The 57671-nt window shown below is 54.6% G+C and carries 53 protein-coding genes and 1 tRNA gene (1 of these 54 cut by a window edge); 32 read left to right on the forward strand and 22 right to left on the reverse strand.

Annotated elements, in window-relative coordinates; all coding sequences use genetic code 11:
- On the reverse strand, nucleotides 1–246 hold a 246-nt coding region (locus OCV80_RS11130; RefSeq protein ID WP_267288405.1), incomplete at its 3' end, for a hypothetical protein.
- 92 nt (nucleotides 247–338) lie between these two features.
- Here OCV80_RS11130 and OCV80_RS11135 point away from each other — a divergent pair.
- Nucleotides 339–596: a helix-turn-helix domain-containing protein gene (locus OCV80_RS11135; protein WP_119310484.1), complete on the forward strand. Its 258-nt coding sequence runs from the start codon at nucleotides 339–341 to the stop codon at nucleotides 594–596.
- Nucleotides 597–628: 32 nt separating this feature from the next.
- Here the strand turns inward: OCV80_RS11135 and malQ are convergent, their stop codons facing one another.
- Together malQ and OCV80_RS11145 are read right to left on the reverse strand one after the other, a co-directional pair.
- Nucleotides 629–2101 (reverse strand): 4-alpha-glucanotransferase, encoded by a 1473-nt coding sequence (gene malQ, locus OCV80_RS11140; protein ID WP_267288406.1) that lies wholly within the window; start codon nucleotides 2099–2101, stop codon nucleotides 629–631.
- Nucleotides 2102–2158: 57 nt separating this feature from the next.
- The gene (locus tag OCV80_RS11145; protein WP_136891432.1) at nucleotides 2159–3181 is read right to left on the reverse strand and encodes a C45 family autoproteolytic acyltransferase/hydolase; all 1023 of its coding nucleotides are present in this window, start codon (nucleotides 3179–3181) and stop codon (nucleotides 2159–2161) included.
- 229 nt (nucleotides 3182–3410) lie between these two features.
- On the opposite strand from OCV80_RS11145, the gene OCV80_RS11150 reads away from it, so the two are divergent.
- Nucleotides 3411–4748: a helix-turn-helix domain-containing protein gene (locus OCV80_RS11150; RefSeq protein WP_051320028.1), complete on the forward strand. Its 1338-nt coding sequence runs from the start codon at nucleotides 3411–3413 to the stop codon at nucleotides 4746–4748.
- Nucleotides 4749–4800: 52 nt separating this feature from the next.
- Here OCV80_RS11150 and argF read toward each other — a convergent pair whose 3' ends face one another.
- The 7 genes from argF to OCV80_RS11185 form a co-directional block, all read right to left on the reverse strand.
- Nucleotides 4801–5784, reverse strand: a complete 984-nt coding sequence (gene argF / locus OCV80_RS11155) for an ornithine carbamoyltransferase (RefSeq protein WP_267288407.1) — start codon at nucleotides 5782–5784, stop codon at nucleotides 4801–4803.
- 197 nt (nucleotides 5785–5981) lie between these two features.
- On the reverse strand, nucleotides 5982–7160 hold the full coding sequence (locus OCV80_RS11160; RefSeq protein ID WP_267288408.1) for an aspartate aminotransferase family protein: 1179 nt from the start codon (nucleotides 7158–7160) through the stop codon (nucleotides 5982–5984).
- A gap of 4 nt (nucleotides 7161–7164) precedes the next feature.
- Nucleotides 7165–8025: an acetylglutamate kinase gene (argB, locus tag OCV80_RS11165; protein WP_021747910.1), complete on the reverse strand. Its 861-nt coding sequence runs from the start codon at nucleotides 8023–8025 to the stop codon at nucleotides 7165–7167.
- Nucleotides 8026–8207: 182 nt separating this feature from the next.
- On the reverse strand, nucleotides 8208–9434 hold the full coding sequence (gene argJ / locus OCV80_RS11170) for a bifunctional glutamate N-acetyltransferase/amino-acid acetyltransferase ArgJ (RefSeq protein WP_021747911.1): 1227 nt from the start codon (nucleotides 9432–9434) through the stop codon (nucleotides 8208–8210).
- A gap of 91 nt (nucleotides 9435–9525) precedes the next feature.
- Nucleotides 9526–10467: an N-acetyl-gamma-glutamyl-phosphate reductase gene (argC, locus tag OCV80_RS11175; RefSeq protein WP_119310479.1), complete on the reverse strand. Its 942-nt coding sequence runs from the start codon at nucleotides 10465–10467 to the stop codon at nucleotides 9526–9528.
- A gap of 63 nt (nucleotides 10468–10530) precedes the next feature.
- Nucleotides 10531–11919 carry an argininosuccinate lyase gene (argH, locus tag OCV80_RS11180; RefSeq protein WP_119310478.1) on the reverse strand — a complete coding sequence of 463 codons (1389 nt, stop codon included), beginning with the start codon at nucleotides 11917–11919 and terminating at the stop codon, nucleotides 10531–10533.
- 227 nt (nucleotides 11920–12146) lie between these two features.
- The gene (locus OCV80_RS11185; protein WP_021747915.1) at nucleotides 12147–13367 is read right to left on the reverse strand and encodes an argininosuccinate synthase; all 1221 of its coding nucleotides are present in this window, start codon (nucleotides 13365–13367) and stop codon (nucleotides 12147–12149) included.
- A gap of 283 nt (nucleotides 13368–13650) precedes the next feature.
- On the opposite strand from OCV80_RS11185, the gene OCV80_RS11190 reads away from it, so the two are divergent.
- Nucleotides 13651–14085, forward strand: coding sequence for a hypothetical protein (locus OCV80_RS11190; protein WP_021747917.1), 435 nt, complete (start codon nucleotides 13651–13653; stop codon nucleotides 14083–14085).
- 59 nt (nucleotides 14086–14144) lie between these two features.
- Here the strand turns inward: OCV80_RS11190 and OCV80_RS11195 are convergent, their stop codons facing one another.
- The 9 genes from OCV80_RS11195 to OCV80_RS11235 form a co-directional block, all read right to left on the reverse strand.
- Nucleotides 14145–15332 carry a hypothetical protein gene (locus tag OCV80_RS11195; protein WP_136891428.1) on the reverse strand — a complete coding sequence of 396 codons (1188 nt, stop codon included), beginning with the start codon at nucleotides 15330–15332 and terminating at the stop codon, nucleotides 14145–14147.
- A 155-nt stretch (nucleotides 15333–15487) separates the two neighbouring features.
- Nucleotides 15488–16708, reverse strand: coding sequence for a DUF4367 domain-containing protein (locus OCV80_RS11200; protein ID WP_119310476.1), 1221 nt, complete (start codon nucleotides 16706–16708; stop codon nucleotides 15488–15490).
- Nucleotides 16701–17219: an RNA polymerase sigma factor gene (locus tag OCV80_RS11205; protein ID WP_249390911.1), complete on the reverse strand. Its 519-nt coding sequence runs from the start codon at nucleotides 17217–17219 to the stop codon at nucleotides 16701–16703. The genes OCV80_RS11200 and OCV80_RS11205 overlap by 8 nt, the downstream gene beginning before the upstream one ends.
- A 126-nt stretch (nucleotides 17220–17345) precedes the next feature.
- The gene (gene fumC / locus OCV80_RS11210) at nucleotides 17346–18704 is read right to left on the reverse strand and encodes a class II fumarate hydratase (RefSeq protein WP_025545503.1); all 1359 of its coding nucleotides are present in this window, start codon (nucleotides 18702–18704) and stop codon (nucleotides 17346–17348) included.
- Between the two features lie 98 nt (nucleotides 18705–18802).
- A complete protein-coding gene (locus tag OCV80_RS11215; RefSeq protein WP_119310473.1) occupies nucleotides 18803–19498 on the reverse strand; it encodes a zf-HC2 domain-containing protein in 696 nt (231 codons plus the stop codon).
- Complete coding sequence (locus OCV80_RS11220) at nucleotides 19482–19976, reverse strand: RNA polymerase sigma factor (protein WP_119310472.1); 495 nt, start codon at nucleotides 19974–19976, stop codon at nucleotides 19482–19484. The genes OCV80_RS11215 and OCV80_RS11220 overlap by 17 nt, the downstream gene beginning before the upstream one ends.
- Nucleotides 19977–20086: 110 nt before the next feature.
- Nucleotides 20087–21061 (reverse strand): stalk domain-containing protein, encoded by a 975-nt coding sequence (locus tag OCV80_RS11225; RefSeq protein WP_025545501.1) that lies wholly within the window; start codon nucleotides 21059–21061, stop codon nucleotides 20087–20089.
- A 330-nt stretch (nucleotides 21062–21391) separates the two neighbouring features.
- Nucleotides 21392–23215 (reverse strand): translational GTPase TypA, encoded by a 1824-nt coding sequence (gene typA, locus OCV80_RS11230; RefSeq protein ID WP_036631354.1) that lies wholly within the window; start codon nucleotides 23213–23215, stop codon nucleotides 21392–21394.
- Nucleotides 23216–23404: 189 nt separating this feature from the next.
- Complete coding sequence (locus OCV80_RS11235; RefSeq protein WP_158629787.1) at nucleotides 23405–23542, reverse strand: hypothetical protein; 138 nt, start codon at nucleotides 23540–23542, stop codon at nucleotides 23405–23407.
- Nucleotides 23543–23928: 386 nt separating this feature from the next.
- Between OCV80_RS11235 and OCV80_RS11240 the strand changes: the two genes are divergently transcribed.
- From OCV80_RS11240 to OCV80_RS11390, 29 genes are all read left to right on the forward strand, one after another.
- A complete protein-coding gene (locus tag OCV80_RS11240) occupies nucleotides 23929–25095 on the forward strand; it encodes a phosphoglycerate dehydrogenase (RefSeq protein ID WP_021751363.1) in 1167 nt (388 codons plus the stop codon).
- A gap of 306 nt (nucleotides 25096–25401) precedes the next feature.
- A tRNA-Arg gene (locus OCV80_RS11245) sits at nucleotides 25402–25478 on the forward strand.
- Between the two features lie 569 nt (nucleotides 25479–26047).
- A complete protein-coding gene (locus tag OCV80_RS11250; RefSeq protein ID WP_223385014.1) occupies nucleotides 26048–26251 on the forward strand; it encodes a hypothetical protein in 204 nt (67 codons plus the stop codon).
- The gene (locus tag OCV80_RS11255) at nucleotides 26248–27177 is read left to right on the forward strand and encodes a DUF6017 domain-containing protein (protein WP_002304312.1); all 930 of its coding nucleotides are present in this window, start codon (nucleotides 26248–26250) and stop codon (nucleotides 27175–27177) included. The genes OCV80_RS11250 and OCV80_RS11255 overlap by 4 nt, the downstream gene beginning before the upstream one ends.
- A 6-nt stretch (nucleotides 27178–27183) precedes the next feature.
- Nucleotides 27184–28011 (forward strand): ParA family protein, encoded by an 828-nt coding sequence (locus OCV80_RS11260; protein ID WP_002304313.1) that lies wholly within the window; start codon nucleotides 27184–27186, stop codon nucleotides 28009–28011.
- The gene (locus OCV80_RS11265; protein WP_002304314.1) at nucleotides 27968–28894 is read left to right on the forward strand and encodes a ParB/RepB/Spo0J family partition protein; all 927 of its coding nucleotides are present in this window, start codon (nucleotides 27968–27970) and stop codon (nucleotides 28892–28894) included. The genes OCV80_RS11260 and OCV80_RS11265 overlap by 44 nt, the downstream gene beginning before the upstream one ends.
- Before the next feature lie 8 nt (nucleotides 28895–28902).
- Complete coding sequence (locus tag OCV80_RS11270; RefSeq protein WP_002304315.1) at nucleotides 28903–29430, forward strand: hypothetical protein; 528 nt, start codon at nucleotides 28903–28905, stop codon at nucleotides 29428–29430.
- A 54-nt stretch (nucleotides 29431–29484) separates the two neighbouring features.
- Nucleotides 29485–30126, forward strand: a complete 642-nt coding sequence (locus tag OCV80_RS11275) for a DUF3846 domain-containing protein (protein WP_002588969.1) — start codon at nucleotides 29485–29487, stop codon at nucleotides 30124–30126.
- Between the two features lie 10 nt (nucleotides 30127–30136).
- A complete protein-coding gene (locus OCV80_RS11280) occupies nucleotides 30137–30448 on the forward strand; it encodes a DUF5720 family protein (protein ID WP_002304317.1) in 312 nt (103 codons plus the stop codon).
- Between the two features lie 36 nt (nucleotides 30449–30484).
- A complete protein-coding gene (locus OCV80_RS11285; protein ID WP_002304320.1) occupies nucleotides 30485–30967 on the forward strand; it encodes a PcfB family protein in 483 nt (160 codons plus the stop codon).
- Nucleotides 30967–32718, forward strand: coding sequence for a VirD4-like conjugal transfer protein, CD1115 family (locus OCV80_RS11290; RefSeq protein ID WP_002588968.1), 1752 nt, complete (start codon nucleotides 30967–30969; stop codon nucleotides 32716–32718). The genes OCV80_RS11285 and OCV80_RS11290 overlap by 1 nt, the downstream gene beginning before the upstream one ends.
- 12 nt (nucleotides 32719–32730) lie before the next feature.
- Entirely contained in the window at nucleotides 32731–33051 is a 321-nt protein-coding gene (locus OCV80_RS11295) for a hypothetical protein (protein WP_002304332.1), read from the forward strand.
- A 5-nt stretch (nucleotides 33052–33056) separates the two neighbouring features.
- Nucleotides 33057–33449, forward strand: coding sequence for a helix-turn-helix domain-containing protein (locus OCV80_RS11300; RefSeq protein WP_002304334.1), 393 nt, complete (start codon nucleotides 33057–33059; stop codon nucleotides 33447–33449).
- A gap of 83 nt (nucleotides 33450–33532) precedes the next feature.
- Nucleotides 33533–33748, forward strand: coding sequence for a Maff2 family mobile element protein (locus OCV80_RS11305; RefSeq protein WP_002576404.1), 216 nt, complete (start codon nucleotides 33533–33535; stop codon nucleotides 33746–33748).
- Nucleotides 33749–33773: 25 nt separating this feature from the next.
- Nucleotides 33774–34640: a VirB6/TrbL-like conjugal transfer protein, CD1112 family gene (locus OCV80_RS11310; protein ID WP_002304374.1), complete on the forward strand. Its 867-nt coding sequence runs from the start codon at nucleotides 33774–33776 to the stop codon at nucleotides 34638–34640.
- Nucleotides 34641–34657: 17 nt separating this feature from the next.
- Complete coding sequence (locus OCV80_RS11315; RefSeq protein WP_002304375.1) at nucleotides 34658–35092, forward strand: PrgI family protein; 435 nt, start codon at nucleotides 34658–34660, stop codon at nucleotides 35090–35092.
- A complete protein-coding gene (locus tag OCV80_RS11320; RefSeq protein ID WP_002588967.1) occupies nucleotides 35052–37439 on the forward strand; it encodes a VirB4-like conjugal transfer ATPase, CD1110 family in 2388 nt (795 codons plus the stop codon). The genes OCV80_RS11315 and OCV80_RS11320 overlap by 41 nt, the downstream gene beginning before the upstream one ends.
- Before the next feature lie 3 nt (nucleotides 37440–37442).
- A complete protein-coding gene (locus OCV80_RS11325) occupies nucleotides 37443–39179 on the forward strand; it encodes a C40 family peptidase (RefSeq protein ID WP_002304377.1) in 1737 nt (578 codons plus the stop codon).
- A gap of 14 nt (nucleotides 39180–39193) precedes the next feature.
- The gene (locus tag OCV80_RS11330; RefSeq protein WP_002304378.1) at nucleotides 39194–39451 is read left to right on the forward strand and encodes a DUF4315 family protein; all 258 of its coding nucleotides are present in this window, start codon (nucleotides 39194–39196) and stop codon (nucleotides 39449–39451) included.
- On the forward strand, nucleotides 39441–40124 hold the full coding sequence (locus tag OCV80_RS11335; RefSeq protein WP_002578950.1) for a DUF4366 domain-containing protein: 684 nt from the start codon (nucleotides 39441–39443) through the stop codon (nucleotides 40122–40124). The genes OCV80_RS11330 and OCV80_RS11335 overlap by 11 nt, the downstream gene beginning before the upstream one ends.
- 151 nt (nucleotides 40125–40275) lie before the next feature.
- Entirely contained in the window at nucleotides 40276–41508 is a 1233-nt protein-coding gene (locus OCV80_RS11340; protein WP_002304383.1) for an ATP-binding protein, read from the forward strand.
- Nucleotides 41509–41685: 177 nt separating this feature from the next.
- Nucleotides 41686–43761: a DNA topoisomerase 3 gene (locus tag OCV80_RS11345; protein WP_002578949.1), complete on the forward strand. Its 2076-nt coding sequence runs from the start codon at nucleotides 41686–41688 to the stop codon at nucleotides 43759–43761.
- Complete coding sequence (locus tag OCV80_RS11350) at nucleotides 43758–44603, forward strand: LPD16 domain-containing protein (RefSeq protein ID WP_002304387.1); 846 nt, start codon at nucleotides 43758–43760, stop codon at nucleotides 44601–44603. Before OCV80_RS11345 ends, OCV80_RS11350 begins: the two co-directional genes overlap by 4 nt.
- 13 nt (nucleotides 44604–44616) lie before the next feature.
- Nucleotides 44617–45213 carry a YodL domain-containing protein gene (locus OCV80_RS11355; RefSeq protein ID WP_002304389.1) on the forward strand — a complete coding sequence of 199 codons (597 nt, stop codon included), beginning with the start codon at nucleotides 44617–44619 and terminating at the stop codon, nucleotides 45211–45213.
- On the forward strand, nucleotides 45213–45416 hold the full coding sequence (locus OCV80_RS11360; RefSeq protein WP_015564218.1) for a transposon-transfer assisting family protein: 204 nt from the start codon (nucleotides 45213–45215) through the stop codon (nucleotides 45414–45416). The genes OCV80_RS11355 and OCV80_RS11360 overlap by 1 nt, the downstream gene beginning before the upstream one ends.
- A gap of 18 nt (nucleotides 45417–45434) precedes the next feature.
- On the forward strand, nucleotides 45435–53765 hold the full coding sequence (locus tag OCV80_RS11375; RefSeq protein ID WP_002304391.1) for an LPD11 domain-containing protein: 8331 nt from the start codon (nucleotides 45435–45437) through the stop codon (nucleotides 53763–53765).
- Complete coding sequence (locus tag OCV80_RS11380) at nucleotides 53765–54097, forward strand: plasmid mobilization protein (RefSeq protein WP_002578947.1); 333 nt, start codon at nucleotides 53765–53767, stop codon at nucleotides 54095–54097. Before OCV80_RS11375 ends, OCV80_RS11380 begins: the two co-directional genes overlap by 1 nt.
- Nucleotides 54098–54213: 116 nt before the next feature.
- Entirely contained in the window at nucleotides 54214–54498 is a 285-nt protein-coding gene (locus tag OCV80_RS11385; RefSeq protein ID WP_002578946.1) for a hypothetical protein, read from the forward strand.
- A 62-nt stretch (nucleotides 54499–54560) separates the two neighbouring features.
- Nucleotides 54561–55973: a relaxase/mobilization nuclease domain-containing protein gene (locus OCV80_RS11390; protein WP_267288409.1), complete on the forward strand. Its 1413-nt coding sequence runs from the start codon at nucleotides 54561–54563 to the stop codon at nucleotides 55971–55973.
- A 278-nt stretch (nucleotides 55974–56251) separates the two neighbouring features.
- Here the strand turns inward: OCV80_RS11390 and OCV80_RS11395 are convergent, their stop codons facing one another.
- The 3 genes in view from OCV80_RS11395 to OCV80_RS11405 are tightly spaced (at most 49 nt apart) and all read right to left on the reverse strand, a layout consistent with a single transcriptional unit that may run on beyond the window.
- Nucleotides 56252–57121, reverse strand: a complete 870-nt coding sequence (locus OCV80_RS11395) for a zinc metalloprotease HtpX (RefSeq protein ID WP_002588966.1) — start codon at nucleotides 57119–57121, stop codon at nucleotides 56252–56254.
- 49 nt (nucleotides 57122–57170) lie between these two features.
- A complete protein-coding gene (locus OCV80_RS11400; RefSeq protein ID WP_002304397.1) occupies nucleotides 57171–57434 on the reverse strand; it encodes a DUF1292 domain-containing protein in 264 nt (87 codons plus the stop codon).
- Nucleotides 57435–57450: 16 nt separating this feature from the next.
- Nucleotides 57451–57671 carry the 3' portion of a hypothetical protein gene (locus OCV80_RS11405; protein WP_002588965.1) on the reverse strand. Its footprint extends 34 nt past the window's final position, so the window shows 221 of its 255 coding nt (coding positions 35–255); its start codon lies off the right edge, out of view; the stop codon is at nucleotides 57451–57453.

The following is a 57671-nucleotide window of genomic DNA, read 5'->3' on the forward strand; positions in this document are numbered from 1 at the left end:
TTCGATTTCCGCAAAGCATTCCGGGTCCGTGAGACCGCTGTCGTCCAGAACATTCCGGATTTCCCGCAGGGCCTGGAAGCAGCGCTCCTCCGCCAGTTCCCGAATCATTTTCCACGCAGCATCGCTACCCAGCACCAATTCGATTTGATTCCGTGCAATCAGCTCCCCCACTACTGACGCGGTAAACCGGAGCTGTTCCACCCGGTCCCGGTTTTCCAACAGTTCCCTGTCGCTGATAGAATTCATTTTGATTCCCTCCTCGCATTATAACAGGACGAAATAATTATAAATCACCAGGCATGATATAGTCAAGAAAATATATCGTGTTGGTGTAAAACATGAACAAGTCCTATTACAACGCCGAGTCCAATCTCATTGCCAAACGCCTCCGACAGCTTCGGAAGGAGCGCGGGTTCTCCCAGGAGGAATTGGCCGCCCAGCTGCAGCTGCTGGGCGTGGACATTAACCAGCCTCTTATCAGCAAAATTGAGAGAAACCGCCGGTTTGTCAAGGATTATGAGCTGGCCTGCCTGTGTCAGGTCCTTCAGGTGTCCGAGCGGGATCTGCTGGCAGACTTTTACAATGCCACAGAATGATAAAAGAACCCCCATCTGGGGGTTCTTTTGCTTTACCGTCCGTAGACCTCCGTCAGCCGCCGGATGTCCGCCGCCAGCCCGGCCGCGGCCGCGCCGGGGGCCATCCGCCAGCGCCAGTTGCCCGCCGCCACGCCGGGGACGTTGATCCGCCCCTCGCTGCCCAGGGCCAGGTAGTCCTGCATCTGGGCCACGAACAGCTCCGCCGTGCTGCCCATGCCGCACCGCAGCAGCGCCTGCCGGACATTCTCCCGGCCGGAGGCCCCCAGATACCGCTCCGCGAAAGCCCGCTCCGCTTCCCCTGCGTGGTCGTACCAGCCCAGGGCGGTGTCGTTGTCGTGGGTGCCGGTGTAGCAGACGCACCGGCGGCTGCCGTAGTTGTGGGGCAGATACTCGTTGCCGGGGCCTGAAAAGGCGAATTCCAGCACCTTCATGCCCGGCAGGCCCGCCGCCTCCCGGAGCTGGTGGACCTCCGGCGTGAGAAGCCCCAGGTCCTCAGCAATATAAGTGATGTGGGGGAACCAGCCGGTCAGGACCCGCAGCAGGTCCATGCCGGGGCCCGGCTCCCACTGCCCTTCCTTGGCGGTCTCCGCCCCGGCGGGGATGGACCAGTACCGCTCAAAGGCCCGGAAATGGTCAATGCGGATGGCGTCGAACAGGCGGGAGGCGCCCTCCACCCTTCTGATCCACCAGCCGAAGCCGTCCCGCTTCTGGGCCGCCCAGTCGTACAGGGGGTTGCCCCACAGCTGGCCCTCCTCCGAGAAGTAGTCCGGCGGCACGCCCGCCACCCGGCTGGGCCGCCCCGCCTTGTCCAGCAGGAACTCCCTCCGCTCGCTCCACACGTCGGCGCTGTCCAGGGACACATAGATGGGCAGATCCCCGATGATCCGCACCCCCAGGCCGTTGGCGTGGTCCTTCAGGGCCTTCCACTGGGAGAAGAACCAGAACTGCACCGCCTGGTGAAAAGCGATATCCTCCGCCAGCTCCTGCCGGGCGGCCGCCAGCGCCGCCGGGTCGTGGTTCAGGAGGTCCTTGTCCGGCCAGTCGAACCAGGCCGTCTGGCCGAAGCGGGCCTTGAGCGCCCGGTACAGGGCGTACTCCCCCAGCCAGGGATTGGCGGCGGCAAAGTCCCGCACGGACTGGGCCTCCGCGCCGCCCAGCCGGGAGAAGGCCCGCCGCAGCAGGGGCTCCCGGCTCTCATAGAGGGCGGCGTAGTCGATGGGCGCTCCCTCCGGCACCCGGGCGGCGGACAACTCCGCCTCCGTCAGCAGGCCCCGGTCCCGCAGGTCCTCCAGGTCGATGAGCAGCGGGTTCCCGGCGAAGGTGGACTCGCTGGTGTAGGGGGAGTTCCCCGCTCCGGTGGGCCCCACCGGCAGCACCTGCCACCACCTCTGCCCGGCGTTGTGGAGAAATTCGGCAAAGGCCCGGGCCTCCCGGCCCAGGGAGCCGATGCCGTAAGGCCCCGGCAGGGAGAACACCGGCAGCAGGATGCCAGCGGAACGCTCCATATCAGCCCCTCCTTTTTGTCAGATTCCGTTCTATTGTATGCAGCCGGGCGGCGGGTGTCAAGGGCGGCTGTCCCCCCGCTCCACTGGGAAGGGAATCTCCCGGAAGGCCGTCCGCCCCGGGTTGCCCTCCGCCAGCAGGCAGCGCCGCCGGGTCAGGTCGCAGGCCGCGGACCAGACGGTGTCCCGCCCCGCAGCCCGGTCATACTGGCAGAGAAAGCCCTTTCGCCCCGCCAGCAGGGCCTGGACGCCGGAAAGAGCCAGCGTCTCCCCCTCCCGCTCCAGCACCCGGCGCATCGTGTCGTACCGCTCCGCCGCCCGCCAGGAGTCCAGCCCCGGCGGCAGCGGGACCGCCAGATCCGAGTGAAAGAGATTCGCGGCGCAGACGAAGGGTCCCGCCGGGCCGGGACGCTCCACCCGCATCCCCTCCGGGCTGCACTCCGCCACAGCAATGTCCCCGGCGGCATCCGCCAGCGTCAGCGTCTGGCAGGAGGCCAGGGGCAGCGCCCGCAGGCGGTCCAGGGCCTCCGGCACGGCGGCGCAGGTCTCTGCCAGCAGCCGCAGAACCATGCCGGCGTTCAGACCCGGCCGGGGCCTGGGCGTGTAGACAGAGGTGAGCCCGATGGCCAGTCCCCGGGCGTTGACGGCGTCCTCCATCTGCACAAACGAGGTGGTGTTCCCTGTAAAGGGGATCGCCCTGTCGGAAAATCCGTATGTCACATGGGTGTAGTCCGGCTCCAGCGCCGTCAGAAAGTCGCTGTTCCGTCCGAAGAACACCCCGTTCCCGTTGGACACCGCCAGGCAGGAACAGCCGCAGGCGGGCGGCAGGGCGTAGGTGGTGAAGAGGACCGTCTCCAAGTCCTCCTGCCGGCAGTTCTGCCCCGCCGCCAGCCCCTCCAGCTCCTCCAGGGCGGCGGGGAAATGGCGCGCATACGCCGGGTGGCAGGCAGCCGCAAAGGCCCGCCGCTCCGCCTCCAGGGGAAAGGGCACATGGTCCAGCAGGCGCAGGCCGCGCTCCGCCAGCCGGGCGCCCCACTGAAAGCCCATCTCCCGGTGGGTGCCCCGCAAGGTCAAATGATTCATGTGTATTCGCTCCTTCCAGTTCTGTCAGGAGCCGCCGGCAGCTCTGCCCTTACCATAGAACAATAAAAAATTGTTGTCAAGCAGAGATTTTTTATTTGTTTTTTCAGGAGATTCAGGGGAAATTATTTTCTTTTTCCCATCCGCAACCCGTGGTTGACATCCGGGAAACCCGCCGGTGGTTGCGCTTTTTCCCGCTCTCTGGTATGGTGAGGGCAAAGGAGTTGATACCATGCGGGAGCAGCAGACCCTGGGCCGCCGCATCCAGGAGGCCCGAAAGGCCGCCGGCCTCTCTCAGGAATCCCTGGGGGAGCGGCTGGGCGTCAGCCGCCAGGCGGTGAGCAAGTGGGAGGCGGACGCCGCCGTGCCGGAACTGGAGAACCTGATCGCCATGAGCCGGATCTTTGGCGTCACCATCGGCGCCCTGCTGGGAGTAGAGCCGGAAGCGGCGGAGGACCGTTCCGAAAAAGATGCCCCGGAAGCCCCCGGTGAAGGCGTGGAGGGCACCGCCCCGGCGGGGGAGCTGACCGACCGGGAGCTGGCGGCAGTGGAGGCCATCGCAAAAAAATATCTTGACGCGGCCCAGGTCGTCCAGAACCCCAGGTGGAGCCGGAAGAAAAAAATCGCCGTAAGCGCCGGGATTTGCGGCGCGGCTTTGACGGCGGCGCTGGCTTTGGGCAGCGGCCTTTCCGCCCTTGGCAGCCGCCTGGATCAAGTCCAGTCTCAGGTGTACGGTATCGAGAGCAGCGTCAGCGGCCAGATTGGGGCACTTGCCGGGCAGATCCGGGATCTCCTGGATGAGGATTCCAATCTTTTTGCGGTTTCCCAGGCGCGGGTTACGGACTACGACCTGGCAGCGGGGACTGTGACCCTTCAGGTGTCGGCCCAGGCCAAAAGCTGGCAGGACAACACCACCGCCCTCTTCACCGCCCTTCTCTCGGACGGCCGGCAGTTTTCTGCGGAGGCCTCTGGGAAAAACGGAACCTTCACCGCTCAGAATTGGACCCTTCCCATGGATCAGGAAATCCTTCTCTCCGCATCCCTCACCACGGATGGCGTCACTGCCGCCGACCAGATGGAAACCTTGTACGACTGTCTGCCCGGAAATTTCCGGCTGGATGTGTGGGGTGGGTTCAGCCAAACCGACTGGGCCAACCAGTGGAGAGATTTCCAGAGCGATTCCTGGCCGCAGACCAGCAAGAAACTCACGCTGGGCGGGTTGTCCCTTTCCATCTCTCATGGAGGCAACACCCATTTCAGCCCCTCCCCGTCTCAGGTGGAGATCTGCTTCTACCGAAATCAGGAGACAGTCCCGGAATCGTCCGTCCCCGTTCCGGAGGCCTTGGATCTGTGGGCAGAGGCCGGGTTTGTGGAAATGTATAACTGGACGGATTACACCTTCACCTGTGAACTCCTGCCCGGGGAAACCCTGACAGCCGCCGTCTGCATCACCGATGACCACGGCCAGACCACATGGACCATTCTGTGCGCTTACAGGCTCGACCAGAGCGGGAACGTCCAAACCCCGCAGGATCTGCCCGCCGACTGGCAGCCGGGGGATCTGCTTTGACGACGCATAACAGCGCCCCGGAGCTCTCGCTCCGGGGCGATTTTCCGTTCTCTTACTTCATCAGCTCATACATGACGGCCTTGATGGTGTGCATCCGGTTCTCCGCCTCGTCAAAGACGATGGAGGCCGGGGACTCGAACACCTCGTCGGTGACCTCCATGGCCTCCCGTCCGAACTTCTCGCCCATCTCTTTCCCCACCTTGGTCTTGTGGTCATGGTAGGCGGGCAGGCAGTGCATGAACCTGCACTGGGGCCCGGCGTTGTCCATCAGGGCCTTTGTCACCTGATAGGGCGCCAGGGCGGCAATGCGCTCCTGCCAGACCTCCATCGGCTCCCCCATGGAGACCCAAACGTCCGTGTACAGCACGTCGGCGTTCTTGACAGCTTCCATGGGGTCTTCGATGAACTCCAGCACCGCGCCGGTCTCGGCGGCGAGACGTAAGCAGGTATCGATCAGCTTCTGGTCCGGCATGTACGCCTTTGGGGCGCAGGCCACAAAGTGCATCCCCATCTTGGCGCAGCCCACCATCAGACTATTGCCCATATTGAACCGGGCGTCCCCCAGATACACCAGCTTGATGCCCTTGAGTCTCCCGAAGTGCTCCTGGATGGTCAGGAAGTCTGCCAGGATCTGGGTGGGGTGGAACTCATTGGTGAGGCCGTTGAACACCGGCACCCCAGCGTAGTTTGCCAGCTCCTCCACAATTTCCTGTCCGAAGCCCCGGTACTCGATGCCGTCGTACATCCGGCCCAGCACCCGGGCGGTGTCGGCGATGGACTCCTTCACACCGATTTGGCTGCCAGTGGGACCCAGGTAGGTGGAACCCATGCCTAAGTCCTGGCAGGCCACCTCAAAGGCGCACCGGGTCCGGGTGGAGGTTTTTTCGAAGATCAGAGCCACGTTCTTCCCCTCCAGATACCGGTGGGGAATGCCGGCCTTCTTTTTGGCCTTCAGATCTGCTGCGGTGTCCAGGAACTGCTGGATCTCCGCCGGGGTAAAGTCCAGGAGCTTTAAAAAATGGGTGTGGTTTTCCATGGGTGTCTCCTCTCTGTCCCGCCATGGGCGCTTTTATCATTTAGTCCGGGAAAATTGTGTAAAATTCTCCGGTTATAGTTAGGGTTATAGTTAGTGTTATAGTTAGTGTTAGTGTTAGAGTTATAGCGGGTGTTCGTGTAAGTGCCGGAGTCACGGCGGGGCGCAGCAGGTCCCCGGCCGGAGCGAAAAAGACAGATTCAGGAGAGCGTCTTTTTCAGGATCTCCAGCCCCTGGTCCATCTCCTCTTGGGAGATCACAAGAGGCGGCAGCAGCCGCATACCCGGTCCGGCGGTCAGCACCAGCAGGCCGTTTTCGATCAGCTTGCTTGCGATCTCCTTATTGGTCCAGCCGTCCTTCACCTGGATGCCGATCATCAGCCCCATGCCCCGGGTGGCGCCGAAGCAGGGCAGGTCCAGCGCCTCGATCTGGTTACGCAGATACGTGCCCTTGGCCCGGACGTCCTCCAGAAACGCGTCCGTCAGCGTCTCCTGCACCACCAGACCGGCGGCAGCGCACACCGGATTGGCGCCGAAGGTGGTGGCGTGAGTGCCGGGGCCCAGCACGTCCCGGCATTTCTCATTGGCCAGAATGCCGCTCATGGGCAGTCCCCCGGCAATGCCCTTGGCGAAGGACGCCACGTCCGGCAAAATGCCGTACTGCTGGAAGGCGAAGAGGCTGCCCGTCCGCCCTACGCCGGTCTGGACCTCGTCCACCAGCAGCAGGCAGTCCTTCTCCGCGCACAGTCTGGCAACGGCCTTCACATAGTCACGGTCCAGGGGCAGCACGCCGCCCTCGCCCTGGACCAGCTCCATCATGACGGCACACACGTCGTCCCCCGCCGCGGCCTCCAGGGAGGCAAGGTCGTTGGCGTCGGCATACCGGAACCCCTCGGTGAAGGGGAAGAAATAGTTGTGGAACACGTCCTGGCCGGTGGCCGTCAGGGTGGTGATGGTGCGGCCGTGGAAGGAGTTGTTCAGAGTGACGATGGCGGCACGGCCCCTGCCGTACTTGTCGAAGCTGTACTTTCTCGCCAGCTTAATCATGCCCTCGTTGGCCTCGCCGCCGCCGTTGGCGAAGAATACGCTGCTCATGCCGGTCCGCTTGCAGAGGATCTCCGCCAGCCGGGCCGGTGGCTCAGTGTAGAACAGGTTGGAGGTGTGGCCGATCTTCCCCGCCTGCTTGGCGATGGCGTCCACCCAGGGCTGACAACCATAGCCCAGATCGCTGACGCCGATGCCGCTGGTGAAGTCGATGTAGGCGTTGCCCTCGGGGTCGTAGAGCGTGGCGCCCTGTCCATGGTCGATGGCCACCGGGAAGCGGCCGTAAGTGTTCATGATGTACTGCCCGGTCAGGGCCTTGATCTCTTGGCTGGTCATGGGATCAGTCCTCCTTTTTCAACATGGTGCCGATGCCCTCATCACTGAGGAGCTCAATGAGAATGGAATGGGGAATGCGTCCGTCCAGGATGTGGACCCGCTCCACGCCGCCGGCGATGGCGTCCACACAGCACTCCATCTTGGGGATCATGCCCCCGGAGATGATGCCCTGGGCCACCAGGCCCGGCACATCGTAGGTGTGGACCACGTGGATCAGCGTCTCCTCGTCCCTGGGATTGCGCAGCAGGCCCCGCACGTCCGTCAGCAGGATCAGCTTCTCCGCCCCCATGGCGGCTGCCAGCTTGGAGGCGGCGGTATCCGCGTTGATGTTGTAGGCGGTGTCCGCGTCCACGCCCTGGGCCACGGTGGACACCACGGGGATATAGCCGCTGAGCAGGGCGTTTTCCACCGGCTCCGGATTCACACCCGTGATCTTTCCCACCAGGCCGTACTTCTCGTCCAGCTGCTCCGCCTGGAACAGCTGCCCATCCATGCCGCACAGGCCGATGGCCTGGCCCCCCAGACGGTTCAGCTGGGCCACCAGATTCTTGTTGACCTTGCCGCAGAGGACGGACTGGACCACGTCCATGGTCTCGGCGTCGGTATAGCGCAGGCCGTCCACAAACCGGCTTTCGTGGCCGAGCTTCTTCAGCATCTCGCTGATCTCCGGCCCGCCGCCGTGGACCACCACCACCCGAATGCCAACCAGGGACAGCAGGATGATGTCGCACATGACAGCCCGGCGGAGTTCGTCGGACACCATGGCGTTGCCGCCGTACTTGACCACGATGGTCTTGCCGGTGAATTTCTGGATATAGGGCAGGGCTTCCACAAGCGTCCGCGCTTGCTGTGCGTGGGAGGACATCGTAACATCAACTCTTTTCTTGAAAATCGGCGGGATTCCGCCGGAGGGGGAGGAGGTGTCCCATGGGACGCGGGAATGGCAGCTATGATGACTGGACAGATGCACCCGCTACGGGGTGCGGATAGGCCGCCGGACAGCGGCCCATCTCCGCTCCCCGCAAGGGCACTATCGGGCATCCCGGTTTACGTCCGGTAATCCCCGTTGATCTTCACATACTCATAGGTGAGGTCGCACCCCCAGCAGGTGCAGCTGCTATCTCCCTCGCCCATGGTGATGGCAATGGTGACATCGTGCTCCGTCAGGACCCTCTTGGCCAGATCTTCATCAAAATCCAGCCCCCGGCCCTTAGCGCACACCTGGACGCTGCCCGCCTGACTCTGGAAGGCCACATCCACCTTGTCCGGATTGAAGTCCTCCCCGGAATAGCCCATGGCGCACAGCACCCGGCCCCAGTTGGCGTCCGCACCGAAGATGGCCGCCTTGGTGAGGGCGGAGCCGATCACGGATTTGGCGACGGTCTCAGCACTCTGCTCGCTCCCGGCTCCGGTGACGGTGCAGGTGATGAGGTGGGTAGCGCCCTCCCCGTCGGAGGCCATCTTTTTCGCCAGCTCCACACACAGGGCGCGCAGGGCCTCCACAAAGGCGTCGTAATCCGGCCCCTTCTCCGTGATGACAGGGTTCCCCGCCAAGCCGTTGGCCAGGACGCAGCACGTGTCGTTGGTGGAGGTGTCTCCGTCCACGCTGATGCGGTTGAAGCTGGCCTGAACGGTCTCCAGCAGGGCGGACTTGATCATCTCCGAGGAGATGGCGCAGTCGGTGGTCAGGAAGCACAGCATGGTGCCCATGTTGGGGTGGATCATGCCGGAACCCTTGGCGATGCCGCCCATCCGGACGGTCTTGCCGCCGATAACGGTCTCCACTGCCAGCTCCTTCTTGACGGTGTCCGTGGTCATGATGGCGTGGGCGGCCGCGTCGCTGCCCGCCGCCGTGTGGGCCGCCGCCGCGCACAGCTCCGGCATCCCCTGCTCGATGACCGCCACGTTCAGCGTCTGACCGATGACGCCGGTGGCGGCTACCACCACATCCTCCGGCCGGCAGCCCAGGGCCTTGCCTGCCGCCGCGCAGACCCGCTCCGCGTTTTCCTCTCCCATGGGGGCGCAGGCGTTGGCGTTGCCGCTGTTGATAACGGCAGCCCGGGCCTTTCCGTCCGCCAGATGGCGCTTGTCCACATGGATGTGGGCGGCCTTCACGGCGTTTTTCGTATACACGGCGGCGCAGGCGCAGTCCTCGTCGGACACGATCAGCGCCACGTCCTTTTTCCAGGCCGCGTGGGTCTTGACCCCCACGTGGATGCCCCCGGCCCGGAAGCCCTGGGCGGCGCACACGCCGCCGGTGATGAAGTTCAGCATCGTATCATCCTCTCTTCAACAGATAAGGGACATCTCTCCCCCGCCAAAATCAGGGCGCGCCTATCCCTTATCTCTTTTCTTCACTTTTGCCTCACAGCAGTCCAGCGGTCTCCTCAAATCCCAGCATAATGTTCATGTTCTGCACCGCCGCGCCGGAGGCCCCTTTCCCCAGGTTATCGAACAGGGCGGTGATGGTGAATCGCTCGTCATTTCCCGCCGCCACCAGGGTCAGGCCGTTGTCCCCGGCTCTGGCGTTGCCGTACAGCTTGGATCCTGCGTCCGCGCTCCCCTCCGGGGCCACATGGACCAGCTTTTCCCCGGCGTAGTGGTCCGCCAGCGCCTGCCACACCTGATGGAGGGTGGCCTCCCCCGTCAGCTGACTCCTGTGCAGGGGCACTGTGGCAGCCATGCCCTTGTAGTAGTCATCCACGATGGGCGTGAACACCGGGGGCTTTTTCAGGCCGCAGAGCTTCTGCATCTCCGGCAGGTGCTTGTGGGCCTGGGTCAGGCCGTAGAGGCCGGGGCTGTAAAGGCTCTCTGCCTTCTCCGCCGCCTCGTACTGGGCGATCATTTTCTTCCCGCCGCCGGAGTAGCCGGTGAGGGAGAAGCAGCACAGGTCCGCGTCCGCGGACAGCAGCCCCGCCTGAACCAGCGGCGCGACAATGGAGATGAACCCCGTGGCGTGGCAGCCGGGGTTGGCCACATATCGGGCCCCCGCGATGGCCTCCCGCTGGCCGGGCCGCAGCTCCGGGAAGCCGTAGACCCAGCCCGGCGCCGTCCGGTGGGCGGTGGATGCGTCGATCATCCGGGCGCCGGAGCCCTCCGCCAGGGCCACGGCCTCCACAGCCGCCGCGTCCGGCAGGCACAAAAACACGATGTCCGCTTCCGCCATCAGCCGTTTCCGTTCGCCCGGGTCCTTCCGCTTCGCCTCGTCGATCAGCAGCAGGCCGATGTCGTCCCGCGCCGCCAGCCGGTCATAGATTTGCAGGCCGGTGGTGCCGTCCTTTCCGTCGATGTAGACCTTTGGTTTCATATCATCACCCCAGTGAAGATAAGGGATAAGAGATATTACCGGATCTGCCTATCTTTTATCCTTTTATCTGTTCTCTTTGATCTTCTGAATGAACTGTTCGATCTCCCCGATCTGCCTTGCGGTCTCCGCCACCGCCGGGCCGCCGTAGCTGCTCCGCAGGGCCATACAGTTCTCCAGGTTCAGCGCGTCATACACGTCCGCCTCGAAGAGCTCGGAGACAGCCTTCAGCTCCTCCAGCGTCAGTTCCTCCAATGTCTTGCCCCGGGCCGTGCACTGGGCCACCAGATGGCCGGTGACGGTGTAGGCGTCCCGGAAGGGCATCCCCTTTTTCGTCAGGTAGTCGGCGCAGTCGGTGGCGTTGATGAAGCCGTGGCCGGCGGCCTTCCGCATATTGTCCGTCCGGACGGTCATGGTGTCCAGCATGGCGGCGAACACCGGCAGGCACATCTCCACCGTGTCCACGGCGTCGAACACCGGCTCCTTGTCCTCCTGCATGTCCTTGTTGTATGCCAGAGGCAGGCCCTTCATGACGGTCAGCAGGCTCATCAGGTCGCCGTAGACCCGGCCCGTCTTGCCCCGGACCAGCTCCGCCACGTCCGGGTTCTTCTTCTGGGGCATGATGGAGGAGCCAGTGGCATAGGCGTCGTCCAGCTCGATGAACTTGAACTCCCAGCTGCACCAGAGGATGACCTCCTCGGCGAAGCGGCTCAGGTGCATCATCAAAATGGACAGGCCGCTCAAAAGCTCCAGCGCGTAGTCCCGGTCGCTGACGCCGTCCAGGGAGTTGCCCATGGGTGCGGCGAAGCCCAGGGCCTTTGCCGTCTCCCACCGGTCGATGGGATAGGTTGTGCCCGCCAGGGCGCCGGATCCCAGGGGACACTCGTCCAGCCGGGCCCCGCAGTCCTCCAGCCGGGTCACGTCCCGGCGGAACATGGCGGCATAGGCCATCAGATGCTGGGCAAAGGAGATGGGCTGCGCCCGCTGGAGATGGGTGTAGCCGGGCATCACGGCGGTCTGGTGCTTCTTCGCCTGACGGCAGAGGACCGTCTCCAGCTCCAGCAGCTGCCCCACGATGACGGGGATCTGCTCCCGGACATACATCCGGAAGTCCAGGGCCACCTGGTCATTGCGGCTGCGGGCAGTGTGGAGCCGCTTCCCCGCGTCGCCGATCCGGGCGGTGAGCAGGGCCTCCACGTTCATGTGGATGTCCTCGTTGTCGGCGGTGAATGCCGCCTTCCCCGCCTCGATGTCTGCCAGAATGTCCTCCAGACCGCTGGTGATGGCGGCGGCGTCCTCTTTGGAGATGATGCCGCAGTCCGCCAGCATGGCGGCGTGGGCCATGGAGCCGGTAATGTCCTCCCTGTACAGCCGCTGGTCAAAGCTGATGGAGGCGTTGAGTTCATTCACCAGCAGGTCGGTGTCTTTTTGAAAGCGTCCGCCCCAGAGTTTCATAAGCTGTTGTTCCTTTCATGGCAGACGCAGGGCGAAGAAGCCTCTCCGCCCCGCCCCTGTGGTCTTGTAATGGTCTTGCCTCTCCCCGCCGGGCATATTGAAAACATTTTCGGCAGGGCGTGTACCTGCCGAAAATACTTTGCCCCAGCCGCCCTGGGCAGCGTTCACCAGTCTGAGGACTGGTGGTGGGGCGGCTCGGAGGGGAGCCCGCTCCCCTCCGAAATCTCTCAGAGCTTCCCCTGCTCCCGCAGTGCCAGCACTGTGTCGGGCAGGCCCCACAGGTTGATGAAGCCGGTGGCGTTGGTCTGGTCATAGCTGCTCTCGTTGAAGGTCACCAGTTCCTCGGAGTACAGAGACTCGGGCGAGGTGATAGAGGCCGTTATCATGTTGCCCTTATACAGCTTCAGCTTCACGCTGCCGGTGACGTGCTCCTGGGTCTTGTCAGCGAAGGCGCTGAGGGCCTCCCGCAGGGGGGTGAACCACTTGCCGTTGTACACCAGGTCCGCGAAGTCCACCGCCAGCTTGCTCTTCATGTGGGCGGTATCCTTGTCGATGGTAATCATCTCCAGGCACTGGTGGGCCTTGTAGAGGATGGTGCCGCCGGGGGTCTCGTACACGCCCCGGTCCTTCATGCCCACCAGCCGGTTCTCCACGATGTCCAGCAGGCCGATGCCGTTCTCGCCGCCCAGCTTGTTCAGCTTGCGGATCACGTCGCTGGCCTTCATCTTCTCCCCGTCCACCGCCACGGGCACGCCCTTTTCAAAGTCGATGGTCACGTAGGTGGGCTTGTCGGGGGCAGCGATGGGGCTGACGCTCATCTCCAGGAAGCCGGGCTTCTCATACTGGGGCTCGTTGGCCGGGTCCTCCAGGTCCAGGCCCTCGTGGCTCAGGTGCCATAGGTTCTTGTCCTTGGAGTAGTTGGTCTCCCGGCTGATCTTCAGGGGTACGTTGTGGGCCTCGGCGTAGTCGATCTCCTCGTCACGGCCCTTGATGTCCCACTCCCGCCAGGGGGCGATGATGGGCATATCCGGGGCGAACCGCTTGATGGCCAGCTCAAACCGCACCTGGTCGTTGCCCTTGCCGGTGCAGCCGTGGGCGATGGCGTCGGCGCCCTCCGCCTTGGCGATCTCCACCAGCTTCTTGGCAATGATGGGTCTTGCAAAGGCCGTGCCCAGCAGATACTGCTCATAGCTGGCGCCCATCTTCAGGGAGGGGATGATGACCTCGTCCACCATCTCGTCGGTGAGGTCCGCGATGTACAGCTTGCTGGCGCCGGTCTTGATGGCCTTCTCCTCCAGCCCCTCCAGCTCGTCGTTCTGGCCTACGTCACCGGATACGGCGATGATCTCGGGGTTGTTGTAGTGTTCCTTCAGCCAGGGGATGATGATGGATGTATCCAGTCCGCCGGAATAGGCCAGCACGATCTTCTTGATGTTTTTCTGATCCATAATGAATTCCCTCCGTGGAGTTTTGATTGATGATGTTTGGATTATACATCTTTCACGCATATTTATTCAAGCATCATTTTGCACAACATTTCCAGCTTCTTCCGCGCATTTTTGCATAAAATTTCGATGAACGTCTTAGAAAACCGTATATTTATTTCGATATTCAAAAAAATATGAATATATACACTCGCTCACACAATCTCCGCACCCAGCGCATAGGCTGGACTGCGGGGCGGTCGCCCCGCCGGGCGGACCTGCGCGTTTTGATAGAAAGGCTGGTCCTATGAAACGCTGCTTCTGTTATCTTCTGACCCTGGTGCTGGGGTCCCTGGCTGTGGGCGGCCTGGTGTTCGCCCTGCTGCGCACGGACGTGCTGACCCTGACGGCCGCCACGCCCACGGCTCTGTTCTTTTTCGCGGCCACCGCTGCCGCCGGTCTTGGCGGCCTGCTGGCCTATCTGCTGGGCGGCCTGCTGGCAGACCGCACGCCGGCCCTGGCGGACGCCTGGCTCTGCTGCGGGGAGGCCTCCGCTGTGGGCGCCCTGGGGGCGCTGCTGACGGCGCTGATTACCGCCCTCTCCACCGCCTCCGGCGTGGGGCTCCACATCGGCGCGGCGCTTTGCTGCGCCTTCCTGGCCCTGATGGCAGGCGGCATCCTCTGCTTTTTGCGGCGGTATGTCACGACCCGCTTCACCTGTAGCTGCGGCCAGAGCTGCTGACAGAAAAGCCCCGGCGTGCTTTGCACGCCGGGGCTGCTTTTATGAGTGCCGTCCGATCTTCACTTGATCCGCAGGCTCTCCGCCACATGGAGCAGATTCTCCTGATCCACAGTGCCGTGGAGGCGGAAGTTCAGGCCGCCGTCCGTCCAGGCCAGGGTGGCCACATCCGCTGCCTGGGGGCCGGAGATGGTGCCAGACGAGATAATCACGCCGCCCACCGTCTCAGGCTCCCACGCATCCGTCTCCGCCTCGTGAGGCTTCTCCGCCTCCCAGAACCTGGCGGTCACACCGCCGAAGCGCACGGTCTCTCCATCTCCCTCCGGCATCAGCAAGGGGGTGGCAGAGCAGGTCAGGGTGATATTGCCGCCCTGGCCGACCCAGGTAGTCTCCGCCGCGCCGCCGGAGGCGTTGGTTTCAAACCAGCTGTAGCCGCCGGGCAGCCAGTCAGCCTCACAAGCGGGCGCAGTCTTTGATGTGGGCTCCACGGAGGAGGCGGCCTCCACCAGCGTGTCCGGGTCCACGTCCGACCCGGTGAACCAGAACAGCACCCCCGCTTCGTCCTCCCACACCAGCAGGCAGCTGTCGCCGTATTCGCTGCTGTAGGTGTAGAGCGCCGCGTCATGGCCGTTCACGGTGACGGTGCGGCAGGGGATCTCCCCGCTGCCGGGGCTCCAGCCATAGCTCCCGCCGTCGGGATAGGCACAGGAGAAGGAGATGCGCCCGCCGCCATTCCAGTAGCTCAGATTCCCTCTGCCGCCCATTCCGGCCCGCACGGACTCCAGCTCCCAGCCCTCCGGCAGCTTTGTCAGCGCGTAGCCAGGGGCTTCGGTGTAGTCGATCCCAGGGTCCTCGCTGGCGTATGTGACGCCGTCCTCATCGGTCTCCCTGTGCCAGTAGAGCCCTGAAGCGACGGCTGCGGAGGCCGGCTCGGTCTGCTCCCCCAGCAGCACCGTGCGGGTGGCGGAGTCGTAGCCCACCTTCACCCCCAGCAGCTCGCTGATGGTCCGGATGGGCAGGTAGTTGGTCTTGCCGCCAGCCTCATCCACATAGAGGATGGAGCCGGGGACCCGCTGGCCGTTGGGGGCGGTGATGTCGCTGCCGGCGGCGATCTTTGTCTCGCCGTTCAGAGCCACCCCAGCGAAGTTGAACTGCACCTGCCCGGAGGCCGCCAGAGCGGTGGCGGTCAGGGCCGTCAGCGCCAACGCCGCGGCCGCGCCGGCCAGGAATGATAGGACTCGTCTTTTCATGGAACTCCTTCCTTTCTGTCTCCGTGTGTTTCCGGGGGACAGGCCCCCGGCCGTTCTATTAGTTGAACGTGCCGTGGGCAGGACGTATCCACGGACTTTTCTATCTTTGTCAAAAATCACAAAGATCTCGTCTCTTTCTGTGGAGTCTGACTGTTTCACTTCCCACCGCCGGCAGTGCCGGTGATCGACTGCGCTCTCTTCGTGGGAGGTGAGAGCTGCGGCTCCGTCTCCTCCGTACGGACAGCCATGTCCCGCAGGTCAAAGCGGTCCAGGGCCCCCTCCAGGAAGAAGGTCGTGTTGGTGTCCGGGTCCGTCCAGATCAGAGTGCCGGTCTCCTCTGTGTCCGGGGAGCCGCCGGTGATGATGGTGACGCCGCCTACGGTGACGGAGGAGCCCTCCGCCTGAATCTCCTCCCCATTCACAGTAATGGTGGGGCCATCGCTCTCCTCCGGCTCCTCCTCCGCCGTCCAGTACCAGCCGGTGACGCCCCGCAGGTCGATCTCCTCCGGCTCCCCCTCCGGGGTCTCGAAGGGGCAGATGGGGTCAGTGACATACTGCCAGGTCAGTGTTGTCCCGTCCCTGACCCACACCTGCTGGACGGCTCCAGCGCCTTCATCCCGGTACATGGGTTCATAGCCCTCCGGCACCCAGCCCATCTCCCAGGCCACACCGGGTCCCTCGTAAGGCACCACGCCTTCCGCCATGGACAGCAGGGTCTCGGTGTCGCCAAAATCCGTGGCCCGCAGCATAAAGAGGTATCCCGCCTCGTTCTGCCAGGTCAGCAGGATTGTCCCCTCCGACTGGAAGAGGTCTGCCTGGTACCCCTGCACAGTGACGGTGGTGTGGTTTTCCCCCGCGTCCGAGGCTCCGTCCACATTGGTAGCTACCTCTCCCGCCTCCGGCGTGTAGACGGCAAACCACAGCCATGCGCCGGTCCCCGGCTCATAGTACCTCCAATAGCCCGAGCTCTCCTTGGGACTCACGTCCGTCAGCACAAAGCCCTCCGGGATCTCCGACAGCCGCCAGCCGCCGGGCGGATCCTCTGCCACGGTCCGCTTCGGGTTGATAAAGGTCACCAGATCCTCCTGCACCTGATGGAACCACCCCAACACCGCCGCCCGGACGGCGGGGCTCACCGCCATCAGGCCCCCCAGGGTCACCAGGCATGCCAATAGCACGCAGGCCGCTGTCCGGGCCGCCCGCTTCCACACCGGCCGGGCCATCCGCTTCGCCCAGCCGAAGGGATCCGCCAGCAGCCGCGTCCGGTTTCTCAAATACCGGTGGGACCAGTCCGGTTCCTCCGCCGCGTCCAGCACGTCCCGGAACCGCTCCAGGTTGGCCTCCATCAGGGCATGGCGCAGCATCCGCTCATCCATGGACGTACCCCTCCTTCTCCAGCGCCGCCGCCAGCATGGTCCGCCCCCGCAGGACGCGGGTGGCCACGGTGGACTCCTTCAGCCCCAGCCGCCGGGCGATCTCCCGGTTGCTCTCCTCCTCCACGCACTTCAGCTCCAGCACCCGCCGGTAGCTCTCCGGCAGCGCCCGGATCAGGCTCACCAGATAGCGGTAGTCCGTCTCCCCCGTCTCCGGAGCGGGCGGATCCCAGTCCTCCGGCAGAGCTTCCTCCCACCGCTCCTTCCGCAGCATGTCCACCGCCGCGTTCTTCACAGCGGTCACTAGATATCCCTCCGTCTCGCTCCAGGCCAGGCCGCTCACCCGGTCCCACCGCCGGATGAGCTGCAGCCAAGTCTGCTGCACCGCGTCCTCCGCCGCGGTCCGGTCCCCCAGAACACGGACCGCCACGGCGTATAGCTTCTTCTCATAGGTCCCATGGAGCTTCAAAAACCTTTCCCGGTCCTCCTCCGTCTCCAGCATAGCCAGCAGCATGGAAAGCAACGCGCTCGCCTCCTCTTCTCTCTTGGGGGCGCATCCCCCCCGTCCGGTAAACGTCCCGGAAACGCAGAGTATCCCACCGGGAGCGAATCTTTTCGTCCCCGGCGGGATACTCTTCTCTTATACCATTTTCTCCGGCCGTACCGTCTCGTCGAATTCCGGCCCCGTCAGATACCCCAGGGCCAGCACCGCCTCTTTCAGGGTAGTGCCGTCGTGAAGGGCCTTCTTGGCGCACGCCGCCGCTGCCTCGTAGCCGATCCTCGGCGTCAGGCAGGTCACCAGCATCAGGGAGTTGTGCAGGTTGGCCGTCATCCGCTCCACATTAGGGGTGATGCCCTCCACGCAGTGGACCCGGAAGGAATCGCACACATCCCCCAGCAGCCGGGCGGAGAGCAGAAAGTTATAGGCGCTCACCGGCAGAAACACATTCAGCTGGAAGTTTCCCTGGCTGGCGGCAAAGCCGATGGCCGCGTCGTTCCCCATCACCTGCACGGCCGCCATGGTGACGGCCTCGCACTGGGTTGGGTTCACCTTGCCGGGCATGATGGAGCTGCCGGGCTCATTCTCCGGGATGTTCAGCTCTCCCATGCCGCACCGGGGACCGCTGGCCTCGAACCGGATGTCGTTGGCGATCTTCATGAGGTTGGCGGCCAGGGCCTTCAGCGCCCCGTGGGCGAACACCAGGGCATCCTTGCTGGTCAGTGCGTGGAATTTGTTGGCATCCGGGGTGAAGTCCACCCCGGTCATGGCCCGAAGCCGCCCGCACACCATCTCGTCGTACCCCTTGGGGGCGTTGAGGCCGGTGCCCACGGCGGTGCCGCCGATGGCCAGTTTGGTCAGCTCCGGCAGGGCGGTGCGCAGCATCCGGCAGGGGGCCTCCACCAGCTCCCGCCAGCCGGAGACCTCCTGGGCGAATTTCAGGGGCGTGGCGTCCTGCAGGTGGGTCCGGCCAATGCGGATCAGGTCCGGATAGGCCTCCTCCAGCCTCCGGAAGGCCCCTGCCAGCCGCTCCGCCGCTGGCAGCACCTGCTCCGTGACGCTCAGGGCCGCCGCGATGTGGAGAGCGGAGGGGAACGTGTCGTTGCTGGACTGGGAGGCATTCACGTGGTCATTGGGGTGAAGCCGCATCCCCCGGTCCGCAGCTAGGTGGGCAATGACCTCGTTGACGTTCATGTTGGTCTGGGTGCCGCTGCCGGTCTGCCACACCACCAGGGGGAACTCGTCATTCCACCTCCCCGCCCGGATCTCGGCGCACACGGCGGCGATGGCCCCGGCCTGCTCCGCCGTCAGCTTGCCGCAGTCCGCGTTGGCCTGGGCACAGGCCTCCTTCAAATAGGCAAAGGCGGTGATGATCTCCTGCGGCTGGCGCTGGCCGCCGATCTTGAAGTTTTCCAGGCTCCGCTGGGTCTGGGCGCCCCAGTGATGCTCCGCCGGGACAGCAATCTCGCCCATGGTGTCGTGTTCGATGCGGGTGTTCATGGTCCAATTCCCCCTGATCGAAAAATCGTTGCCTCCATTATAACGGGAAACAGCGGCGTGGACAAGCCCCGCCGCCATTCTGCTCCCGCAAGTTTTTCTCACCCCGCCGGGTCCAGTAGTCCCATCTCCCGGACGGAGTAAGTGACTTCTCCATCCCGGTAGCGGACAATAAAGACGATATCAAAGTCCTCTGGGATCGGCCCCGCCTCATTGGGATAGCCATAGCCGGCGGTGATCGAGCCCGAGCCACTGGGAGCCCGGTCCGGCACCTCCCACATGTCTATGACATAGCCCGCCCGAACGATGACTCCATTTTCGTCTGTCTCTGAAAAAGGCTCTATTCTGGACCGCAGGTTCTTCTCATGCGATGAGCAGACATGTATCACGCCGCTCCAGTTCCCCTGTTCCAGCTCTCCCCGGCTCCCGTCTCCTCCGGAATCCTCCCCGGAAGTGAGGCCTGACCATTGCAGTTCCAGAGAGACCTCCACATCCCCCGCCGCCACGCGGCGGCCCCAGAAGCAGGTCAGGAAGATCCCCCCCGCCACCGCCGCCGTCACCACTGCCGCCGTCACGGCGATGAGGACCTGCCTCCGCCGCCACCGCCGCTTGAAGCGCCGCAGGGGCTCCACCCCCTCCGGCTCCGCCGGCAGGGCTGTCCCCAAGCGCCCCAGCTCCTCCCGGCAGGCGGGACAGGACGCCAGGTGCTCCTCCACCAGGGCGACCGTGTCGGCACTGGCCGCCTGGTCAGTATACAGGGGCAGCAGGTCCCGGATCACGTCACAGCTCACTTTCATCTCGCTCCGCCTCCCATTGTCTCAAGATCCGGCTTTTGGCCCGGTAGTAGGTCACACGGGCCCAGCCCTCCGTCTTTCCGAAGACCTGTCCGATGGCCCGGAAGGGCAGCTCCCCGAACACCCGCAGGCCGAACACCTCTTTATAGGGCTCCGGCAGGGTGTGGAGAATTCTGTGGAGGGCCAAGACCTCCTCCCGGTCCTCCAGCGCCCCGGCAAAGTCTCCGCCGCCGGGCAGATCCTCCCCCGGCAGCTCCGTCTCCCGCCGGTGCCGGCGGCAATGGTCCACCCAGACATTTCTGGCGATGGTGAACAGCCACGCCCGGACGTCTCCCCGGCCGTCGAACCGGTCCACCGCTCCCAGGGCCCGGGCAAAGGTCTCCTGGGCGATCTCCTCCGCCAGATGTTCGTCCCGAGAGAGTCCCCGGACATAACGGTAGACATCCCGGAAATACAGGCGATAGAGAATCTCAAAGTCCACGGTCCTCCCTCCCTTCACCAAATTAACGCACAGCGCCCCCGAAACGTTACAGATCCCCGGTGGAAATTTCCTCCGGGGATCTGATACGCGGTTTTTCTGTTGTGCCGGACTCAGTCCGCCAGATACAGGTCCAGCGCCTGGGCCAGCGCGGAGCGGGAGACATAGGTGACACCGGCCTCCTTCACGCAGGTGCCGTAGACCTCCTCCGTGGTGCCGTCGCTGTTCACCGCGGCGATGGCGCCGCCGGGCATGGCGGTCATCAGCGTCTCCGTGGTCAGGGGGGCAGGCTTCACCATGTCATCGCCATAGGAGACCACGGCGCCCTGCTTCGCGTCCCAGCGGACGCTCATGCCCAGGGCCTCCGCCACCGCCCGGATGGGCAGCAGGGTGTCGCCGTCAGCGGTGGTCTTGGCCTTCTGAGTCGTGGACTGGCCGTTGACGGACACGACGCCGTCCTCCGCCACGCTGATATAGCCCCGATAGCCGTAGGCGAACACCAGCACCTTCTCCGGCGTGCCCTTGGAATCGGACCACACCAGGATGCGGGCGCCGGGACGCAGATCGGCCAGGGTGACAATGTTCTTCGTCAGGTAGGGCGTCAGCTTTGCAGAGGCGGGCACGGTGATCGTGTCATTGCTGCCCGCCACATGCAGCACCGCGGACTCCTCCGTAACGGTGGAGCTGGTGATCTCATAGTACTGGGGCACGGCGTAGTCGGCGGGGATGTTGCCCACGATCAGGCTGGCCGTGGACTGGGGCGGCAGGCTCAGCGCCATGGCGGGGCCAACCCAGGCATAGACGGCGTCCCCGTCCTCCAGCGTCTCCAGGTTCAGGGTGTTGCCGGTGACGGCGTCCAGGTAGGGGGCATCCCCCACGTGGACCACCACCGCGTCGCCCAGGCCGTCCTCCTTCCCGCTGTCCAGCAGGAAGGTGTCCTCATCCATCCAGGTGACAGTGCCCCAATAGGCCGCGGGGCCCAGGCGGGCGGGCGCTTCTTCGTCAGCGGTCTCCGCGGCCGCGGCGGGGATCGCCAGCATGGCGGCGCAGAGGATCAGGGACAGGCATTGCAGAATCCGTTTTTTCATTCTCGTTCATCCTTTCCAATGCTTTCGGGGGAGCATCTGCTCCGTTTGCCTGTACTGACGCAGGGCAGCGGGAAAAAGTTCCCGTCCAAGGCAGAATTTTTAACAAATATTTTTGAGGCGCCGCGGAGGGCGCTGTACCCGAGCCTGCGGGGCCCGGCATCCCGGAGCGGCTGGTTTCCCCCGCGGGGCAGTCCACCTCCGGGCCGCCGGGATCATCGCCCCCCTGCGGATGCGGCGCGGTCTTTCCCAACAGCCCCCGCCTCCTGCCCGGGCGGCAAACGAACAGGCCCCGGCCCCCTCCCGGGGGCCAGGGCCCATGCAATGGCCGGTTTACTTCTTGCCATGCAGCGCCTTCATGCGCTTCTCGTGGTCCAGAATGGCCTTGCGCATCCGCAGGCTCTTGGGGGTGACCTCCAGCAGCTCGTCGTCCGCCAGGAACTCCAGACACTGCTCCAGGCTCATCTGCTTGGGGGGCACCAGCCGCAGCGCCTCGTCGGAGCCGCTGGCCCGCATGTTGGTCAGCTGCTTCTTCTTGCAGATGTTGACGGTGATGTCCTCGCTCCGGGGGCTGACGCCGATCACCATGCCGCCGTACACCGGCACGCCGGGCCCGATGAACAGGGTGCCCCGCTCCTGGGCGTTGAACAGGCCGTAGGTGACGGACTCGCCGGTCTCAAAGGAGATCATGGAGCCGGTGCCCCGGCGGGAGATGTCGCCCTTGTAGGGGGCGTAGGAGTCGAACACGCTGGCCATGATGCCCTCGCCCTTGGTGTCCGTCAGGAAATCGCTGCGGTAGCCGAAGAGGCCCCGGGCGGGAATCAGGAACTCGATCTTCATCCGCTCGCCCACGGGAGTCATCTCCACCAGATCCGCCTTGCGGGCACCCAGCTTCTCGATGACCGCGCCCACACAGTCGCCGGGCACGTCCACCACCAGCCGCTCGATGGGTTCGCACTTGACGCCGTCGATCTCCTGGTACAGCACGCGGGCGGGGGAAACCTGGAACTCATACCCCTCCCGGCGCATGGTCTCAATGAGGATGGAGAGGGACATCTCGCCCCGGCCCGCCACGTTGAAGGCAGTCTCCTTGTCCGTGTCGGTCACACGCAGGGACACGTCCTTCAACGTCTCCCGGTACAGCCGGTCCCGCAGCTGGCGGGAGGTGACGAACTTGCCCTCCTTGCCGGCAAAGGGGGAGTCGTTGACGGAGAAGGTCATCTCCAGGGTGGGGGCGCTGATCTTCACGAAGGGCAACGCCTCCACGCAGTCCGGGACGCAGATGGTGTCGCCGATGGTGATGTCGGGAATGCCGCTCATGGCGATGATGTTGCCGGCGGTGGACTCGGTCACCGGATTCCGGGCAAGGCCCTCGAACTCGTAGATGGCGGTGGCTCTCGCCTTACGGAGCACAGCCTCCGGGTCGTGGTAGTTGCACACGACGATGTCCTGGTTCTGCTTCAAGGTGCCCCGCTCGATGCGGCCGATGGCGATCCGGCCCACGAAGTCGTTGTAGTCGATGGAGCTGACCAGCATCTGGAAGGGCTGGTCCACATCTGCCTCCGGGGCGGGGATATACTCCAGAATGGTCTCAAACAGGGGCTTGAGGTCCGTGCCCGGCACGTCGGGGGAGTAGGAGGCGGTGCCGTTGCGGCCGGAGCAGAACAGCATGGGGGAATCCAACTGTTCCGGGGTGGCATCCAGGTCCATCAGCAGCTCCAGCACCTCATCCACCACCTCGTGGATCCGCTGGTCGGGCCGGTCGATCTTGTTGACCACCACAATGACCCGGTGGCCCAGCTCCAGGGCCTTGGAGAGCACGAAGCGGGTCTGGGGCATGGGGCCCTCGGCGGCGTCCACCAGCAGGATGACGCCGTTGACCATCTTCAGGATGCGCTCCACCTCGCCGCCGAAGTCGGCGTGGCCCGGGGTATCCACGATGTTGATCTTGGTGTCCTTGTACCGGATGGCGGTGTTCTTGGCCAGGATGGTGATGCCCCGCTCCCGCTCCAGGTCGCCGGAGTCCATGACCCGGTCCACCACCTCCTGATTCTCCCGGTAGACGCCGCCCTGCTTCAGCATCTCGTCCACCAGCGTGGTTTTGCCGTGGTCGACGTGGGCGATGATGGCGACATTTCTCAAATGTTCGTTCTGCATAATTCTCTTCTCCTTCTTCTCTGGCAAGGCCGCGCCGGGCGGCGCGTACAAGTGTTTTGCCTGCGGCAAAACCTTGGCGGAGGCGGAATTCACTGCACAGCCGTTGGCGGCTTTCCCGCCTTACGGATGTGGCGTACCCCTTGCGGGTGCTTCCGCCGGGCATTTCTATCAAACGATCCCCGCAGGGTGTCAGCCCTGTGGGGCAGTCTTGCCGTGGTCGATGTGGGCGTTGATGGCGATGTTCCTCAAATGTTCGTTCTGCACATCTTCCATCTCCTTTTCTCTATGAAGGGGCCACGTGGGGTACGCCGGGCGGCGGATCAACACACGCGGCCTCCCTGCCGGCCGTCCGATTCCGGCCGCCGGTCGAGATTTGCACACAGTTTTGCATTATATGCCGTTCTCTCGATTTTTGCAAGCTGCTTTCAGGGGCTTTTTCAAAAAAACAGGACGATTCCGCAGTTTTCATAGGAAAGCGGCAGTTCCGGAGGCGCAGAACTGCCTTTTGGGGTATTTTCCCAGGCCGTTCCAAAAGTAATACCTCTCCAAAAACTTTCGGCCCAACCGGCCGTGGATTTGGCGGTTCGGCACATTGACTGGGACGGCGGCCTCTACCTATAATAGAAGATGCTGCGGCGGAAGCGGTGCCAGCACCGCACGTTCCCCCGCAAGTACCGCGACCCGCTGGGGCCGCCCAATGGAGGCATTCTGCCATGTACCGTATCAGAACATTCAACAAGATCTCTCCCGTCGGCCTGAACCGCCTGGATCCGGCGCTGTACGCCGTCTCCGATTCGGAGACGGACGAGGACGCCATCCTGGTCCGCTCCGCCAAGCTGCTGGACTATGATTTTCCGAAAAACCTTCTGGCCATCTCCCGGGCCGGGGCCGGCGTCAACAATATCCCCCTGGACCGCTGCTCCGAGGCGGGCATCGTGGTATTCAACACCCCCGGTGCCAACGCCAACGCCGTAAAGGAGCTGGTGCTGTGCGCCATGCTGATGGGCTCCCGGGACGTGGACGGGGGCATCCAGTGGGTCCGGCAGCAGGTGGCCTCCGGCGTGGACGTGACCACCGTAGTGGAGAAGGGCAAGGCCGCCTTCATCGGCCCGGAGCTGTACAAGAAGACGCTGGGCGTCATCGGCCTGGGGGCCATCGGGTCATTGGTCGCCAACATCGCATTGTCCCTGGGCATGGATGTGTACGGCTACGACCCCTTCCTGTCTGTGGATGCCGCCCTGCGGCTGGACCGCCACATCCATGTGGTGAAGGACATCAACGAGCTCTACAAGCGGGCGGACTATATCACCATCCACATCCACTACACCAAGGACACAGAGCGCATGATCGACGCCAAGGCCATCGGCGCCATGAAACGGGGCGTCCGGTTCATCAACCTGGCCCGGGGCGAGATCGTGGACGACGATGCCATGCTGGCGGCGCTGGACACCGGCTGGGTAGCGGCCTATGTCACAGACTTCCCCAATAACCGCCTGGTGGGTGCGCCCCACGTGCTGGCCATGCCTCACCTGGGAGCCTCCACACCGGAGAGTGAGCAGAACTGCGCGGTCATGGCGGTGGACCAGCTGCGGGATTACTTGGAAAACGGCAACATCCGCAACAGCGTAAACCTGCCCGCCGTCAGCCAGGAGCGCAGCGGCGTGTGCCGGCTGTGCCTGATCCACAAAAACGTGCCTGCCATGCTGGCCAGCATCACCACCCTGCTGTCCCGGGACGGCATCAATGTGGAGAACCTGAGCAACAAGTCCCGGGGGGACTACGCCTACACCATCGTGGACCTGAGCGCCCCGGCGGACCAGTGCGTCATCGACGAGGTGACGGCGCTGGAGAATGTGATCCGGGTACGGGTCATCCAGTGAGCGCCGAAGGGCTGCCGCCTGCGCGGCAGCCCTTTCCCATTGACAGCAGGGCGGAAAACAGGTACAATGGTTTCTGCCTATTTGATATGCCCCTGTAGCTCAGTCGTATAGAGCGACCGCCTCCTAAAAATCGAATCGTTCGAATCCTGGAGCCCTGTAAAATTGAATATTTTCTGTATAAGCCCCCGTAGCTCAGTTGGATAGAGCGGTCGCCTCCTAAGGTTGCGTTACAACGGCCACCTCAAAAAAAACTAAATAAGGGATTGCAGTTCGACTTTGATCGGGCTATAATCATATATCAGACACGTCCATATAGCTCAGCTGGATAGAGCACACGCCTCCTAAGCGTGGGGTCGGAGGTTCAAATCCTCTTATGGACGCCAGTGAACAACGCCGAAAGCCTTTGTTTTCAAGGGTTTTCGGCTTTTCTTATATAAAAAGCTACGAAAAAGCTCTTTCACTGTATGAGATAAAATTCTACTCCAAAATTTGATTTTTGACAACCCCTCCAGAATCGAACGGTTGTTATAAGACAAAATCGCCAGCTAATTTTTAGCAGAAAACGGGCTGTTCTTGCTAATGAAAATGCCCTTCCTGCTAATCAGCCCCAAAATCGTGCCAAAAATCCAGCTAATCAAAAAAGGCGGATGTTTTGAATACCATGCAGTTATAGCAGATAAAATTAAATATCGTTATGTACATAGAGCGTCTATTTGCCCCGCATTGGGGATGGATAGGCGCTCTTTTTTTATGCCCAAACCCATGGGCAAATACAAGAGATTGGAGGTGTTTTATTTGAGCAAGCCTGTTTATACCGCAGACAAGCCGAGCGACTGTCATTACTGCTACTTCTGGACGAATGGCAGAAAGGGCTGCCGTCTGGGTAGAAATAATTGCTACTACTTAATCTCTTTGCCGCCGAAACCCAAGTCGGAATGTGATGGCTGTCCCTATGGGCGAGATCACCCGTGCATTGGTTGGTGTACGAAGAAGGTTATGCGTGAAGTGGGGCTTCGTTGATATGGATGTGTATGAACAGGAATACCGCTTCTACTATTTTGCCCGATGTCCTTACGAAAAGACGGATACGACTTTCCGCAGCATTCCGCTGACAACAGAAAGTTTTCCGCAGAAAGAAGGTGGTGAAGCCGTGTGAGTTTTGATTATTTTTACGGTCAGCAATCCGATCTATTCACATTCTATCGAGTTCCGAAGGTGTTGTTCACGAACGAGAGGTTCTGGAATATTTCTGCCGATGCCAAGATGCTGTATGGCATTTTGCTTGACCGCATGAGCCTGTCTGCCAAGAATGGTTGGATAGATAAAAACGGTAGAGTGTATATCATTTTTACAATCGACGAAGCGAAGATGGCTCTGAACTGTGCTGAACAAAAGGCTATCAAGCTGCTCAGTGAACTTGAGAAGAAAGCAGGATTGATTGAACGTAAGCGCCAGGGTTTGGGAAAGCCCAACCTGATCTATGTGAAGAACTTTATCTCTGCTGTGGATTCACAACTCTTGAATTGTGAAAATCACAATTCTGGAACAATGGAAATCACAACTCAAGAACTTCCGAAATCACAATGTAATAATACTGATATTAAAAATACTGAATTTAGTGATACTGATTCTATCTTTCCTTCCGGAAATGGTGGAATGATGGACGAGAATGACCGGTATCAAGAATACTTTGATTATTTCTCGGATCAGCTCAGTATGGATTTGTTGAAGAAGGATTACCCTTACGATTCCGAAATGCTGGATAACATTCTGGAGTTGATCGTTGAAACAGTTTGCACGAAGCGACCGTTGATTCGCATTGGTGCAGAGGAGCGTCCGGCAGAAATTGTCCGCAGTCGGTTTATGAAACTGAATGCCGAACACATTCGATATGTTATGGACTGCTTCAAGGAGAACACCACAAAGATTAGAAATATCCGTCAGTATATGCTGACTACGATATACAATGCGCCGACGACAATAGACACCTACTACGATGCTCTTGTTCGGCACGATATGTCACACGGATATTTGGAAGGAGGATTTAAGAAATTGAAAATGAAGCGAGAGGAAGGAGAGTGACGATAAATGTCGAAAAAAGCAACCATCATTGCGGTGGTCAATCAGAAAGGAGGCACTGGAAAGACCACCACCACCGAGAATCTGGGCGTTGGCTTGGCTCTTGAAGGAAAAAAGGTGCTTCTGGTAGACACCGATCCCCAGGCTTCCCTGACGGTCAGTTTGGGCAATCCCTGCCCGGATGATCTGTCTCCGACACTTTCCGATCTGATGGGAAAGATTATGATGGAAAACCCTATTACTCCCGATGAAGGGATTCTTCATCATCCGGAGGGCGTTGATTTGGTGCCGTCCAACATCGAACTCTCAGGTATGGAGGTAGCACTGGTCAATGCCATGAGCCGGGAAACCATTCTCCGGCAATACCTGGATACAGTCAAACAGAATTATGATTACATTCTTCTTGACTGTATGCCGTCTTTGGGTATGCTGACCGTCAATGCGTTGGCAGCTGCCGACAATGTGCTGATACCGGTTCAGGCAGCATACCTTCCTGCAAAGGGTCTGGAACAGCTGCTTGGAACCATCAACAAGGTCAAGAGGCAAATCAACCCGAAACTGAGGATTGAAGGGATTCTTCTGACGATGGTGGACAGCCGCACCAACTACTCCAAAGACATCAGCAATCTGATTCGGGAGAGCTACGGCGGAAAGCTGAAGGTTTACAAGACCGACATTCCCCGCTCTGTCCGTGCAGAGGAAATCAGCGCAGAGGGAACCAGTATCTTCAAGCATGATCCCAAAGGCAAAGTTGCCGAAGCCTATAAAATTCTGACGAAGGAGGTGTTAAACAATGCAGAAAAAAGGCGCAAACATCAGCTTGAAGGGGTACGATGATATTTTCTCCACCGATCAATCCAGAGCTGAAGCCCAGCAGGAGCGTGTGCAGGAAATTCCGCTTTCTGAGCTACACCCCTTTGAGGGACACCCCTTCCGTGTGGTTGATGATGAAGAAATGATGAAAACGGCAGAGAGCGTCCGAGATTTCGGAGTTCTCACTCCTGCGATTGTCCGTCCTGACCCCGACGGTGGTTATGAAATCGTTTCTGGTCACAGGCGGCACCGGGCATCGGAGCTTGCGGGTAAGGAAACCATGCCTGCGATTGTTCGTGACCTGGACGATGATGCAGCCATTATTTTGATGGTTGATGCGAATTTGCAGAGGGAGAGTATCCTGCCGAGTGAAAGAGCATTTGCTTATAAGATGAAGCTGGATGCGATTAAACATCAAGGTCAACGCACCGATTTAACTTCATCCCAAGTTGGGATGAAGTTGCAGGCAATGGATATAGTCGGTCAGGAGGCAGGAGAAAGCAGAAATCAGGTACACCGTTATATCCGTCTGACCGAACTGATTCCGGAACTGCTGGATATGGTAGATACGGGTCAGATCAAATTCAATCCTGCGGTGGAGCTTTCCTATCTGGCAAGTGAAGAACAGAAGGATTTTCTTTCTGCAATGGATTATGCTCAAGCAGCTCCTTCCCTTTCGCAAGCACAGCGAATTAAAAAGCTCGCACAGGAGGGCGAGTGTACGCTGGATGCGATGTGCGAGATTATGAATGAAATCAAGAAGGGAGAGCTGGACAGAGTAACCTTCAAAACGGATTCGTTGCGAAAATACTTCCCGAAGTCCTATACCAACAAGCAGATGGAGGATAAAATCATTCAGCTTTTGGAGCAATGGCAGAAAAAAAGAGAAAAATCAATGGAAAGGTAAGGTAAAAAATGTTTACACCCAAAAACATTCAGGGCGCTTTGGAAGAACTCTACGACCTTTGCGATCCTGATTATATGGTAGATATGCTCGTAAACTACAGTGAGGAGTTCGATGATATTTCTCCTGCGCTTCTGGCAAAGTCGTTTCAGAAAAATGCCGAGATGATTAGCGAGTATCGAGTATTGTCCTCTGCTGGTGAGGGTATCGACTATCAGGGAAAGGTACTTCTGAACAGCAGAGCCGTGCGGCTTCTGTCCTATGTAGAAGATATGAGCGGCGATGAAAAAGTTCGCACGATTCAGAGCAAGGAGCTGTGGTTAGCAGAAGATATGACATTCTATGTGGTGTCCTGTATGTCTACGATCACGATGGACAAGGAAGAAGCCATTTGTCTTAACGAACACCGCAGCGTGGTTACTACGGTGGAATGCGAGGACGATATTTTCTTCGACATGGGTTCCCTGATTTGCGAACTGGACGATATTTGCTTGTTCGAGCTTTTAGCCGATGTGGATGCGACTATTTATGAACTGTAACAGGTTCATGGATGGTCGCTTTTCTTATTTCCAAAGAAACGGAGGTATCGAAACTTGAAAGAATACGATGTGAAGATCACCGAAACCTTGGAGAAAACGGTTACGGTGCAAGCAGAATCTCACGATGCGGCAGAGGAACAGGTTAGAGCCGCTTATTACAATTCGGAGTACATTCTGGACTCCGAAAACTTTACCGGTGTTGCGTTCGGCACGACCGAGGAACGGGAGGTTCAGAAAGAACAGGCAGATACCATGAATGTGTTGCTGGTAAAGCCGTTCATGTATCCGCAGGCTGTGCAGATCGGCTGTGAGCTGGAGGATTTGCAGAAAGCCGTAGGTGGCGATATTGAGGCAACTTATCCGTTCAATGAGCCGGTTGCACTGGTGATGCACGACGAAGGTAAACTCGTAGGCAAAGAACTGAACCGTGCGCTGCGTGATGATGACGGCGATATTTATGACATTATCGCCGGTGATTTTCTGGTTGTGGGATTGGGCGAGGATGATTTTTGTTCTCTGTCCCCGGAACTGATGAAGCAGTTTGAGGAACACTTTCATCAGCCTGAGACTTTTGTACGCATGGGGCGCAGCATTATGGCGCTTCCCCTGCCGGATGACATGGTGAAGAAAGAAGATGCACCTGTCAAAGCTGATTCGGTTCCCCACAAAAGTAACCCTGACCGAGATGTTCTGTAAGGAGGTTCTTATGCAAAGAAATTCGACGATTGGAGAGCTGATGGAGCGAAAGCGGATTCAGGATGGTGCCAAGGAGTACCAGGGACATACCTATATGGACTTGGCACGATTTGATGACGCCACCAAGCACATGATTATTTTCGATGTGCTGACCGATGAATCGCCTGTCGGTTGGAAAGGCGAAAGAAATCGCCTGTATTTGAGCGATGTGGGTTATCAGAAGGCTCTGGATAACCAGAAAGCTGGCAATATCAAGATTATCAGCCATGCCGCAGTTGCCAAGGGCAATCTGTATTACGACCACAGAGATATGGCACGATAATCTGTTCACTCTACTGCTTGCAGGAGGTGATGAATCATGCAGGAAGAAGTTGAAAACAGAACAGTAAACCTGGCGATCAGCACAACCAAGCTGACGGGGCGCACTATCATTGCCGGTATCCGCAAGTATTTGCAGCACCGGGAAAAAGTGAAGATGAAAAAGGCACGAGACCCTGCCGTTCATGGAAAGCAATCCGTGAAACAGCTTTTGGGACAGAATCAGGGTGCTACGAATGTTGAGATCGACAAAGAGAGTATCCGTGATTTTGAAAAGCTCGCCAAGAAGTATGGCGTGGACTTTGCCGTAAGAAAAGATAAGTCCGTTGATCCTCCCCGGTTTCTTGTTTTTGTCCGTTCTAAAGATGCAGATGCTTTGGATGCAATCTGCAAGGAACATCAGGCAAGGGCATTAACCAAGAATGAAAAGCCGAGCGTTCTGGCGCAGCTGAAGAAGTTCAAGGAAATTGTCGCAGCGATTCCGAAGAAGGTTCGAGAGAAGAAACAGGAGCGTGATCTGTGATGGATAAGAGAAAAATGAAAAAGCTCCTGATTCTGAATTTACCGTATTTTCTGGTAGGGTTGTTCGCTACGAATTTAGGAGAAGCATGGAGATTGGCTGAGGGGGCAGATTCATCTGCGAAAATCCTCAGCTTTTTTCATGCCCTTCCGATAGCCCTGAACAATCCGTTTCCCAGCTTTCACCCGTTGGATTTGCTGATTGGTATTCTCTGCGGCGCAGGACTTCGGCTGGCTGTCTATCTAAAAGGCAAAAACGCAAAGAAGTACCGACACAATGTTGAGTACGGTTCTGCTCGTTGGGGAACGGCAAAAGATATTGAGCCGTTTATTGCACCAAAGTTCGAGGACAATGTGATCCTGACGAAAACGGAGCGGCTGATGATGAGCAATCGCCCGAAGAATCCTGCCAATGCCCGAAATAAGAATGTTCTGATTATCGGCGGTTCGGGTTCCGGTAAAACTCGCTTTTGGTTGAAGCCAAACCTTCTCCAGATGCACAGTTCCTATGTGGTCACTGACCCGAAAGGCAGCATCGTGATTGAGTGCGGCAACGCCCTTTTGAAGCATGGCTACACCATCAAGATTTTCAACACCATCAACTTTCAGAAGTCGATGCACTATAACCCATTTGCCTATATCCATTCAGAAAAAGACATTCTGAAACTGGTGACAACGCTGATTGCCAACACAAAGGGTGATGGAAAAGCCGGTGATGAGTTCTGGACGAAGGCGGAAACGCTGCTCTACTGTGCCTTGATCGGATATATCCACTATGAAGCTCCGGTTGAGGAACAGAATTTCTCCACCCTGATTGAGTTCCTGAACGCAATGGAGGTGCGGGAAGATGATGAGGAGTTCCAGAACCCGGTGGATCTGATGTTTGAAGCCCTGGAAAAGAAAAAGCCGAATCACTTTGCAGTCCGTCAGTATAAAAAATACAAGCTGGCTGCCGGCAAGACCGCTAAGTCGATTTTGATTTCCTGCGGCGCTCGTCTGGCTCCTTTTGATATTCAGGAGGTCAGAGATGTGACTGCCTATGACGAGTTGCAGTTGGATACTCTCGGAGATAAGAAAACGGCGCTCTTTCTGATTATGTCAGATACGGATGCGACGTTTAATTTTTTGATCTCCATGATTTACACACAGCTGTTCAACTTGTTGTGCGAGAAAGCAGATGATGTGTACGGCGGCAGACTGCCGGTTCATGTGCGCTGCTTGATTGATGAGATGGCAAACATCGGTCAGATTCCCAATCTGGAAAAACTGGTAGCGACAATCCGAAGCCGTGAAATATCGGCTTGCCTTGTTCTCCAGGCACAATCACAGCTGAAAGCCATTTATAAAGACAATGCCGATACCATCATCGGCAACATGGATTCCCGAATTTTCCTGGGTGGTTCTGAGCCAACCACGCTCAAAGAACTGAATCAGGCATTGGGAAAAGAAACTATCGACACCTACAACACCTCCAACACCAGAGGTAACAGCCCGTCTTACGGCTTGAATTATCAGAAGTTAGGCAAAGACCTTGCGAGCGTAGATGAGCTTGCGGTTCTGGATGGCAGCAAGTGTATTTTGCAGTTGCGTGGTGTCAGACCGTTTCTTTCTGACAAGTACGATCTGACGCAGCACCCCAATTATAAGTACACATCAGACTTTGATAAGAGAAATGAGTTCAACATTGAGCAGTTTCTGAGTCGAAGGTTGAAGCTCAAGGCAGGTGATGAGTTTGTGGTAGTCGATGCGGATTAAGGAGGTTTCTGTTTGGAAAATCTGAAAACGGTATCTGCCCTGGTTAAGAACATCTTGGAACACGACCACAAGGCAAGAAATACCGACAATCATTTGTACCTGATGGTACTGGAACACTATTCCGGTCTGCGTGGCATCGACATTCATGCCATGACGGTTCCTGTGTTTTTGAAGGAACTGGATAGACGCAGCTTTCCGGGGTTTGAAACTGTCCGCAGAAGCAGACAGAAAGTGCAGGCAACCTACCCTGACCTTGCTCCCAGTGAAGCCGTAGGCAAGCGCAGAGCAAAAAATGAGGTTGTATATCGAGAATTTGCAGAAAGCGAGGTGTAAAAAAAATGACTTGGTGGATCACGGATACCTCTATTGGGCAGCGATTGAAGTTCGTTAGACGATTTCGCCGCCTTACCCAGAAAGAGCTTGGACTCCTGATGGGGTATTCCGAGAAAACAGCGGATGTCCGTATTGCTCAGTATGAGAAAAACGCTCGAACCCCTAATGCAGAAACCACAGCGAAACTCGCAGAGGTTCTGAAGGTTTCACCTGTCGTTTTTTCACCGACAATCTGTGCTTCTCGTGAAGATTTGTTGCAGTCAATGTATTGGCTGTTTCTTATGAAAGGTGGTGGTGATATATATGATTGTGAAACTGAATATGCAAGAAGCAGAATGGAACAGAAACTTGGCGTGATAACCGTCGAGGAGTTCCTTGAAAAGATTCTCGTAAACTAAGCCTTCCGTCCGGTTTTGATGCCGGTAGTACGGAGGGCTTTTTCTATTCTCAAAACAATTTCAAATTTTAGGAGGAAAATATTATGGCATTTTTCAATAGCGCAGTAACCGTTCTTCAGACTCTCGTTATCGCTCTGGGCGCAGGTCTTGGCATCTGGGGTGCAATCAATCTGCTTGAGGGCTACGGCAACGATAACCCCGGCGCAAAGTCCCAGGGCATGAAGCAGCTCATGGCTGGCGGCGGTGTTGCCCTCATCGGCACCACCCTTGTACCTCTGCTCTCCGGACTGTTCGGTTAATCACAAAACAAGGAGGTAATCGCCTTTGGACAGCATACTCCAACAGATCACAGACTGGCTGAAAGAAATGCTCGTTTCAGCTATTATGGGAAATCTGTCGGGGATGTTTGAGTCCGTCAACAACCAGGTTGGCGAGATAGCAACCTCCGTTGGCATGACCCCGGCGAATTTTTCGCCGGGTGTCTTTGCCATGGTACGAAACATCTCCGAGTCAGTGATTATCCCAATCGCAGGCTTGATTCTGACCTTCATTGCCTGTTATGAGCTAATTCAGATGATTATTGACCACAACAATCTGGCAAATTTTGAAACCTGGATCTTCTTCAAATGGGTGTTCAAGACTTTTGTTGCGGTCATGTTAATCACAAACACATTCAATATCACGATGGCTGTGTTTGATGTGACACAGCACGTTATAAACGCAAGCGCCGGTATCATATCCGGAAATACTGCCATAGATGCTTCGGCATTGGAAACAATGGAAGAAACGCTGATGGCAATGGATTTGGGTCCTTTGCTCGGCTTGTTCCTGCAATCCTTTATCGTGCAGGTCACGATGTCCGCTTTGGCAATCATCATCTTTGTGATCGTCTACGGTCGAATGATTGAAATTTATCTGATGGTCAGCCTTGCCCCGATTCCGCTTTCCACTTTTGGAAACAGAGAACAGAGCAATATCGGACAGAATTATCTGCGTTCGCTGTTTGCAATCGGATTCCAGGGATTCCTGATTATGATCTGCGTGGGCATTTATGCGGTGCTGATTCAGTCTATCGCATTCAGTGATGACATCATCGGTTCTATCTGGGGTGTTATGGGCTACACCGTCCTTTTGTGCTTCACCCTGTTTAAGACTGGTTCGCTTGCGAAGGGTGTATTCAGCGCTCACTAAGGGAAGGAGGAAATTGTTTGGCAGCGTATATTCCCGTACCTCGTGACCTGACGAGGGTAAAAACAAAAGTGTTCTTCAATCTGACGAAACGGCAGTTACTTTGCTTTGGTGCGGCGGCGCTCATCGGAGTGCCGATTTTCTTTCTGGTCAAAGCAACCGGAAATGTGAGCCTTGCAGCACTGTCCATGATGATCGTCATGTTACCGTTGTTCTTTCTGGCAATGTATGAAAAGGATAGTCAGCCGTTGGAAGTGGTTGTAGAACACTTCATTCAGACCAAATTCGTTCGTCCCAAGGTTCGCCCTTATCAGACGGACAACTATTATGACGCTTTGATGCGTCAGTACAAACTGGAAAAGGAGGTTGAACGAATTGTTTTTCAAAAAGAAGCCACAGGCAAGAAACATCAAAATGCCTGCAAATCTGAATCGGAAGCAGCAGCGAGAAATTAAAGCTGTTGTGGAACGGGCAAAGAAGGACAACGGTATTCCGCAGACTGCACAGCAGTCCATTCCCTTTCAGAGAATGTTCCCGGATGGCATCTGCCGTGTCACTGACAGTTATTACACCAAGACCATTCAGTTTCAGGACATCAACTATCAGCTGGCACAGCAGGAAGATAAGACTGCCATCTTCGATGAGTGGTGCAGTTTCCTGAATTTCTTTGACAGCTCCATTCACTTTGAGCTTTCCTTTATGAACCTGAGTACCGATGCTGAAAGCTTTGAAAAGAGTATCCGTATCCCGTTCAAGAAGGACAGCTTCAATCCCGTCCGTGCCGAGTATAGCCAGATGCTGAAAAAGCAGTTGGCGCAGGGCAACAACGGCTTGACCAAAACCAAGTACCTGACATTCGGCATTGAAGCCGAATCCATGCGGCAGGCAAAGCCGAGACTCAACCATATCGAAAACGATCTGCTCAATAACTTTCGGCGTTTGGGTGTCATTGCCACTACCATGAACGGCAAAGAGCGGCTGCATCTGATGCACTCTATGTTCCACATGGGTGATAATGATAAGTTCTTCTTCGATTGGAAGTATCTTGTGGAATCCGGGCTGTCCGTAAAGGACTTCATTGCTCCGACGGCGTTTGCCTTTAAGACCAACCGCACCTTCCAGATGGGCAGTATCTTCGGTTCGATGTCTTATCTGGCAATTACGGCATCAGACCTGTCTGATCGTATGCTGGCGGATTTTCTGGATATGGAATCCACGCAGATCGTGACCATGCACATCCAGTCGGTTGACCAGACTGCGGCGATTAAGACCATCAAGAGAATCATCACCGAGCTTGACCGTTCCAAAATCGAGGAACAGAAAAAGGCTGTGCGTTCTGGCTATGACATGGACATTATCCCATCTGACCTTGCTACCTATGGTAAAGATGCGAAGTCACTTCTGAAAGAATTGCAGAGCCAGAATGAGCGAATGTTCATGGTGACATTTCTGGTGCTGAACACCGGGCGCACCGAGCAGGAACTGGAGAACAATGTGTTCCAGGCACAGAGCATCGCCCAGAAGCATAACTGCAATCTGCGTCGTTTGGATTTTCAGCAGGAATCCGGACTGATGAGCAGCCTGCCTTTGGCACAAAACCTGATTGAGATTCGTCGTGGCCTGACTACCAGTTCCACGGCTATTTTTGTGCCTTTCACCACGCAGGAGCTGTTCCAGAATGGTGGAGAAACGCTCTATTACGGGCTGAATGCTCTGTCGAACAACCTTATCATGGTGGACAGAAAGAAGCTCAAGAACCCCAACGGACTGATTCTGGGTACTCCCGGTTCCGGTAAATCCTTTTCCGCAAAGCGTGAAATCACCAATGCGTTCCTGGTTACGGATGACGATATTATCATCTGCGACCCCGAAGCGGAATATGCGGCTCTGGTTCACAAGTTCAATGGTCAGGTGGTAAAAATCAGCTCCTCCAGTACCAACTATATCAACCCTATGGACATCAACCTGAACTACTCTGAGGATGACAACCCGGTAGCACTGAAAGCTGATTTTATCCTGTCCCTCTGTGAGTTGATTATGGGCAGTAAGGATGGCTTGCAGCCTATCGAAAAGACGGTTATCGACCGTTGTGTGCATCAGATTTACCAGAGATATTTCGACAATCCTGCCCCTGAGAATATGCCGATCCTTGAGGATTTGTATGATGCCCTTCTGAAACAGGACGAAAAGGAAGCCCACCATGTAGCGACCGCCTTGGAAATCTATGTTAAGGGTTCTCTGAAACTGTTTAACAACAGAACCAATGTGGATATTCAGAATCGTCTGGTGTGCTTCGACATTAAGGAGCTGGGCAATCAGCTGAAAAAAATCGGTATGCTGATCGTTCAGGATCAGGTCTGGGGGCGTGTAACTGCCAACCGTTCTGCCGGTAAATCGACCAGATATTATATTGACGAGTTCCATCTGCTTCTGAAGGAAGAACAGACGGCAACCTATTCCGTAGAAATCTGGAAGCGATTCCGTAAATGGGGCGGCTTGCCGACCGGTATTACTCAGAATGTCAAAGACCTGCTTCGTTCCCCGGAGATTGCCAACATCCTCGAAAACTCTGATTTCATCTATATGCTGAATCAGGCAAGCGATGACCGAAGTATTCTGGCACAGCGGTTGAACATTTCGCCGCATCAGCTGTCCTATGTAACCAACTCCGGTGAGGGCGAAGGACTTCTGTTCTATGGCAATGTGATTCTGCCGTTCATTGACCGATTCCCGACAGATCTGGAACTGTATCGCATTATGACCACGAAGTTAAACGAGGTGGCACAGGAAAAGGAGGCGTAATGTATGGCGAAAAGACCTACACGACTCCGTTTTACCGAAGATGACCTTGCAGATTCTCATGTGAAGAAAGCTGCCGACCGTGCAGATAAGGCGGTTGATAGGGCTGAAAAAGCGGCAGACAAATTGGCTTCTAAAAAGGCAAAGCCGAAGCTAAAGCTGGAAACAGATGCAGCCGGTTCCCGTAAAGCAAAGCTCCGTTTTGAAAAAGCGGAGTTTACGGAAATCGAGCGCCCATCTGTGGCAAAGCACATGGCAAGCCGTGGTGCCGCAGTCACGCTCACATCCAAAGCACATCGGGCGGTGTCAGAATATGAGGATGATAATATCGGCGTTCAGGCTGTGCAGGAAACGACCAAGGCTGTTGAATCCACTGTCTATACCGTCGATCATGCCGTTTACAGTCACAAGCTGAAAGCCTACGACAAGGCGGAAAAGCTGGTTGAGAAGTCAGATAAAGCAAATGTAAATGCCCTGTATGAGAAGTTCAAAAAGGACAACCCCGATGCCGGTTCCAATCCCTTTTCCCGTTGGCAACAGAAAAGGGCAATCAAGAAAGAATATGCTGCCGCCAAAGCCGGTAAGAATACCGCTTCGACAACGGCTTCTGCATCTAAGGGTGCAGGCAAGGCAACGGGCAAAGCAGCTCAGGGAGCCAAGAACATCACAGAAAGAGTAACGGAGTTCTGCACCACACACTCTAAAACGATTCTGTTTGTTTTGATTGCCGGACTGCTTTTTATGATACTCTCAGGGATGTTCTCGTCTTGTTCGGCTATGTTCCAAGGCGGCACACAGATCATTCTGGGAACTTCTTTTACTGCAAAAGAGGAAGATATTATTGGTGCGGACAATGATTACAAGGCTTTGGAAGCTGCGCTCCGCAATAAAATCAATAATATCGAGCGTACTCATAGCGGATATGACGAGTACCGGTATGACCTTGATGAAATCAACCACAATCCTTATGAGCTGGCGGCGTATTTGACGGTGAAGTTTGAGGATTACACCAGAGATGAGGTGCAGGCTACCCTGCAATGGCTATTTGAGCAACAATATGAGCTGACCCTGACGGAAGTAGTAGAGATTCGTACACGAACAACATCTTCTACTGATCCCGAAACGGGAGAGACAACAACAGAGGAAGAAGATTACGAATATTATATTCTGAATGTGAAGCTCAGAAATAAGGGCTTGAACAGTGTGATTTCAAATTCCGGCTTGTCGGAAGATGATATGGAGCGATATAGAATTTTGCTTCAGACAAGGGGCAACAGACCGGATATTTTCGGAAATGACATTTACGCCACCCCTGGCGGCGAGTACACCGATTATGATATTCCGGGCGAAGCGCTGACAGACACAAGATTTGCCAATATGATTCGGGAAGCTGAAAAATATCTGGGATACCCGTATGTGTGGGGCGGCAGCAGCCCGTCTACCTCCTTTGACTGCTCCGGATTTGTTTCCTATGTAATCAATCACTGCGGAAACGGTTGGAGTGTTGGTCGTTTGACCGCAAACGGTTTGATGGGCGTATGCGACATTATCCCGAAAAGCTCTGCCAAACCGGGAGATTTGATTTTCTTCCAAGGCACTTATGATACCTCCGGTGCATCACACGTTGGTATCTATGTTGGCAATGGTATGATGATCCACTGCGGAAACCCCATTTCCTACGCTTCTATCGAATCGAATTACTGGCAACAGCATTTTTACTGCTTCGGCAGAATCAGAAACTAAAGGAGGGATGGCGATTGAGTGCCAAGTTAGACAGAATAGGTGCAGACCTTGAAAAAGCCCGTAAGAAACGGGCAGAATGGGATGCTAAGGTGAAAGACCTGGAACGCAGATACCGTGAGGAGGAAAATTCCGAAATCCATGAGATGGTTCATGCTGCGAACCTGAATCCCGAACAGCTTTCCGAGCTGCTCCGTATGTTTGCTGCGGATATGGCTCCGAAGCCTGATACGATCAATACTATGAATGAGGAGGAAACGCAGAATGAGATTTAAGAAAATTGGAGCCGCATTGCTGGCGTGTGCAATGTGTTTTGGCGTGTTTTCTACAACGGCATTTGCCTATGTAGATGAAAGCGTAGCGACTGAAGAACCTGCGGTCGAAGAAAAAGTTCCCGAAACAGAGCCGGAGGAGCCGATGCTACCGCTTACTCCCGACGGCAATCTGACTTTGGTTGATGACGCTGGCTCGCCTACGAAAAGCGGAAAGCAGTTCATTACCGCTGTAACCAAAAACGGAAACTACTTCTATATCATCATTGACCGTGATGATAAGGGCGAGGAAACCGTGCATTTTCTGAATCAGGTGGATGAAGCCGACCTGCTCAAGCTGATGGACGAGGAAGAAGTTGCAGAGTTCACCAAGCCGGTTGAGGAAACAAAGCCGGAAGTAGTTGAAACAGTTCCTGAAATTACAGAACCGACACCGGAGGAAAAGCCGAAATCCACAAATATGCTCCCGGCGATTCTTACTCTGATTGTGCTTGCCTGTGGTGGTGGATTCTTCGTATTTAAGAAAGTCCAGGAAAAGAAGAAGGCACAGGAAGCGGCAAAGCCTGACCCAGATGCTGATTATGTGGACGATGACGAGGACTATGGGTACGATCCGGAGTTTGAGGACGACGATGAAGATAGCTCCGTCGATGAAGATGATAATGAACCTGTGTAAACAGGATAGGCTTGATGCCTGGGGCAGCCTTCGGGTTGCCTTTACATAGTTTCCGCTTTCAAAAAATAAAAAAATTTGCGTTTTTGAAAGTGACATCTTGCATATACTATTAGCAGACAGTATAATAAGTACAGCGAAGCGGTTTCGAGAAATGAAAAAACTTCAATTTTTGAAAGCGGGTGACTATATGAAAACAATCACGAGAGCAAAATATCTCGATAGAATCATTGAACTGAATGGTACTCCTGACATCAAGATCATCACGGGCATTCGTCGATCTGGTAAGTCCAAATTGATGCAGGCGTATATTGCGTATCTGAAAAGCAATTTTGAAAACATCAATATTATCTTCATCGACTTCATGGATTTGGCGTATGAAGAAATCAAGGAATACCATGCCTTACACGCCTATGTGGAAGAACATTATCAGGAAGGAAAAACGAACTACCTGTTTGTAGACGAGGTTCAGATGTGTCCCAAGTTTGAGTTGGCAATCAATAGCCTGTACTCTAAGGGAAAATACGACATCTATGTAACAGGCTCTAATGCTTTCCTGTTGAGTGCAGATCTGGCAACTCTGTTTACCGGACGCTATATTGAAATTCATGTGTTTCCTTTCAGCTTCCAGGAATATTGCCAGTATTATGATGATATTAGTGACAAAGATAAGCTCTTTGATGAGTACGCTATCAAGGGCGGTTTAGCAGGTTCCTATGCTTATAGAACCGAAAAAGACAGAACAAACTATATCAAAGAGGTCTACGAAACGATTGTTACAAGGGATTTGGTACAGAAATATACTCTCCCGGACACTTTGGTTTTACAACGTCTGAGCGAGTTCCTTATGGATAATATCAGCAACCTGACTTCTCCGAATAAGGTCAGTCAGCTACTGACAGCAAATGAGACTCCAACCAATCATGTAACCGTCGGCAAGTACATTAAGTATTTGTGCAATGCTTTTGTATTTTATGATATTAAGAGATATGACATCCGAGGTAAGAAATACCTTGAAAGCTCTGAAAAGTTCTATTTGTGTGACAGCGGTATTCGATATGCAATACTGGGAAGCAGAAATATAGACTATGGCAGAGTATATGAAAACGTTGTTTGTATCGAGCTTCTTCGCCGTGGATATGATGTCTATGTCGGCAAGCTCTATCAAAAGGAAATCGACTTTGTTGCTCAGAGAGGTAGCGAAAAGATTTATATTCAGGTCAGCGACAACATTTCCGGGCAGGAAACATTTGAGAGAGAATGCTCTCCTCTGCTTCAGATTCGAGACGCTTATCCGAAAATGATTATTGCCAGAACCAAACATCCCCAATATAGCTATGAAGGAATCGAAATTCACGATATAGCCGATTGGTTGCTACAAGAATAAGCAAGGTGAAATATCTCCGTCATTCTCTTTTGAAATGATGGAGATATTTTTATTATGACGGAGATTGTAGAACAGAAAATTGTATCAGGTTGCAAAAATCCTTTCCGAACTTTTTACATAGCAGTCATGCACTACGGTGTGTGGCTGCTTATTTTTTTGTGAAAGGAGCAGATGCAAATGAAATTAGTTTTGGCTGAAAAGCCTTCGGTTGCACAGAGTATTGCCAAAGTGTTAGGTGCTGCCAAGCGTGAGGATGGCTACTTAGAGGGAAACGGATATGTGGTCAGCTGGTGTGTAGGGCATTTGGTGGAGCTGGCACAGCCGGAAGTCTATGATGCGAAGTACAGCAAATGGGCTTATGCAGACCTTCCTATCTTCCCGATGGACTGGCAGTATGAGGTTTCTGCCGGTACGAAAAAACAGTTTGGGATTCTGAAAAAGCTCATGGCCAGAGAAGATGTTGCGAGTCTTGTGTGTGCAACAGATGCCGGTCGTGAGGGCGAGCTGATCTTTCGGTTGGTGTACCACAAAGCCGGGTGCAGAAAGCCGTTTGAGCGGCTTTGGATTTCCTCGATGGAAGATGTAGCAATCAAGGAGGGCTTTGAAAATCTCAGGTCTGGAACGGAATATGATGCTTTGTATGAAGCAGCACTGTGTCGAGAACGAGCCGACTGGATTGTTGGTATTAACGCTACTCGACTTTTTTCGACCCTTTACGGGCAGACCCTGAATGTTGGTCGTGTTATGACCCCTACCCTTGCTATGGCTGTTATGCGAGAAGCTGCCATTTCCGCATTCAAGCCTGAACTGTTCTACACAGTTCAGATTGGATTGGATGGTTTTACGGCTGCAAGCGAACGCTTCAAAACCAAGGCAGCAGCCGAAGCTGTCAAACAAAGCTGTTCGGTGGCAATCGTTCAGAAAGCTGAATGTAAGGAGAAAACAGAAAAGCCGCCTGCGCTCTATGACCTGACCAGTTTACAGAGAGAAGCCAACCGTGTGCTTGGCTACACGGCACAGCAGACCTTGGACTACACGCAGAACCTCTATGAAAAGAAACTGGTCACTTATCCCCGTACCGACAGCAGGTTTCTGACGGAAGATATGGCACATAGCCTGACCGACCTCGTAAAGCTGGCTTTCCACACATTCCCCGTGGAGGATGTGGATAACATACCAGTTCATGCAGAGCAGGTTGTGAATAACAAAAAGGTCACAGATCACCATGCCATCATTCCGACCAGAGAATTGCAGAAATGCAATCTGAGCGAACTTCCCAAGGGTGAACTTGCAATTTTGCAACTGATCTCGAATCGGTTGTGCGTAGCTGTTGGCGATCCGCACCGATACGCAGAGACAGTTATTGAGCTGGACTGTGGCGGTACCGTGTTTTCCACCAAAGGCAAAACTGTTGTGCAGGATGGATGGAAAGCTCTGGTTCAGAAAAATGATTCGACAAAATCCGACGAAAACGTGCAGACACTCCCTTCTGTTTCCGTTGGTGACGAAATGACCGTCAGCGGCACGGAAATCAAGGAAGGGAAAACATCTCCCCCTAAACACTTTACCGAGGATACTCTGCTTTCTGCTATGGAAACTGCCGGTGCGGACGAAATGCCTGATGAGGTGGAGCGCAAAGGTTTGGGAACGCCTGCGACCCGTGCCGGTATCATTGAGAAGCTGGTTCGCATCGGTTTTCTGGAGCGTAAGGGTGATAAGAAAACCAAACACCTGATTCCGACCCACAAGGGTACGGCTCTGGTAACAGTCATGCCGGAACAGATTCAGTCCCCATCCATGACGGCGGATTGGGAAGAAAAATTGTTGCTCATTGAGAAAGGCGAATATGCCAGCGAGGACTTTATGGACGAGATCAAAGATGTGATTGCCGGTCTGATTCAGAACTATGAAGTAATCCGTGATTCCGAGGTTATGATGTCGAAAGAAGCCAATTCTATCGGCAAATGCCCGCTCTGCGGCAGTGCTGTAGAGGACAAAGCCAAGGCATTTTTCTGTTCCAACAGAGCTTGCAAATTTGCCCTCTGGAAAAACAATCGCTACTTTGCGAGCATCGGCAAGAGCATGACTTCTGCCACGGCGCAGAAATTGCTTGGTTCCGGCAAGGTAAAGCTCAAGAATTGCAAGTCCGAAAGAACGGGCAACACCTTTGATGCCACCGTCTTTATGGAGGTATCAGATGATGGCAAAACGAAGTTCAGTATGGAATTTGAAAATGGAGGAAAGCGCAAATGACAAATGAGTACAACCCGGATGGTAAGGAAATCCGATTTATCGACAGCCATTATAAGGATTTGTTTCATATCCCCGATGGCAGCTGTGTGCAGATTCACTACCCGGATGAAATGGTTGTGAAGCCCTGCACCTTCATTGACGAGTATCATACGCAGATCGGATACAATGTGTTTCATATCTGCCAGTTTGCAGAAATTATGGAGCGCAACGGCGCAAGCTATATGCCGGAGCCTGAGATTATGGGCGATGAAGCCGCATGGAAGGTCGGAAAGGATAGAATCCTTGCGGTGCAGACCTGCGAAGATGGTTACGACTACACCCTGTTGGATGAAAACTACAACGAGATTGATGGCGGTCAGGTTGATAACCCTGAACTGTCCATGCTCGAAGTCCGCCGGGATATTCTGGAATCCTTCGGGCTGGAGCGCCGGGAACTGCGGGCAATGTTCTATGAGGATGTCATGGAGCAGGCTTTTGAAGTCGGCAGACAGGCGGTGGTGGTCAATGACCCTATCGCTGAGCTTGCTTTTAAGCTCGACCGTTTTGCAGAGAACTTCGACCCCTATGAATATATGGATCAGGTCGATGATGTGCAGGCGCATATCCAAGAAATCAAGGCAGATCTTGCCGCTGGTAATACGGCTCCGTATCGTGAGTTCCTGAATACAGCCATTGAAGAAGCCCGTGAGGAAACTGCGGTTGAGGTTGCCAAAGTGCTGAAAAGTCAGCTGGATAAGCTCGACTCTCCGAAGCGTGAGTCGGTCATGGAAAAACTGGCACAGGCCGCAGAAAAAGCTGCGCCTGCCAGTCCCTCTCCCAAACGCAAAGAGCCTGAACGATAAGGAGGACACGGATATGAAAAACGAAAAATGGGATGATGTTCACGGAAATACCACCCCGGATGACAGAATGGTTGCTTTTCTGGAAAGCCCCACGGATTCCTATGCGATTCTTCAGCTGCGGGAAGATGTAGACGATAATATCCCGCTCATGTTTGCAAATTACAGCTACCTTCAGAAGAAAGAAATGGAGCCTGAGATTGACCGTTACGAGGTGGTCTATCATGGCTCCATTTCTATGTCCGAGGATGTGAATCGGCAGCTGGAAGATTTGTATGTAAAGTTCAATATTGACCACCCGGATGATTTCCGTGGTCACAGTATGTCGGTCAGCGACATCGTAGCCTTAAAGGTAGTCGGTGAGGTATCCTTTCACTATGTAGATTCTGTTGGGTTTCAGAAGCTGGAAAACTTTATGAAGTCCGAAAACTACCTGAAAAACGCAGAGATGGCAATGGAAGATGATTATGGGATGATTGACGGTATCATCAATAACGGAAAAGCGTCCGGATTAGAGGAACGTCCTTCGGTGTTGGAGCAGTTAAAGGAAAAGCCCGTGCCGGATGTTTCCCATAAGCCGCCCAAGAGCCACCCGGAAAGGGAGATTGAATGATGGATTTCACACAGGATGAGCGGAACATGATGATGCTTTACAGCCCTGGCACAAGGTCAGGGCTGTGTGAAGCACTGACACTGATGAAGGAACAGCTTTCGGAGGACGAGTCAGAGCTTTTTGCTTTGGCAGACTCGGTTCTCCGTAAAGTTTCAGCCATGGACGATGCCGCCTTTGAGAAGCTGAACCTTTATCCGGATTGATAGGATTGGAGGGATACAATGAACGCAAAAGAGCGATTTTATTCCGGATTAGCAAAAGAAACGATTGGGAAAATCACCTCGAACACAGATAACTGGACTTCGTTTTTGAGAACGATGTCCCGCAACTATGAGTTCACCTATCCGGAACAGGTGATGATTTATGCTCAGCGCCCCAATGCGACCTTTTGCAAGCCCTATGAGGACTGGAACGCTGAAAATTACCGCAGATATGTAAAGCGTGGCTCTACCGGCATTGCTCTGTTTGTGATGAACAGGGATAAACCGTATCTGCGCTATGTGTTTGATGTGGCGGATACCGGCGTTCGCCGTTCTTCCCCGGAACTGAAACCGTGGGAGGTGACGCCTGAAAACCGCTCCTATGTCATGGAAGCGATGGAGCGTACCTTCGGTGTTGCCGCTGACGGGGTACTGGAAGCACAGCTTGAAGATATTGCATCCGCACTGGCGGCTGAGTATTGGGACGATTACAAAAAGCAGTTCCTCGACATCGTTGCCAACAGCTTCCTTGAGGAGTATGATGAACTCAACATCGAAGTAGCTTTCAAAAATGCGGTGGCAAACAGCGTATCCTATACGATGTATTGCCGGTTCGTGGAAAGTCCCGACAACTACTTCGAGCATGAGGATTTCCAGAAGGTGTTTGATTTTAACACCAGACAGACGGTAAATGCCCTTGGTACTGCGGTGAATGCCATCAGCACAAGGATGTTTCAGGAAATCGAAAAAGCGATTGGAGAACATGAGCAGATTAAAGCTACCGAAAGGAGTACAGATTATGAGCGAGATGACTTACAGACAGGCCGGAGATTATCAGATTCCGAACCTTCAGTTGGAGAACGAGGGAGAGAAACCTCTGGGCAAGTACGGCAGGATGCGTCGAGCATTTTTGGAACAGAACAATCCGATGCTCCTGAACGACATGATTCTGACGGAGAGCCTGTTCCCGCACCTGTGGGAGATCGAGGAAACAGCGAAAGCCAGAGTGGAGTTTCTGATGGAGCAGTACCTGAAGGACAGCCCCGCACCGGACAAGGAAACGCAGCAGATGGCGTGGGTGCAGCACATGAACAGCCTGAAAGCACAGGCGGAGGAAGTCGTGATGACGGAGCTTATCAACAGCTGAGTCTGAACCTTTTCCTCTCCGAAAATGAACAAATCAGTTTTATCGACCGAGCAGAGAGCTTTACGCCCTCTGCTTTTTCTTTTGCCCAGGAAGAAATCGACCACTTCCTTCTGCTTGGTAGCAATACCGATGAAGCCCGAAAAGTCGTAGCGCTGGAATATATGAAGCAGAAGCCGTTGGAAGAAATCGTTCAGACCTTAAAGCAGGTCTATCACGGCGGCTATGGTCTGAAAGAAGATAGCGGGAATATCTGTGCGTGGTATGCCGAGGACGGTATCCACCTTGCCAAAGGTTCCTCTGCCATTGACAGCCCCAGAGCGCAGATCGTTTCTTGGGAAACGGTTGCCGAGCGCATTGGAGAACTGCTTGAAAATGGTCGGTTCGCAACTAATGTGGAACTGGTAGAAGCATCCGGATATGAGCGTCAGAAGTTGGCAGAATCCCTGTGGCATCTTTATCACGATTTGAGTGAAGAAGCCCGTTCCAGCAACTATCTGGCAATTCTTCATCAGGAACCGTTTCGTGGTTTCCCTGACGAAACCGCAGACTTGGCTGAAAAGTTGGATGACCCTCGTTTCCACGCAACCTTGGTACAGCAGTATTCGGAATTTAGAAAAACCCTTGCGGAAAATCCCGATCTGCTTCGTTTTCACTATCACAAGCTGAATCTCATTCAGAAACAGCTGTATGAGTTGAATATGCCTTTGCGTGAGTATCAGACCGATATGATGCAGATGCCCCTTGTCCGCCAGTTCATTACGGATGATGAAGTCAATGCAGACTTGACCCGTGGAAGCGGCTTTTCCGGTGGTAAAGCCCGTATTTATAACTACTGGCAGGAGAATCATTCTGCCAAGGAAAAGATGGACTTCCTGAAGCATGAATACGGAACCGGTGGTCATTCCCATGCCTGCTCTGGTGCAACGCACAGCGGTCAGGATCACGATGCCAAGGGTGTTGCTTACACCAAGAGCGGTTGCGATAAATTGCAGATGTCCTGGGCGCAGGTGGTGCAGAGAATCGACGGTCTGATACGAAAGGGACGCTACCTCAGCCCGGAGGAAGAAGCGGAACGACAGGCTATCGAAGAAGCTAAAACTGATCCGTTGGAAGATGTTTATGACCGTTTCGCAGTGATTGATACCGAGGATGGCGAGTATGCGATCTGGGATAATCAGACCGATGACTACTATGTAGACCCGGAAGGCGTTACGGAATACTTCACGGACGAATGGCTTGCCAATGACTATTTGGAGGAAGTTCGTCAGTCCGTAGCTGCGATGGAGTCGGTTCAGCCAGAAGCGCCTGTGGCAGAGCCTGCCGAAGTTGTGGAAGCATCTGCTTCCGAGGAACCGAAATGGAATTATCAGGTCGGTGACACGGTATATCTGGACGATACAGCTTTCCGTGTGGAGCAGATCACGGACAGAGAAGTTCAGCTGCGTGACCCTACGCTTGCTTATCCCATCTTCCGTGCCGAGAATCGTGAGAATTTCGAGCGTATGCTCTCTCAGGACGAAAGAAACCATGCGGTAAGGGTTGATGCCCAAACCGAAGAAAAGCCCGTTACAGAGGATTTTCTGGGCAAAACCGAACCGAGGGACTACACCCCTGAGTATCAGCTGTTAGACCGTCTGCGTATGGACTGCGAATACTTCCTTGGTGCAGGACAGCACAGCGAAAAGCATCTGTGGGCAGGCAACCGCCATGCACAGATTGCCAAGATGCGTGAGCTGTATGAAATGATTCCCGACAAACCAGAATGGCTGACACCTGAGATGATTAACAGCTACGAGGAGCGCATGGCTCCCCGCTATCTGGTTGCCGCCTACCATCACTTTGAAAACGGCTTCGATGATAAACTGGACTACTACACTCTGGAAGAAGCGGAAAAAGCTGCCCAGGGCTATGTGGACGGAACCATGGAGGATGACGGATTCAAGTACGATGGTGCTGCCGTTTACGATCAGCAGGAGCATAAGTGCATCCGTATCTATGGGGACTACCCTGACGAAAAGGCACACGCACAGGTCAGAGCCAGTGCGGAACCCGAACAGCAGGAACCGGAACACTTCATCGATCATTTTTATGTTGCCGAGGACATTCAGAAGCGGGGTGCGCTGGACATCAAGGAATACAGTTCCTTTGATGATGCCCTGCGAGCCTACTATGCACTTCCTGACACGCAGAGAAAAGCCCTGGGTGCAATGAATACCAGAGATCTGCCGGGTAGTCTGGACTTCGTACAGTGCGTAGATGGAAAGGACACCATCATTCAGGATTATGCCCAGGTGGACGGATGGCAGAATGCCGAAGTCATGGACATTATCGCTCAGCTTGAGCAGTCCATCACCACCAGAGAAATCCCACCTGTTCCTGCGGTGAACTTCCACATCACGGATGACAACATCGGTGAAGGTGGACCGAAGCAGAAATTCGCAAGAAACATCGCAGCCATTGAAACTCTGTTCAAACTGGAAAGCGAGAACAGGAACGCCACTACCGAAGAACAGGAGATTTTGTCGAATTATGTCGGTTGGGGCGGTCTGGCAGATGCCTTTGACCCGGACAAGGGAAATTGGGCGAAGGAGTATCAGACACTGAAAAACCTGCTTTCCGAAGATGAATATGCTGCGGCAAGAGCTTCCACCCTGAACGCACATTACACCAGCCCTACGGTCATTCGCTCCATCTACGATGCGGTCGGACAGATGGGCTTTGAAACAGGAAATATTCTGGAGCCTGCTATGGGTATCGGCAACTTCTTTGGTATGCTCCCTCCTGAAATGCAGAGCAGCCGTTTGTATGGTGTGGAACTGGATTCCATCACCGGCAGAATTGCTCAGAAGCTCTATCCCAACGCAGAAATCAAAGTAGCCGGTTTTGAAACGACAGACCGCCGAGACTTTTACGATCTGGCTGTGGGTAATGTCCCTTTCGGCAACTACAAAGTGTCCGACAAGCCGTATGACAAGCTGGGATTCTCCATTCACAACTATTTCTTTGCCAAGGCTTTGGATCAGGTTCGTCCCGGTGGTGTGGTCGCTTTTGTGACAAGCCGTTACACCATGGATTCCAAGAACTCTGACGCAAGGCGATATATGGCGCAGAGGGCGGAACTGCTTGGTGCAATCCGTCTGCCAAACGATGCCTTTAAGAAAAACGCAGGCACGGAAGTCGTGTCCGACATCCTGTTCCTGCAAAAGCGTGACCATCCGATTGACATTGTACCGGAATGGGTAAACCTTGACCGCACCGAAGAAGGACACACCATGAACAGCTACTTTGTCGCTCATCCTGAAATGGTTCTGGGCGATACGGTGGAAGAAAGTACCGCCTACGGCATGGACATTACAGTGCGTCCCATTGAGGGCATGGAACTGTCCGAACTTCTGAAAGAAGCAGTTTCCCACATCCAAGGAACCTATCAGGCTGTGGAGCTTCCCGAAGCTGACAAGGGTAAGGAAATCGAAACCATTCCTGCAACCCCGGATGTAAAGAATTTCTCTTATACCGTGGTGGATGGCAATGTGTACTTCCGTGAAAACTCCCTGATGCGCCGTGTAGACCTGAATGAGAAAGCAAAAGACCGTGTGATGGGCATGGTGGAACTTCGTGGTATCGTCAACGAGCTGATCGAATATCAGCTTGAGGATTACCCGGATGAAATGATTACTCAGAAACAGGCAGAACTGAATGATGCCTACGATGCGTTTGCCGCAAAGAACGGGCTTATCAATAATCGAGCCAATGGTCAGGCATTTGCTGACGATTCCTCCTACTATCTCCTGTGTTCTCTGGAAAATGTGGATGAGGACGGCAATCTGAAAAGCAAGGCGGATATGTTCACCAAGCGAACCATCAAGCCGGAACGCAGAGTGACGAGCGTGGATACGCCGTCCGAAGCTCTGGCAATCTCTATCGGTGAGCGTGGCAAGGTGGATTTGCCGTTTATGGCACAGCTGCTTGGAACACCTGGAGAATACGATGCGATTCAGGCAGAGCTTCGAGGGGTGATCTTCAAAGACCCGATGGCTCCCGATGCTGTGGAAGTTGGATGGCAGACTGCCGATGATTACCTTTCCGGTGATGTAAGAAGCAAGCTGCGTGTCGCACAGATGGCGGCAGACAGGGATTCTTCCTTCCACATCAATGTGGAAGCCTTGCAGAAAGCACAGCCGAAGGACTTGGATGCGTCCGAGATTGATGTGCGTTTGGGTGCAACATGGATTGATGCCGATTATATTCAGCAGTTCATGGAGGAAACCTTTGAAACGCCGTATTACTTGCGCCGTTCCATTGAGGTCAAGTTCTCCGAGCTGACCGCAGAGTGGCGCATCAACGGTAAGAGTTCTCCCAACTACAACGATGTGGCGGCGTATGTCACCTACGGTACAGAGCGAGCCAACGCATATCGGATTCTGGAGGAAACGCTGAATCTGAAGGATATTCGTATCTATGATACGATTGAAGATGCAGATGGTAAGCAGAAGCGTGTCCTCAATAAAAAAGAAACTACCCTGGCACAGCAGAAACAGCAGGCAATCAAGGATGCGTTCCGAGATTGGATTTGGAGAGATCCGCACAGACGAGAAACCCTTTCCACCAAGTACAACGAACTTTTTAACTCCACCAGACCTCGTGAGTATGATGGCTCTCATATCCGTTTCGGCGGCATGAACCCGGATATTACCCTCCGTGAACACCAGAGAAATGCTATCGCTCATGTGCTATATGGTGGAAATACGCTGCTTGCACACGAAGTTGGTGCGGGCAAGACCTTCGAGATGGCTGCATCGGCTATGGAGAGTAAACGGCTTGGATTGAGCCAGAAATCCCTGTTCGTTGTGCCGAATCACTTGACCTTACAGTGGGCAAACGAGTTCCTGCACCTCTATCCGAGTGCCAAGCTCCTTGTTGCCACCAAGAAGGATTTTGAAACAGCAAACCGTAAGAAGTTCTGCGCTCGTATCGCAACGGGTGACTATGATGCAGTCATCATCGGTCACAGCCAGTTTGAAAAAATCCCGCTTTCTGCCGAACGACAGGAACGGCAGCTGCGGGAGCAGATTGATGAGATCGAGGGTGCGATTGCGGAGCTGAAATGGCAGCGTGGCGAAAACTTCACGATCAAGCAGATGGAGAAAACACGAAAATCATTGGAAGCCAGACTGGACAAGCTCCTTGCCGCTGACAAGAAAGATGATGTCATTACCTTTGAGCAGTTGGGTGTAGACCGGCTGTTTGTGGACGAAAGCCATGCGTTCAAGAATTTGTTCCTCTACACAAAAATGCGAAATGTGGCAGGTCTGTCCACCTCCGAAGCCCAGAAATCTTCGGATATGTTTATGAAGTGCCGCTATATGGATGAGCTGACCGGCGGGCGTGGTGTGATCTTTGCAACCGGTACTCCAGTAAGTAACTCGATGACCGAGCTTTATACGGTCATGCGCTATCTCCAGTACAGTACGCTCCAGCAAAAGAACCTGACCCATTTTGATTCCTGGGCATCGACCTTCGGAGAAACAACAACTGCGATTGAGCTTGCACCGGAGGGAACCGGCTATCGTGCCAGAACCCGATTTGCGAAGTTCTTCAACCTGCCTGAACTGATGAATATGTTCAAGGAGGTTGCCGACATCAAGACCTCTGACCAGTTGCATCTCCCTGTTCCCGAAGCAAAGTTTGAAACGGTTGTGGTTCAGCCCTCTGAGTACCAGAAGGATATGGTGGCTTCCCTTTCAGAGAGAGCAGCAGATGTTCATGCCGGTATTGTAGACCCGTCCGTCGATAATATGCTCAAGATTACCAGCGACGGACGAAAATTGGGACTGGATCAGCGGCTAATGAACACCCTGTTACCCGATGACCCTGACAGCAAGCTCAATGCCTGCGTGGGAAATATCCTGCGTATCTGGCAGGACGGTCAGGCTGACAAATTGACCCAGTTGGTGTTCTGCGACCTTAGCACACCGAAAAATGATGGAACCTTCAATGTCTATGATGATGTCAAAACCAAGCTGATTGCAAACGGTGTGCCTGCGGAAGAAGTTGCCTTTATCCATGATGCAGATACCGAGGCAAAGAAAAAAGACCTCTTTGCCAAGGTTCGTACCGGGCAGGTGCGAGTGCTTCTTGGCAGTACGCAAAAGATGGGTGCAGGAACCAACGTCCAGGACAAATTGGTGGCAGTTCACCACTTGGATGTGGGTTGGCGTCCGTCTGATATGACCCAGAGAAACGGTCGTATCATCCGTCAGGGCAACCGGAACAAAGAGGTTCAGGTGTATCAGTATGTGACCGAGGGAACCTTCGATGCCTACCTGTATCAGACCTTGGAAAACAAGCAGAAGTTTATTTCTCAGATTATGACCTCCAAATCACCGGTTCGCTCCTGTGACGATGTGGATGAGCAGGCGCTGTCCTATGCGGAGATCAAGGCGCTGTGTGCCGGCAATCCGCTTATCAAGGAAAAGATGGACTTGGACATTGATGTGGCAAGGCTGAAGGTGCTGAAAGCTGACCACCAGAGCCAGCAGTACCGTATGGAAGATAAGCTTCTGAAATACTTCCCGGCTGAGATTGAAAAGCAGACAGGCTATATTCATGGCTTTGAAGCTGATATTAAAACCGTGGAAGCACACCCGCAGATTGCCGATGGCTTTTGCGGCATGGAAATCATGGGCAAAGCCTACACCGAAAAGGCAGATGCCGGTGAAATCCTCCTTGCGGCTTGTAAGGACACGAAAAGTGCCGATCCGGTTCCTCTTGGCAGTTACCGTGGCTTTCAGATGGAGCTTTCGTTTGACAGTTTCCGGAACGAGTTCGATGTGACCCTGAAGGGCGCTGTGAGCCACAGAGTAGCCCTTGGAACGGACGCACGAGGAAATATCACCCGACTGGACAATGCCCTTGCAGGCATCCTTGAGCGCTTAGAACGAGCCAATGAGCAGTTGAATAATCTCTACAATCAGCAGGAAGCAGCCAAGGCGGAGGTTGGAAAACCGTTCCCGCAGGAAGCAGAGCTGACAGCCAAAAGTCAGCGACTGGCAGAACTGGATGCAGCCCTGAATATGGAGGACTCTGTGGAAAATCGTGACGAAAGAAGCGAGTCAGAGCGTCCTTCTGTGTTGGCTGATCTGAAATCCAAAGCGGAGCATATCCCGCCTGCAAAATACTCTGAAACCCGTGAGGAGGTGTTGTAATGGCAAAGCGAGATCAGGATGTTCATTTCCTTGCATCCAAGGAGGAGGTCGAGCGAATCCATGAGAAGATGGACGAGCTTGGCATCCGCAGCATGGGAGCCTATCTGCGGAAAATGGCTCTGGATGGTTACTGTATCAGACTGGATTTGCAGGATGTGAAAGCCCTGGTTTCGCTCCTGCGAATCTGCTCCAACAACCTGAACCAGTACGCAAAGCGAGCGAACGAAACAGGCAGCATCTATCGTGCTGACATTGAGGATTTGCAAAAACGGCTGGAGGAGATCTGGACGGACATGAGAGAAGTTCTTGTTCGCCTGTCCTCAATCCAGTAATCCGACAACTTGTTGGGAAGTCGCAGTTTCGGCTGCGGCTTTTACATAAGGGTTGACATCATTGCGTTATGGCAGATACCCTTGTACAATATAATTAAAAGAAAGGGGTTGAGCCTATGAAGCTGGTATTGAAGATATTGGCACTGCCGGTGCTGTTCGTTGTAAAAGTGATTTGCATTCTTGGAAATCTGCTTACAAATGTTGTGTCCTATGTAATTGGTTTATTGCTCTTGGTCATTGGCGGATCTGCGATTTACTGCATTGTAAAGGCTTTGTGGCAGTCCCTGCTTATTCTTGTGGTTCTTGGAATTGCGACAATAGCAGCGGTGTTCTTGCTCGTCTGGGCTGTTATGAAAGTCGAGAATATTGGAGAAAGTCTGGGAGCATTTATCAGGTCATAAGATAATATCAGAGAAAAGTCACCGACCGGTGGCTTTTTCTTTTTGGGAAGGAAGTGATGGGAATGGCAGCGACAAGATTGATTGCACTCCATGTGAATAAGGGAAAGACGGTCGCTCAATGTTTGGCAGACAGAACCGACTACTCACAAAATGCCGCAAAAACCAATGATGGCGAATTTATCAGTTCCTATGAGTGTGATCCAAAGACAGCAGATGAGGAATTTCTGCTTTCCAAACGGCAGTATCAGCATATTACCGGCAGACAGCAGAAGAACAATATCATCGCATACCAGATACGCCAGTCCTTTAAGCCGGGAGAAATCACCCCGGAAGAAGCGAACCAAGTCGGCTATGAAACAGCGATGCGATGGACAAAGGGAAAACACGCTTTCATCGTTGCGACCCACATCGACAAATCCCACATTCACAATCATATCATTTATAATTCGACCTCGCTGGATGCCACACGGAAATTCAAAAACTTCTTTCTTTCCGGTCTGGCGGTGCAAAGACTCAGTGATATGGTTTGCCTGGAACACGGGCTGTCCATTATTACACCGAAGCCGTATCGGGAGCGCCAGAAAAGAACTGTTTATCCCAAGAAGCGTACCCAGCGTGACGAATTATGTGATGCGATTGATGCGGTGCTGAAGCAGAAACCAAAGAGCTTTGATGGCTTTGTTCAGGCTCTGGCTGACATGGGATTTGAGTTCAAGGATGGAAAGCAGCCTGCGTTCAAGGGCGAGAATCAGAAGCGTTTCATTCGGCTGCGTTCCCTGGGCGAAGGATATAGCAAAGAGGAAATTCAAGCGGTTATCTCCGGCAAGAACCTGCACAAATCAAAAGGCGGCTCTGCCAAGGCTCCTGCCCCGAAGCAGTTCCAGATGCTGATTGATATTCAGGCAAAGATGGCCGAGGGCAAGACGGTCGGTTATGAAAAGTGGGCGAAGAAGTTCAACCGAAAAGAAGCTGCCCGAACGGTAATCCTACTGAAAGAAAAAGGCTTGGGCAACTACGACGATCTGACTGCTCATATTGAAAATCTGTCTGCCCAGTTCGATGCGCTTTCTGATTCTATCAAGGTCGCAGAGAAACGTATGGTTGAGGTTCAGGCGTTGCAGCAGCACATCAAAAATTATCGCAACACAAGGCAAATTTATATCGAGTACCGCAAGTCTGGATATAGCAAAAAATTCTTTGAAGAACACCGTCAGGAAATCACAATTCATAAAGCGGCGAAGCAAGCCTTTGATGAATTGCAGATTACAAAGCTCCCGTCCATGCAATCATTGTATGAGGAGTTTCATCAGCTGGCAGTCCAGAAAAAGCAGGACTACGCTGAGTACCGTCAGATCAGAAAAGAGAAAGAAGAACTGCTGATTGCCAAACGGACGGTTGAAACGATTTTGAATATCGACAGGCAGAAAGAGCAGGAAAAAGAGAAAGAGAAAGAGGAAAAGAAGAACTTCCGTTAAAGCAAAAAGCCACGGTCTGCACTCCCCAAAGGGTGCGGATCGTGGCTGCTTTTTTGCTTTTCGATTTCGGTGCTTTCAACCATGGGCAAATTTTTATTCTACTGTTCTTTGAGAAACGATTGAAAATCGTGTAGCCATCATCGGCAGATGATGTTCAAAGGGGATTGGGGATGCTTCCCCAACAAGCAAATTTGCGAAGATTGCACCGAAGGGAAAATCGAGAAAATGAGTGAACCTGTACAGGTTTACACTGCTTGCCAATTTGTGAGATTATGAATTTAGTATCGAGAATAGGGTACACCTAAATTTTGCAATGCTGCAACCCTATCATCGTTGCATGGATGAGTTGAGTATATTGCACTGAGAAAACCATCATGCGGAACATCTGAGATATGTTGGTCTAATACCGTCGCTAATTCAAGACCAAAACCAATTTTATAAGCAAATTCATCAGCCAGATACTCATTTTGTCTCATAGACCACATCAGAAAAAGCATACAGAACTTTACCCATAACCAAGAAAGTGCTGTTGATATTCCTGCGAAAACTGCGGTAATTATACCCATTACACCACTACGAGAGCATATTGCGAACAGCCCCATGATTGCAGAAAAAATCCAGTAGGATATTTTGATTAACAGGAGGCACCCGGATATAAATATATTGCCCCCGCCAATCAATAATTGGATAACAGTATGTCCGTATGAGAGATGTCCGATCTCATGGGCGAGAATTCCAAGTATCATATCATCGGAGAGTAAAAGCAATCCGTCAGTTATGCATAGTGTTTGCCTACCTAGAGCAAATGCATTTGGAGCAGGATCATGGATAATCTTCACTTTCACTTTTTTAGGACAGTATGATGTGTTCTCTTTTGCTTTATCTAAAACATATTGAACCAGCGGGACAACTCGAAGTTTTATATCTACTCTTTTTATATCGCTTGCTCCTGCGAAGGCAGCCAGGCACATTTCGCCTAATGGGGATAAGCTGATAGCTACTGTGAAAAAGTAAATACAAATCAGTTCAACAATGCTTCCTGACGAACCGAACACAGCAACAATCAGCAGAATATTAAGAGTAAAGAACAGAAGAGTTCCTAAGTTTGAGAAGCGAACAATTCTGCCTACACGATGCCAAATATCCATAATGCACCCCCCTTTTATCGTGTTGTTGGTTTGAGCTTGCATTGTTTAATTACTCAAATGTAAAGAAATCTTTGTTTCGCTCTTTGAACAGAGCAAAGACAGTCTCTAACACAAATTCGTTTTCAACACCAACATATTCTTCTGTTTCATCGTCAATTTCTTTCAGCTGCAAAATAACAACTTGCCCATCCGAATCTCCAATAGGAAGCAGGACAACATATTCGTTCTGGCGATACGGTATTAAGTCAAGAAATTCAAATTCAACTTCGTTCCCATTCTCATCATTCAAAGTTATAATGTTGTCTTCATCCATGTCGTCGTTCCTTTTCTTAATATAAATAATTATCGTTGATAATGATGCCTAATAGTTCAAAGAGATTATCCTTTTTGGAAAGAATGCATTTTTTCATGGCTTGTTTAATTTGTTCCGTTGAAATGCTATCAGGCAACATTTCCCTTGGGACACCATGACCGAATTGCCGAAAATACTGTTCTTCGATTTCATAATACTCATTATCAATTTTCGGTTCAGGTGTATTAAGGAAGCTAT

The sequence above is a fragment of the Oscillibacter acetigenes genome (genome assembly GCF_025567605.1).
Taxonomy (GTDB): Bacteria; Bacillota; Clostridia; order Oscillospirales; family Oscillospiraceae; genus Oscillibacter; species Oscillibacter welbionis.

Excerpts from the sequence above, each read along its gene's own strand:
- OCV80_RS11350 (WP_002304387.1), top strand. The coding sequence starts at position 43,758 with ATGACAAATGAGTACAACCCGGATGGTAAGGAAATCCGATTTATCGAC.
- OCV80_RS11200 (WP_119310476.1), bottom strand. The coding sequence starts at position 16,708 with ATGGATGAGCGGATGCTGCGCCATGCCCTGATGGAGGCCAACCTGGAG.
- argJ (WP_021747911.1), bottom strand. The coding sequence starts at position 9,434 with ATGCTGAACTTCATCACCGGCGGCGTGTGCGCCGCCCAGGGCTTCCGG.
- OCV80_RS11160 (WP_267288408.1), bottom strand. The coding sequence starts at position 7,160 with ATGACCAGCCAAGAGATCAAGGCCCTGACCGGGCAGTACATCATGAAC.
- OCV80_RS11250 (WP_223385014.1), top strand. The coding sequence starts at position 26,048 with ATGGGCGAGATCACCCGTGCATTGGTTGGTGTACGAAGAAGGTTATGC.
- argH (WP_119310478.1), bottom strand. The coding sequence starts at position 11,919 with ATGAAACTCTGGGGCGGACGCTTTCAAAAAGACACCGACCTGCTGGTG.
- OCV80_RS11340 (WP_002304383.1), top strand. The coding sequence starts at position 40,276 with ATGAAAAAACTTCAATTTTTGAAAGCGGGTGACTATATGAAAACAATC.
- OCV80_RS11380 (WP_002578947.1), top strand. The coding sequence starts at position 53,765 with ATGGCAAAGCGAGATCAGGATGTTCATTTCCTTGCATCCAAGGAGGAG.
- argC (WP_119310479.1), bottom strand. The coding sequence starts at position 10,467 with ATGAAACCAAAGGTCTACATCGACGGAAAGGACGGCACCACCGGCCTG.
- OCV80_RS11270 (WP_002304315.1), top strand. The coding sequence starts at position 28,903 with ATGTTTACACCCAAAAACATTCAGGGCGCTTTGGAAGAACTCTACGAC.
- OCV80_RS11335 (WP_002578950.1), top strand. The coding sequence starts at position 39,441 with ATGAGATTTAAGAAAATTGGAGCCGCATTGCTGGCGTGTGCAATGTGT.
- OCV80_RS11305 (WP_002576404.1), top strand. The coding sequence starts at position 33,533 with ATGGCATTTTTCAATAGCGCAGTAACCGTTCTTCAGACTCTCGTTATC.
- OCV80_RS11395 (WP_002588966.1), bottom strand. The coding sequence starts at position 57,121 with ATGGATATTTGGCATCGTGTAGGCAGAATTGTTCGCTTCTCAAACTTA.
- typA (WP_036631354.1), bottom strand. The coding sequence starts at position 23,215 with ATGCAGAACGAACATTTGAGAAATGTCGCCATCATCGCCCACGTCGAC.
- OCV80_RS11215 (WP_119310473.1), bottom strand. The coding sequence starts at position 19,498 with ATGAAAGTGAGCTGTGACGTGATCCGGGACCTGCTGCCCCTGTATACT.
- OCV80_RS11185 (WP_021747915.1), bottom strand. The coding sequence starts at position 13,367 with ATGGATCAGAAAAACATCAAGAAGATCGTGCTGGCCTATTCCGGCGGA.
- OCV80_RS11390 (WP_267288409.1), top strand. The coding sequence starts at position 54,561 with ATGGCAGCGACAAGATTGATTGCACTCCATGTGAATAAGGGAAAGACG.
- OCV80_RS11195 (WP_136891428.1), bottom strand. The coding sequence starts at position 15,332 with ATGAAAAGACGAGTCCTATCATTCCTGGCCGGCGCGGCCGCGGCGTTG.
- OCV80_RS11135 (WP_119310484.1), top strand. The coding sequence starts at position 339 with ATGAACAAGTCCTATTACAACGCCGAGTCCAATCTCATTGCCAAACGC.
- OCV80_RS11360 (WP_015564218.1), top strand. The coding sequence starts at position 45,213 with ATGGATTTCACACAGGATGAGCGGAACATGATGATGCTTTACAGCCCT.
- OCV80_RS11285 (WP_002304320.1), top strand. The coding sequence starts at position 30,485 with ATGCAGGAAGAAGTTGAAAACAGAACAGTAAACCTGGCGATCAGCACA.
- OCV80_RS11375 (WP_002304391.1), top strand. The coding sequence starts at position 45,435 with ATGAACGCAAAAGAGCGATTTTATTCCGGATTAGCAAAAGAAACGATT.
- OCV80_RS11345 (WP_002578949.1), top strand. The coding sequence starts at position 41,686 with ATGAAATTAGTTTTGGCTGAAAAGCCTTCGGTTGCACAGAGTATTGCC.
- OCV80_RS11145 (WP_136891432.1), bottom strand. The coding sequence starts at position 3,181 with ATGAATCATTTGACCTTGCGGGGCACCCACCGGGAGATGGGCTTTCAG.
- OCV80_RS11300 (WP_002304334.1), top strand. The coding sequence starts at position 33,057 with ATGACTTGGTGGATCACGGATACCTCTATTGGGCAGCGATTGAAGTTC.
- argF (WP_267288407.1), bottom strand. The coding sequence starts at position 5,784 with ATGGAAAACCACACCCATTTTTTAAAGCTCCTGGACTTTACCCCGGCG.
- OCV80_RS11400 (WP_002304397.1), bottom strand. The coding sequence starts at position 57,434 with ATGGATGAAGACAACATTATAACTTTGAATGATGAGAATGGGAACGAA.
- OCV80_RS11190 (WP_021747917.1), top strand. The coding sequence starts at position 13,651 with ATGAAACGCTGCTTCTGTTATCTTCTGACCCTGGTGCTGGGGTCCCTG.
- argB (WP_021747910.1), bottom strand. The coding sequence starts at position 8,025 with ATGTCCTCCCACGCACAGCAAGCGCGGACGCTTGTGGAAGCCCTGCCC.
- OCV80_RS11240 (WP_021751363.1), top strand. The coding sequence starts at position 23,929 with ATGTACCGTATCAGAACATTCAACAAGATCTCTCCCGTCGGCCTGAAC.
- OCV80_RS11325 (WP_002304377.1), top strand. The coding sequence starts at position 37,443 with ATGGCGAAAAGACCTACACGACTCCGTTTTACCGAAGATGACCTTGCA.
- OCV80_RS11265 (WP_002304314.1), top strand. The coding sequence starts at position 27,968 with ATGCAGAAAAAAGGCGCAAACATCAGCTTGAAGGGGTACGATGATATT.
- OCV80_RS11385 (WP_002578946.1), top strand. The coding sequence starts at position 54,214 with ATGAAGCTGGTATTGAAGATATTGGCACTGCCGGTGCTGTTCGTTGTA.
- OCV80_RS11280 (WP_002304317.1), top strand. The coding sequence starts at position 30,137 with ATGCAAAGAAATTCGACGATTGGAGAGCTGATGGAGCGAAAGCGGATT.
- OCV80_RS11290 (WP_002588968.1), top strand. The coding sequence starts at position 30,967 with ATGGATAAGAGAAAAATGAAAAAGCTCCTGATTCTGAATTTACCGTAT.
- OCV80_RS11355 (WP_002304389.1), top strand. The coding sequence starts at position 44,617 with ATGAAAAACGAAAAATGGGATGATGTTCACGGAAATACCACCCCGGAT.
- OCV80_RS11150 (WP_051320028.1), top strand. The coding sequence starts at position 3,411 with ATGCGGGAGCAGCAGACCCTGGGCCGCCGCATCCAGGAGGCCCGAAAG.
- OCV80_RS11225 (WP_025545501.1), bottom strand. The coding sequence starts at position 21,061 with ATGAAAAAACGGATTCTGCAATGCCTGTCCCTGATCCTCTGCGCCGCC.
- OCV80_RS11320 (WP_002588967.1), top strand. The coding sequence starts at position 35,052 with ATGCCTGCAAATCTGAATCGGAAGCAGCAGCGAGAAATTAAAGCTGTT.
- OCV80_RS11205 (WP_249390911.1), bottom strand. The coding sequence starts at position 17,219 with ATGCTGCTGGCTATGCTGGAGACGGAGGAGGACCGGGAAAGGTTTTTG.
- fumC (WP_025545503.1), bottom strand. The coding sequence starts at position 18,704 with ATGAACACCCGCATCGAACACGACACCATGGGCGAGATTGCTGTCCCG.
- OCV80_RS11260 (WP_002304313.1), top strand. The coding sequence starts at position 27,184 with ATGTCGAAAAAAGCAACCATCATTGCGGTGGTCAATCAGAAAGGAGGC.
- malQ (WP_267288406.1), bottom strand. The coding sequence starts at position 2,101 with ATGGAGCGTTCCGCTGGCATCCTGCTGCCGGTGTTCTCCCTGCCGGGG.